Source organism: Streptomyces sp. NPDC046985 (assembly GCF_040644415.1).
In the GTDB taxonomy this organism is placed as follows: domain Bacteria; phylum Actinomycetota; class Actinomycetes; order Streptomycetales; family Streptomycetaceae; genus Streptomyces.
Map to the genome: position 1 here is coordinate 228,992 of NZ_JBEYWK010000003.1, position 57,671 is coordinate 286,662.

Annotated in this window: 40 protein-coding genes and 2 pseudogenes (2 of these 42 running past the window's edge); 17 read left to right on the top strand and 25 right to left on the bottom strand. The window is 73.3% G+C overall.

The genetic code is table 11. From position 1 onward, the window contains the following. On the bottom strand, positions 1-239 hold the beginning of the coding sequence (gene glmS / locus ABZ861_RS05595) for a glutamine--fructose-6-phosphate transaminase (isomerizing) (RefSeq protein WP_361624118.1). Its footprint begins 1,579 nt before the window's first position; only the first 239 of its 1,818 coding nucleotides appear in the window; it begins with the start codon at positions 237-239; the stop codon falls past the left edge of the window. A 66-nt stretch (positions 240-305) separates the two neighbouring features. Next, positions 306-563 (bottom strand): hypothetical protein, encoded by a 258-nt coding sequence (locus tag ABZ861_RS05600; RefSeq protein ID WP_361624478.1) that lies wholly within the window; start codon positions 561-563, stop codon positions 306-308. 165 nt (positions 564-728) lie between these two features. Here ABZ861_RS05600 and ABZ861_RS05605 point away from each other — a divergent pair, with 165 nt between their 5' ends. Then, a complete protein-coding gene (locus tag ABZ861_RS05605; RefSeq protein ID WP_361624121.1) occupies positions 729-2,306 on the top strand; it encodes a metallophosphoesterase family protein in 1,578 nt (525 codons plus the stop codon). A gap of 39 nt (positions 2,307-2,345) precedes the next feature. Here ABZ861_RS05605 and ABZ861_RS05610 read toward each other — a convergent pair whose 3' ends face one another. Then, a complete protein-coding gene (locus ABZ861_RS05610; protein ID WP_361624124.1) occupies positions 2,346-2,534 on the bottom strand; it encodes a hypothetical protein in 189 nt (62 codons plus the stop codon). Positions 2,535-2,814: 280 nt separating this feature from the next. On the opposite strand from ABZ861_RS05610, the gene ABZ861_RS05615 reads away from it, so the two are divergent. Next, the gene (locus ABZ861_RS05615; protein ID WP_361624481.1) at positions 2,815-4,410 is read left to right on the top strand and encodes a beta-N-acetylhexosaminidase; all 1,596 of its coding nucleotides are present in this window, start codon (positions 2,815-2,817) and stop codon (positions 4,408-4,410) included. 88 nt (positions 4,411-4,498) lie between these two features. Here the strand turns inward: ABZ861_RS05615 and ABZ861_RS05620 are convergent, their stop codons facing one another. The 9 genes from ABZ861_RS05620 to ABZ861_RS05660 all read right to left on the bottom strand — a co-directional run bounded on the left by ABZ861_RS05620 (position 4,499) and on the right by ABZ861_RS05660 (position 17,452). Beyond that, the gene (locus ABZ861_RS05620; protein ID WP_361624127.1) at positions 4,499-6,286 is read right to left on the bottom strand and encodes an IucA/IucC family siderophore biosynthesis protein; all 1,788 of its coding nucleotides are present in this window, start codon (positions 6,284-6,286) and stop codon (positions 4,499-4,501) included. Next, positions 6,283-6,807: a GNAT family N-acetyltransferase gene (locus ABZ861_RS05625; RefSeq protein WP_361624130.1), complete on the bottom strand. Its 525-nt coding sequence runs from the start codon at positions 6,805-6,807 to the stop codon at positions 6,283-6,285. Before ABZ861_RS05625 ends, ABZ861_RS05620 begins: the two co-directional genes overlap by 4 nt. Continuing rightward, the gene (locus ABZ861_RS05630; protein ID WP_361624133.1) at positions 6,804-8,087 is read right to left on the bottom strand and encodes a SidA/IucD/PvdA family monooxygenase; all 1,284 of its coding nucleotides are present in this window, start codon (positions 8,085-8,087) and stop codon (positions 6,804-6,806) included. The genes ABZ861_RS05625 and ABZ861_RS05630 overlap by 4 nt, the downstream gene beginning before the upstream one ends. Further along, positions 8,071-9,528, bottom strand: a complete 1,458-nt coding sequence (desA, locus tag ABZ861_RS05635) for a lysine decarboxylase DesA (RefSeq protein WP_361624136.1) — start codon at positions 9,526-9,528, stop codon at positions 8,071-8,073. Before desA ends, ABZ861_RS05630 begins: the two co-directional genes overlap by 17 nt. Positions 9,529-10,462: 934 nt before the next feature. Further along, positions 10,463-11,512, bottom strand: a complete 1,050-nt coding sequence (locus tag ABZ861_RS05640; RefSeq protein WP_361624139.1) for an ABC transporter substrate-binding protein — start codon at positions 11,510-11,512, stop codon at positions 10,463-10,465. 135 nt (positions 11,513-11,647) lie between these two features. Further along, the gene (locus tag ABZ861_RS05645; RefSeq protein ID WP_361624142.1) at positions 11,648-12,808 is read right to left on the bottom strand and encodes an acyl-CoA dehydrogenase family protein; all 1,161 of its coding nucleotides are present in this window, start codon (positions 12,806-12,808) and stop codon (positions 11,648-11,650) included. Between the two features lie 6 nt (positions 12,809-12,814). Beyond that, positions 12,815-13,762, bottom strand: a complete 948-nt coding sequence (locus ABZ861_RS05650; RefSeq protein WP_361624484.1) for a hydroxymethylglutaryl-CoA lyase — start codon at positions 13,760-13,762, stop codon at positions 12,815-12,817. 11 nt (positions 13,763-13,773) lie between these two features. Next, complete coding sequence (locus tag ABZ861_RS05655) at positions 13,774-15,819, bottom strand: biotin carboxylase N-terminal domain-containing protein (protein WP_361624145.1); 2,046 nt, start codon at positions 15,817-15,819, stop codon at positions 13,774-13,776. Positions 15,820-15,835: 16 nt separating this feature from the next. Continuing rightward, positions 15,836-17,452 carry a carboxyl transferase domain-containing protein gene (locus ABZ861_RS05660; protein WP_361624148.1) on the bottom strand — a complete coding sequence of 539 codons (1,617 nt, stop codon included), beginning with the start codon at positions 17,450-17,452 and terminating at the stop codon, positions 15,836-15,838. A gap of 106 nt (positions 17,453-17,558) precedes the next feature. Between ABZ861_RS05660 and ABZ861_RS05665 the strand changes: the two genes are divergently transcribed. The 3 genes from ABZ861_RS05665 to ABZ861_RS05675 all read left to right on the top strand — a co-directional run bounded on the left by ABZ861_RS05665 (position 17,559) and on the right by ABZ861_RS05675 (position 20,502). Then, positions 17,559-18,164, top strand: a complete 606-nt coding sequence (locus ABZ861_RS05665) for a TetR/AcrR family transcriptional regulator (RefSeq protein ID WP_361624151.1) — start codon at positions 17,559-17,561, stop codon at positions 18,162-18,164. Positions 18,165-18,454: 290 nt separating this feature from the next. Next, positions 18,455-19,612 (top strand): acyl-CoA dehydrogenase family protein, encoded by a 1,158-nt coding sequence (locus tag ABZ861_RS05670; protein ID WP_361624154.1) that lies wholly within the window; start codon positions 18,455-18,457, stop codon positions 19,610-19,612. Between the two features lie 5 nt (positions 19,613-19,617). Further along, a complete protein-coding gene (locus ABZ861_RS05675) occupies positions 19,618-20,502 on the top strand; it encodes an acyl-CoA thioesterase II (protein ID WP_361624157.1) in 885 nt (294 codons plus the stop codon). A 95-nt stretch (positions 20,503-20,597) separates the two neighbouring features. Here the strand turns inward: ABZ861_RS05675 and ABZ861_RS05680 are convergent, their stop codons facing one another. Continuing rightward, on the bottom strand, positions 20,598-21,392 hold the full coding sequence (locus ABZ861_RS05680) for a phosphatase (RefSeq protein ID WP_361624160.1): 795 nt from the start codon (positions 21,390-21,392) through the stop codon (positions 20,598-20,600). Between the two features lie 422 nt (positions 21,393-21,814). Here ABZ861_RS05680 and ABZ861_RS05685 point away from each other — a divergent pair, with 422 nt between their 5' ends. Further along, positions 21,815-22,768 (top strand): DUF2690 domain-containing protein, encoded by a 954-nt coding sequence (locus ABZ861_RS05685; RefSeq protein ID WP_361624163.1) that lies wholly within the window; start codon positions 21,815-21,817, stop codon positions 22,766-22,768. Positions 22,769-23,053: 285 nt separating this feature from the next. Here ABZ861_RS05685 and ABZ861_RS05690 read toward each other — a convergent pair whose 3' ends face one another. Continuing rightward, positions 23,054-23,596 (bottom strand): DUF2690 domain-containing protein, encoded by a 543-nt coding sequence (locus ABZ861_RS05690; RefSeq protein WP_361624166.1) that lies wholly within the window; start codon positions 23,594-23,596, stop codon positions 23,054-23,056. A gap of 351 nt (positions 23,597-23,947) precedes the next feature. Further along, positions 23,948-24,085, bottom strand: a complete 138-nt coding sequence (locus ABZ861_RS05695) for a hypothetical protein (RefSeq protein WP_361624169.1) — start codon at positions 24,083-24,085, stop codon at positions 23,948-23,950. 411 nt (positions 24,086-24,496) lie between these two features. Between ABZ861_RS05695 and speB the strand changes: the two genes are divergently transcribed. After that, complete coding sequence (gene speB, locus ABZ861_RS05700) at positions 24,497-25,465, top strand: agmatinase (RefSeq protein ID WP_361624172.1); 969 nt, start codon at positions 24,497-24,499, stop codon at positions 25,463-25,465. A gap of 28 nt (positions 25,466-25,493) precedes the next feature. Further along, positions 25,494-27,179: a thiamine pyrophosphate-binding protein gene (locus ABZ861_RS05705; RefSeq protein ID WP_361624175.1), complete on the top strand. Its 1,686-nt coding sequence runs from the start codon at positions 25,494-25,496 to the stop codon at positions 27,177-27,179. 19 nt (positions 27,180-27,198) lie between these two features. Here the strand turns inward: ABZ861_RS05705 and ABZ861_RS05710 are convergent, their stop codons facing one another. Continuing rightward, the gene (locus tag ABZ861_RS05710; RefSeq protein WP_361624178.1) at positions 27,199-27,639 is read right to left on the bottom strand and encodes an ATP-binding protein; all 441 of its coding nucleotides are present in this window, start codon (positions 27,637-27,639) and stop codon (positions 27,199-27,201) included. 199 nt (positions 27,640-27,838) lie between these two features. Between ABZ861_RS05710 and ABZ861_RS05715 the strand changes: the two genes are divergently transcribed. From ABZ861_RS05715 to ABZ861_RS05725, 3 genes are all read left to right on the top strand, one after another. Further along, positions 27,839-28,597 (top strand): GntR family transcriptional regulator, encoded by a 759-nt coding sequence (locus ABZ861_RS05715; protein WP_361624181.1) that lies wholly within the window; start codon positions 27,839-27,841, stop codon positions 28,595-28,597. A 130-nt stretch (positions 28,598-28,727) separates the two neighbouring features. Then, a complete protein-coding gene (locus tag ABZ861_RS05720) occupies positions 28,728-32,570 on the top strand; it encodes an ABC transporter ATP-binding protein (protein WP_361624184.1) in 3,843 nt (1,280 codons plus the stop codon). Between the two features lie 97 nt (positions 32,571-32,667). After that, positions 32,668-33,057, top strand: coding sequence for a hypothetical protein (locus ABZ861_RS05725; RefSeq protein WP_361624187.1), 390 nt, complete (start codon positions 32,668-32,670; stop codon positions 33,055-33,057). A 173-nt stretch (positions 33,058-33,230) separates the two neighbouring features. Here the strand turns inward: ABZ861_RS05725 and ABZ861_RS05730 are convergent, their stop codons facing one another. The 6 genes and pseudogenes from ABZ861_RS05730 to ABZ861_RS05755 form a co-directional block, all read right to left on the bottom strand. Beyond that, on the bottom strand, positions 33,231-35,081 hold the full coding sequence (locus tag ABZ861_RS05730; RefSeq protein ID WP_361624190.1) for a glycoside hydrolase family 3 N-terminal domain-containing protein: 1,851 nt from the start codon (positions 35,079-35,081) through the stop codon (positions 33,231-33,233). A 424-nt stretch (positions 35,082-35,505) separates the two neighbouring features. Beyond that, a complete protein-coding gene (rbsD, locus tag ABZ861_RS05735; protein ID WP_361624193.1) occupies positions 35,506-35,895 on the bottom strand; it encodes a D-ribose pyranase in 390 nt (129 codons plus the stop codon). 161 nt (positions 35,896-36,056) lie between these two features. Then, positions 36,057-36,986, bottom strand: a pseudogene (locus ABZ861_RS05740) (ribokinase); the annotation flags it as partial. A gap of 35 nt (positions 36,987-37,021) precedes the next feature. Then, entirely contained in the window at positions 37,022-38,971 is a 1,950-nt protein-coding gene (locus ABZ861_RS05745) for a substrate-binding domain-containing protein (protein WP_361624196.1), read from the bottom strand. Beyond that, a complete protein-coding gene (locus tag ABZ861_RS05750) occupies positions 38,961-40,562 on the bottom strand; it encodes a sugar ABC transporter ATP-binding protein (protein WP_361624199.1) in 1,602 nt (533 codons plus the stop codon). The genes ABZ861_RS05745 and ABZ861_RS05750 overlap by 11 nt, the downstream gene beginning before the upstream one ends. Positions 40,563-40,870: 308 nt before the next feature. Next, positions 40,871-41,860: pseudogene (locus ABZ861_RS05755) on the bottom strand (LacI family DNA-binding transcriptional regulator); the annotation flags it as partial. A 217-nt stretch (positions 41,861-42,077) separates the two neighbouring features. Here ABZ861_RS05755 and ABZ861_RS05760 point away from each other — a divergent pair. Beyond that, positions 42,078-44,330, top strand: coding sequence for an ATP-dependent RecD-like DNA helicase (locus tag ABZ861_RS05760; protein ID WP_361624202.1), 2,253 nt, complete (start codon positions 42,078-42,080; stop codon positions 44,328-44,330). A 342-nt stretch (positions 44,331-44,672) separates the two neighbouring features. Next, a complete protein-coding gene (locus ABZ861_RS05765; protein ID WP_361624205.1) occupies positions 44,673-45,962 on the top strand; it encodes a citrate synthase in 1,290 nt (429 codons plus the stop codon). A gap of 907 nt (positions 45,963-46,869) precedes the next feature. On the opposite strand, the gene ABZ861_RS05770 is transcribed toward ABZ861_RS05765, so the two are convergent. The 3 genes from ABZ861_RS05770 to ABZ861_RS05780 all read right to left on the bottom strand — a co-directional run bounded on the left by ABZ861_RS05770 (position 46,870) and on the right by ABZ861_RS05780 (position 49,975). Continuing rightward, positions 46,870-49,233: a heavy metal translocating P-type ATPase gene (locus ABZ861_RS05770; RefSeq protein WP_361624208.1), complete on the bottom strand. Its 2,364-nt coding sequence runs from the start codon at positions 49,231-49,233 to the stop codon at positions 46,870-46,872. 98 nt (positions 49,234-49,331) lie between these two features. Then, the gene (locus ABZ861_RS05775) at positions 49,332-49,580 is read right to left on the bottom strand and encodes a heavy-metal-associated domain-containing protein (RefSeq protein WP_361624211.1); all 249 of its coding nucleotides are present in this window, start codon (positions 49,578-49,580) and stop codon (positions 49,332-49,334) included. A gap of 194 nt (positions 49,581-49,774) precedes the next feature. After that, positions 49,775-49,975: a MerR family transcriptional regulator gene (locus ABZ861_RS05780; protein ID WP_361624214.1), complete on the bottom strand. Its 201-nt coding sequence runs from the start codon at positions 49,973-49,975 to the stop codon at positions 49,775-49,777. Positions 49,976-50,461: 486 nt separating this feature from the next. Here ABZ861_RS05780 and iolC point away from each other — a divergent pair, with 486 nt between their 5' ends. The 4 genes from iolC to ABZ861_RS05800 all read left to right on the top strand — a co-directional run. Beyond that, positions 50,462-51,412: a 5-dehydro-2-deoxygluconokinase gene (iolC, locus tag ABZ861_RS05785; protein ID WP_361624217.1), complete on the top strand. Its 951-nt coding sequence runs from the start codon at positions 50,462-50,464 to the stop codon at positions 51,410-51,412. A 774-nt stretch (positions 51,413-52,186) separates the two neighbouring features. Further along, positions 52,187-53,689, top strand: coding sequence for a CoA-acylating methylmalonate-semialdehyde dehydrogenase (gene mmsA / locus ABZ861_RS05790; RefSeq protein ID WP_361624220.1), 1,503 nt, complete (start codon positions 52,187-52,189; stop codon positions 53,687-53,689). Between the two features lie 590 nt (positions 53,690-54,279). Next, positions 54,280-56,934: an alpha/beta fold hydrolase gene (locus ABZ861_RS05795; protein ID WP_361624223.1), complete on the top strand. Its 2,655-nt coding sequence runs from the start codon at positions 54,280-54,282 to the stop codon at positions 56,932-56,934. Continuing rightward, positions 56,931-57,671 carry the 5' portion of an ABC transporter permease gene (locus ABZ861_RS05800; protein ID WP_361624226.1) on the top strand. It continues 126 nt past the right edge of the window, so only the first 741 of its 867 coding nucleotides appear in the window; its start codon is at positions 56,931-56,933; its stop codon lies off the right edge, out of view. The genes ABZ861_RS05795 and ABZ861_RS05800 overlap by 4 nt, the downstream gene beginning before the upstream one ends.

A 57,671-nucleotide genomic window follows, 5' to 3' on the forward strand; every position in this document is an offset into this window, starting at 1 on the left:
GCGCCGTGGGTGGCCCAGCGGGTGTGGGCGATGCCGGTGGTGCCCTTGAAGCGCGCGGGGACCTTCGCCTCCAGGTCGCGGACCCGGCCCTTGGCCTTGACCATCCTGAGACCGGGCGTCTTCGGCGAGGTGACGACGATGCCCGCGGAGTCGTAGCCGCGGTACTCCAGGCGCTGGAGGCCCTCCAGGAGCAGCGGGGCGACGTCGCGCTTACCGATGTATCCGACAATTCCGCACATATGAGTCCCTTTTGTCCCCGAGGAGGCCGCGTCGTCGGCGGCCTGCGTCCGTCAAGTCGCCGTCGGTCAGCCGTAGACGATCCGCCGCAGTTGCCGGAGCGACAGCTCCGGGGGCGCTACGGCGCGGTATCGCAGGTCCGTCCCGATCCGTTCGAAGATCTCCGCGTTCACCAGGCCCTGTGCCTGGAGTTCACGGTGGCGGCGGCGGACGAACTCCTCGGTCGTCTCGTCGAAGTAGGCGAGCACGTCCTGGACCACCCGCAGCGCCTCGCCCCGGCTCAGGGGCGTGGACCGCGTCAGATGATCAACGAGTTCGTCGTGCACCCGGTAGATCCTGAAGTACCGGAGTGGCTTTCGCAAGAATCCTGCCCGATTTCGGGCATGCGCCTGTTCAGGCGTCAGTGCGGCGCTGTTCGCCCGCCGGTCACCCGGTGTCCCGCCGCCCGTCTCGCGCGTAGACCATTTTCAGGCACCATGGACATTCCACGTATGGGAGTACCCGAGAAGCTGGCCGAGCGCATGAGCATGGCCGAGCAGCACGCGTACCTGCGGTCGAGGTTCTCACGGCGCACGATGGTCAGAGGCGGCGCGGTCACCCTGGGGGCCGTCGTCGGTGGCGCGTTCGTGCCGGGCGCCGCCGCCCAGGCCGCCGTCCCCGCCGCCGCCCCGACACACGTCCCGTCCCCGGCCGCCGAGACCGTGGACGGCGCCCACGTCGCCCCGTTCGGCCGCCACCTCGCCTTCGGCAACGACCCGCGCACCGAGATCACCGTCTCCTGGCAGGTCCCGGTCGCGGTGGAGAAGCCCTTCATCCGCGTCGGCGCCCACCCCTGGGACCTGTCCCGGAAGATCCCCGCCGAGGTCCGCACCCTCTACACACCGGCCGGCGTGGGCGCGAGCGGCGACCACACGCAGTACTACCTGCACGCCAAGCTCACCCACCTGCGCCCCGGCAGGACGTACTACTACGGCGTCGGACACCAGGGCTTCGACCCGGCCGAGCGGCGCCTGCTGGGCACGCTCGGCACCTTCACCACCGCGCCGGAGTGCAAGGAGCCGTTCACCTTCACCGCCTTCGGCGACGAGGGCGTCGGCTACCACGGCCTGGCCAACAACAGCCTCCTGCTCGGCCAGAACCCGGCCTTCCACCTGCACGCCGGCGACATCGCCTACGGCGACCCGGCCGGCCAGGGCAAGACGACCGACACCGGGTTCGACTCCCGCGTCTGGGACCAGTTCCTCGCCCAGACCGAGTCGGTGGCCAAGTCGGTCCCGTGGATGCCGGCCTACGGCAACCACGACATGGAGGCGTGGTACTCGCCCAACGGCTACGGCGGCGAGGAGGCCCGCTGGAACCTCCCGGACAACGGCCCCGACCGGACGAACCTGCCGGGCGTCTACTCCTTCGTCTACGGCAACACCGCCGTCATCTCGCTCGACGCCAACGACATCTCCTTCGAGATCCCGGCGAACCTCGGGATCTCCGGCGGCACCCAGACCACGTGGCTGGAGGCCCAGCTCAAGAAGTACCGGGCGTCGCGCGACGTCGACTTCGTCGTGGTCTTCTTCCACCACTGCGCCTACTGCACCTCCACCGCGCACGCCTCGGAAGGCGGCGTGCGCCAGGAGTGGGTGCCGCTGTTCGAGAAGTACACCGTGGACCTGGTCATCAACGGCCACAACCACCAGTACGAGCGCACCGACGTCATCAAGGGCGGCCAGGTCGCCAAGAAGCTGCCCATCGGCGGCACGGCCTACCCCGAGACCGACGGCGTGGTGTACGTGACGGCCGGCGCGGCGGGCCGCAGCCTCTACGCGTTCAGCGCCCCGGTCTCCTACGAGGGCCACGAGAACGAGGTCGACTCCGTCGCCTCGTTCGTCAACTTCAAGGAGGGCAAGCAGAACGAGACGGTCGCCTGGTCGCGGGTCCGCTACCTCGACTACTCGTTCCTGCGCGTCGACGTCGCGCCGGCGCCCCGGGGCCGTACGGCCACGCTGACCGTGCGCGGCATCGCCGAGACCGGCGCGCAGGTCGACCACTTCACGGTGGCCCGCCGCGCGAAGTGACGCCTGCCTGGCGACGGCGGGCGGTCCTCCGGGACGCCGTCACAGGCGCCGCCGCACCGCCCGCTCGGCCAGCGTGGACTTCTCGTCCGTGAGCACGGCGGCGCGGTGCGGCGCGCCCAGGTCGCGCGGGCGCCGCAGCAGCGCGTCGTGCGCGACCTCGGCGGCGGGGACGGTGGGTGCGGCGGGGACTGCGGCGGCAGGCGCGGGGGCGGGTGAGGCGGCGGGCACGGCGGCGGGTGAGACGAGCGGGTCGGCGCCCTCGTGTAGCCGCAGCCGCAGCCGTAGCCGCCGCCTGAGCCGTCCCGTCCGGGATCAGCCGCAGGGCGTCGCCGTCGCACGTCCATGTGCCGTCCTTCTGGATGATTTCCGCCGCGGGGCGATTGTTTCACCGCACCTGCGAGAGAGTGCTCTATACCGTCGGGGCTCGACAGGTCCCGATCCGCGTGTGAAGGGAGCGCATGTGAGACGGCATGACGGCACGACTCCCCGCAACCCCCGAACCGCCCGGCTGGCCCGCGTCCGCAGAGTCCTCGGATCGCTGCTGCTGGTCACGGCGGCCGGGGCCTTCGCCACCGGGGCGACGCCCGCCGGGCCGGCGTCCGGCGGCCAGGCCGGTGCCGCGACGCCGCTGGGCCGGTTGGTCCCCGCACCCGCCTCCGCCCAGCCCGGCGGAGCGCCCTACCGCATCACCGCCGCCACCCGCATCCGCGTGGACGGCTCCCGCGAGGCCCTCCGGGTCGGCGGCTACCTCGCGGACCTGCTGCGCCCCTCCACCGGCTACCGGCTGCCGGTGACCGCCCACGGCACGGCCGGGATTCGGCTGCGCCTGGCGAGCGGCTCGTACGGCGCCGAGGGCTACCGCCTGGACAGCGGCCCCCGCGGGGTGACGATCACCGCCCGCGAGCCGGCCGGCCTCTTCCACGGCGTGCAGACGCTGCGCCAGCTCCTGCCCGCCGCCGTGGAGAAGCGGTCCGCGCAGCCCGGCCCCTGGCTGGTGGCGGGCGGCGTCGTCCGGGACGCCCCGCGCTACGCCTACCGCGGCGCCATGCTCGACGTGTCCCGGCACTTCTTCACCGTCGGCCAGGTCAAGCGCTACATCGACGAACTCGCCCTCTACAAGATCAACAAGCTGCACCTGCACCTCAGCGACGACCAGGGCTGGCGCATCGCCGTCGATTCCTGGCCGCGCCTGGCGGCCTACGGCGGCTCCACCGAGGTCGGCGGCGGACCCGGCGGCCACTACAGCAAGGCCGACTACCGGGAGATCGTCCGCTACGCCGCCTCCCGCTACCTGGAGGTCGTCCCGGAGATCGACATGCCGGGCCACACCAACGCCGCCCTCGCCTCCTACGCCGACCTGAACTGCGACGGCGCCGCGCCCCCGCTCTACACCGGCACGAAGGTCGGCTTCAGCTCGCTGTGCGTGTCCAAGCAGCGCACCTACGACTTCGCGAACGACGTGATCCGCGAGCTGGCCGCCCTGACCCCGGGCCGGTACCTGCACATCGGCGGCGACGAGGCCCACTCCACCAGCCACGACGACTACGTGAAGTTCATGGACCGGGTGCAGCCGATCGTCGCGAAGTACGGCAAGACGGTGATCGGCTGGCACCAGATCACCGCCGCCTCCCCGGCCAAGGGCGCCCTCGCCCAGTACTGGGGCCTGGACTCCACCAGCGCGGCCGAGAAGGAGCAGGTCGCCCAGGCCGCGCGCCACGGCACCGGCCTGATCCTGTCCCCGGCCGACCGGGTCTACCTGGACATGAAGTACACCAAGGACACCCCGCTCGGCCTGGCCTGGGCCGGGTACGTCGAGGTGCGGCGGTCCTACGACTGGAACCCGGGCGCGTATCTCGCGGGCGTGCCCGCCTCCGCCGTCCGGGGCGTCGAGGCCCCGATGTGGTCGGAGACCCTGTCCACCTCCGCCCAGGTGGACACGATGGCCTTCCCCCGGCTTCCCGGCGCCGCCGAGCTGGGCTGGTCGCCGGCGGCCGCGCACGGCTGGGACGCCTACAAGGCGCGGCTCGCCGCGCAGGCGCCGCGCTGGGACGCGCTGGGCATCGGGTACTACCGCTCGCCGCAGGTGCCCTGGCCCGCGGGCTGACCGGCACGCGGAACGACGGGCGCCCCGGAGGACCGTACTCCGGGGCGCCTGCCCGTGCGGGGGCGCGGGGATCCGCGCCTGGGACGCTCTACCGGCCCGCGAGGGGGTTGGGCAGGCTGCCGACCAGTTGCAGTGCGCCGGAGGGGTCCGCGAGGTCCACCATCTGCCGGTTGTCGCGCAGTTGGAGCCGGTTGAGGCAGGACAGCGCGAACTCGGGGGCGAACAGGTCGTACTCGCGGAACTTGTCGGCGAGTTCGGGCGTCGACTCCTGGTACTCGCGCGCCACGTCCGCGACCGTCTGCCAGAAGCCGTCCTCCGCCAGGACGCCCTCGGCGGCCAACTGGGCGGCCAGGAAGCGGAAGAAGCAGTCGAAGACGTCCGTGAAGATCGACAGCAGCTTCTGGTCCTCCGGGACGCGCACCCGGATCCGGGCCGCCTCCGGCGGCAGCGCGGCGTCCGGGTCCATCACCACGATCTCCTCCGCGATGTCCTTGTAGATCGCGCGCCGCACCTCGCCGTCCGCCAGGACCAGGATGACGTTCTCGCCGTGCGGCATGAAGGCCAGGTCGTAGGCGTAGAAGCTGTGCAGCAGCGGGGTGAGGTAGGCCCGCAGGTAGCCGCGCAGCCACTGCCGGGGCGCGAGGCCGGAGCGGGCGATGAGCGCGCCCGCGAACGACGCGCCCTCGTGGTCCGTGTGCAGCAGCGAGGCCATGGTCGCCAGCGACTCGCCCTCCTGGAGGGAGGGCGCCGGGCTCTCCCGCCACAGCGCGGCCAGCATCTTGCGGTAGGGCGAGGAGCGGTCCGTGGCCGCCTCGTACTCCAGGTGCCGGTAGCCGACGGCGGCCCGCTCCCGGATGATCGACAGGCCGGTGGACTTCAGCACCGGGTCGCCGTCGACGAGCTTGGCCAGCCAGTCGTTGATCGCGGGGGTGGCCTCCATGTAGGCGGCCGAAAGCCCGCGCATGAAGCCCATGTTGAGCACCGACAGGGCGGTCTTGACGTAGTGCTTGTGCGGGGCGCTGCGGTTGAAGAAGGTGCGCACGGACTGCTGCGCCAGGTACTCGTCGTCTCCCTCGCCGAGGCAGACCAGGAGGCGGCGGGCGACCTCGGCGGCGAAGGTGACGGCGAGCTTGTTCCGCCACTGCCAGGGGTGGACCGGTATGAGGAGGTAGTCGGCGGGGTCGAGGCCCTGGCCGGTCAGCACGCCGTGGAACCGGCGCACCGTCTCCTCGCCCAGCTCCGCGCGCAGGAACGACTCGTACGCGACGCCGGCGCCCGCGGTGAACGCGGCACGGGAGCGGTGCGCGGCCAGCCACACCAGCCGGACGGGCTGCGCGGCCTCCGGGGCGTAGGCCAGGTAGTCGTCGACGCCGTAGCCGAGCCGCCCGTTGTTGGCGACGAAGCAGGGGTGGCCCTCGGTCATGCCGGTCTCGACGTCCTGGAAGGACGACCGGGCCAGTTCGGCGGAGGTCACCTGCGGCTTGGCGAGTTTGTAGCACAGGCCGGCCAGGGTGGAGGAGATCTCCTCCAGGTAGACCGGGAGGACCTCGTCGCTCAGGCCCAGCGTCCGCCGCAGCTCGACGAAGAAGTCCAGGGCGGCGGGCTCCCGTTGCTCGACGCCGTCCCGATGGCGGGTGACGGAGGCCGCGTCCACCTGCCAGTGGTCCAGGGCGTGGCGGGTGGCGGTGAAGCGGTAGGCGGTCCGGCCGTCGTCGCTGCGCACCAGGTAGCCGCCGTCCTCCTGCGGCTCGGGGACGAGCAGCCGCTCGTGCGCGAACTCGGCGAGCGCCTTGCGGATCAGGTGCCGGTTGGCCCGCTCCCAGCGCTCGGGGGAGAGGTGGGCCACGGCGGCGGCGTGCCGCGCTGCGGTCGTCACGCGGTCACCGCCTTCTCGAAGCGCTCGCGGGTGCAGAAGCTCAGCAGCGCCCTCTTCTCCGGCTTCTGGATCTCGCGCTCGGGGACGAATCCGACGGCCTCATTGAGCGCGTGCACGGCCTTGTTGCGCACGTCGGGCTCGACCACGACCCGCCGGGTCGCCGGGTCCGCGAACAGCCGGCGCATCACGGCGGTGATCACGGACCGGGTGAACCCGTGCACCGGTGAGTCGGTCGGCGCGACCAGGAAGTGCATGCCGACGTCCCCCGGTTCCGGCTCGTAGAGCCCGGCCAGCTCGCGGCGGGCGGGGTCGTACGCCTCCATCAGGAAGACCGGCTCGCCGTCGTGCAGGCCGAGGAAGGCGTCGTGGTGCTCGTCGGCGGCGATCTCCATGTAAGCGCGCTCGACGTCCTGGAGCCGGGCGCCCTGCATCATCCAGAACGCGGCCTTGGGATGGGTGACCCAGCCGTGCAGCAGTTCGGCGTCCTTCAGCGGGTCGAGCGGGCGGATCGTGAAGGTCATACGGCGAACTCCTGGAAGGCGATCGACTTCTCGACCGGGTAGTACTCGGCGCCGAGCAGCTCGCGGACGATGTACGCGTTGCGGTACGCGCCCATCCCGAGGTCGGGGCTGGTGATGCTGTGGGCGTGGACGCCGGCGTTCTGGAGGAACACCCCGCGCCCGGTGACGTCGATGGCGTAGTTGCGGCCGATGTCGTGGTTGCCGCGCGCGTCGTAGCGCAGGCGGTGCCGGACGGGACGCAGGAACTCGGGCTCGGCGTACCGGTATCCGGTCGCCAGCACCAGGCCCTCGGAGTCCAGCGCGTACTCCTTGTCCTGCTCCTCCTGACGGAAGCGCAGGGTGTACGTCCCGTTCTGGTACGAGGCTTCGGTGAGCGCGGAGTTGGCGAGCAGCCGGGTGGGGACCGGCCCGGCGAGGTTCTTCTGGTAGAGCAGGTCGAAGATCGCGTCGATCAGGTCGCCGTCGATGCCCTTGAACAGGCCCTTCTGCTGCTCGGTGAGGCGGTAGCGGGTCGGCTCCGGCAGCGCGTGGAAGTAGTCGACGTACTCCGGCGAGGTCATCTCCAGCGTCAGCTTGGTGTACTCCAGCGGGAAGAAGCGGGGCGAGCGGGTCACCCAGTTCAGCCGGTAGCCGTGGACGTCGATCTCGCCGAGCAGGTCGTAGTAGATCTCGGCGGCGGACTGGCCGCTGCCGACCAGGGTGATCGACTCCTTGCGCTGGAGCGCGGCCCGGTGCTCCAGATAGCGGGAGTTGTGCAGGAAGTCGCCGCCCAGACCGCGGCAGGCGTCCGGGACGTGCGGCGGGGTGCCGGTGCCCAGGACCAGCCGGCGGGCCCGGTACGTCTCACCGGCCCCGGTGCGCACCGCGTACAGCTCCTCCGCCTCGTCGTACGTCACCTCGGTGACGGTGACCCCGAAGCGGACGCTGCTCAGCTTGTTCGCGGCCCAGCGGCAGTAGTCGTCGTACTCGACGCGCAGCGGGTAGAAGTTCTCCCGGATGTAGAACGAGTACAGCCGCCCCCTGTCCTTCAGGTAGTTGAGGAAGGAGTACGGGGAGGTCGGGTCGGCCAGGGTGACCAGGTCCGACATGAACGGCGTCTGGAGGTGGGCGCCGTCGAGGAACATCCCCGCGTGCCACGCGAAGTCCGGCTTGGACTCCAGGAAGACGCCCCGGAGTTCGTCGATGGGCTCGGTGAGGCAGGCGAGGCCGAGGTTGAAGGGGCCGAGCCCGATCCCGACGAAGTCGTACGGCTCGGCGGGGGCTTCAGGACGCGCGGTCAAGGGACTCTCCCAGGTACTGCTCGGCGTGGCCGGCGATCAGGTCGAGGACGGCCGCGAGATCGGCCGCCGTCGTCTCGGGGTTGAGCAGGGTGAACTTCAGGTAGTGGCGGCCGCCCGCCTTGGTGCCCGCGACCACGGCGTCGCCGGAGGCGAACAGGGCCTTGCGGGCGTAGAGGTTGGCCCGGTCGATCTCGGCCGGGTCGGTGACGGCCGCCGGGACGTAGCGGAAGACCAGGGTGGACAGAACGGGCTCGACGACGACGTCGTAGCGTGGGTCCGCGGCGAGCATCCGCCAGCCCTCGGCCGCCAGGTCGCACACCTCGTCGAAGAGCTGCCCGACGCCGTCGGCGCCCATCACGCGCAGGGTCGTCCACAGCTTCAGGGCGTCGAACCGCCGTGTGGTCTGGAGGGACTTGTCGACCTGGTTGGGGATGCGCTCGGCGACCATGCGGCGCGGGTTGAGGTACTCGGCGTGGTAGGTCGCGTGCCGCAGAGCAGCCGCGTCGCGCACCAGCAGGGCGGACGAACTCACCGGCTGGAAGAAGGACTTGTGGTAGTCGACGGTCACCGAGTCGGCGCGCTCGATGCCGGTGAGCAGCGCGCGCCGGGTCGGGGAGGCCAGCAGACCGCAGCCGTAGGCGGCGTCCACGTGCATCCAGGCCCCGAACCGGGCGCACAGCTCGGCGATCTCCGGCAGCGGGTCGATGGAGCCGAAGTCGGTGGTCCCCGCGGTGGCGACCACCGCCATGGGGACCAGCCCGTCGCGGCGGCAGCGCTCCAGCTCGCGGGCGAGCGAGACCGTGCGCATGCGCTTGGCCTGGTCGACGGGGACGCAGACGACCGCGTCGGGTCCCAGGCCCAGCAGCTTCGCCGACTTCTGCACGCTGAAGTGGCTCATCTCGGAGGCGAAGATCCGCAGCCGGTCGAGCGAGACCGTCCCGTCCGGCCCCGGCTTGGCCTCCTCCCGGGCGAGCAGCAGCGCCTGGAGGTTCGACTGGGTGCCGCCGGAGGTGAACACGCCGTCGGCGGCAGGGCCGAGGCCGATGCGGCCGGCCGTCCAGTCGACGAGCTTGCGCTCGATCAGGGTGCCGCCCGCCGACTGGTCCCAGGTGTCCAGCGAGGAGTTGACGGCGGACAGGACGGCCTCGCCGAGCACCGCCGGGATGACGACCGGGCAGTTGAGGTGGGCGACGTAGCGGGGGTGGTGGAAGTACACCGCGTCCCGCAGGTAGACCTCTTCCAGCTCGTCCAAGACCGCCGCCGTGTCGCCCAGCGGCTGGTCGAGGTCGATCCGCTCGATGCGCGGGGCGAGGGCGTCGACCGTGACGCCGCTGAACGGGCTTTTGGTCGCGACGAGTTGGGCGGCCACCCGCTCGACTCCTTCGGTCACGGAACGGCGGTAGTGCTCCGCGGTTCTGTCGTTGAGCAGGTGGGAGCGCATCAGGAGGTCCTCCGGGAGGTGGGGGGTCCGTGGCAGAACGAGGGCGAGGACGGGAACGGGAGCCGGGCGAGGGGACGGGAGCGACGGCAACCGCGGGCGAGCCCGCGTCTACTTAGGTAAGCCTAACTTAACTTACCCCCCCTTGTCCGCAGGGCCCTGGTGATCGCTGCGAGGGCTGTGAGGCGGTGGGGCGGGGAACTGGGCAGGGTGTTCGCCCAGTTCAGGGGAGATGCGGGGGGTGCGGGGGACGCGCCGGTGGCGCGGGGGCGCTTTGCCGGGCGTGTGGGTGCGCGGTGGGGCGCTCGGGCGCGCGGGGGGCGAGGGCGCGACGGGGGGGGGGAGGGCGCGACGGGGGGCGGAGGGCGCGAAGGGGGGGCGCGGGGCGCGGCAAGGGGTGTGTAGGAAGAGCGCCTAGGGGGGTGCGCCGGAGAAGGTGCGGCGGCCAATGCCCTTCAGGGCTGCGCAGTGAGCCGGAGCAGGGCATGTCGCACCTGCTTGGCCGGGTCCTCCGGGGGCCCGCGCCGGGTTCGGCGGGGCCGAAGAGACGCTCGGGCGCGCAAGCCGCTCTCTGCGAGGCCGACCCAGCAGCCAGCGGCGGGTGACTCAGCGCGATCCGACCCAGCGCGATCCGACCCAGCGCGCTCCGGGCCCAGCGGGACCCGCGCCCCAGCGCACCCTAGGGCCGGCGCGCCCCGCGCCCAGCGGGACCCGCGCCCGGCCCACCCCGGGACCGACGCGCCCCGCGCCCAGCGGGACCCGCGCCCGGCCCACCCCGGGACCGACGCGCCCCGCGCCCAACGCGATCAGGGCCCGACGCGATCCAGACCCAGCGCGATCCGGGCCCAGCGCCGACAGCGGCGCCGGGCCCGGACGCGGGGGAGGCGGAAGGCGGGGGAGGCGGGAGGAGGGGAGTCCCGGTCGGCGGGACTCCGGGTCAGGAGACCTTCTTCGCGTTCTCGATCGCCTTGGCGAGGTCGTCCAGAAGCGGAGCGCACTTGTCGTAGGACAGGATCGGTTCGGGGTTGCGGGCGACGACCTGCCGGGCCGTGACGGCGGGGAGCTTCTTCCAGGTGCCCTGGGTGATGTCGCCGGGCTGGAGCGCCGAGGAGCGGTTGTCCAGCATGATGACGTCCGCCGGGTACTTGTCGACGTTCTCCCAGCTCAGCGACTCGAACCAGCCGCCGCCCTGCGCCTTGGCCTTCTCCGGCGGCTCGACGAAGTTCACCCCGAGGGCCTTGAAGTACTCCAGGTCGACGGAGAGGTGGGAGCCGGAGACGTAGAACAGGTCCTGACTGGCGGAGCCGGCCATCACCTTGATGTGGGGCTTGGCCTTCGCGGCGGCGCGCAGCCGGGCGGCGGCGGCCTCGAAGCGCTTCTTCGCCTGCGTGACGCGGTCGGCGCTCACATCGCCGCCGAGCGACTTGGCGAGCGCGAGCATGCGTTCCAGCGGCTGCGTCAACTGGCGGTCGTAGACGGAGACGCCGACGCTCGGGGCGCCCACCGCGAAGATCTTCTTCTTCGACTCCTCCGGGACGTACCAGAGGGTGCCGGCGGTGTCGAACATCGTGGAGACGAGGAGGTCGGGCGCGAGGCCCGCGTACTTCTCGATGTTGAACTGGCCCCACTCGTTGCCGAGCACCGTCACCTTGGAGACGTCCAGATCGCCGGCCTGGACGTCGGGCTTGCCGTCCTTGGTCGTCGTGGGGCCGAAGACGCCCTTGACGCCCACGCCGTAGTCGTGGAGCGCCGCGGCCGCGCCGACGAAGGCGACGATCCGCGAGGGGACCCGGTCGGCCTTGGCGGTCTGCCCGCGGTCGTCCTCGAACGTCCACGGGCCGGACGCGGCCGCCTTCTTCGGGCTGCCCGAACCGCCGTTTTTCGCGTCGCCGTCGCCGCAGGCCGCGAGCGCGGCGCCGAGGCCGAGGGCGCCGCCCGCGGCGAGGACGCCGCGACGGGAGAGGTGGGGGAGACGGGCGTTGGGCATGGAGGCGACTGCTTTCGAACGGGGCGGAGGAGCCCGCCGGACAGGTTCGAAGATAGGTTAGCCTAACCTTGCTTCTTGTCCAGGGGCGGCCCGCTCCCGTCCGCCCTGCTCAACGGCCCGCGCGCCGTGGGCAGATCAGCCTGCCAGGCCCAACTCCCTTGCGATCAGCATCCGCTGGACCTCGCTGGTGCCCTCGCCGATCTCCAGGATCTTGGAGTCGCGCCACATCCGGGCGACCGGGTACTCGTTCATGAAGCCGTAGCCGCCGTGGACCTGCGTGGCGTCCCGGGCGTTGTCGACGGCGATCGTCGACGAGTACAGCTTCGCCACCGCCGCCTCCTTCTTGAACGGCTCGCCGGCCACCAGGCGGTAGGCCGCGTCACGCCAGGCCAGCCGGGAGGTGTGGGCCTTCATCTCCATGTCGGCGATCTTGAACTGGATCGCCTGGTTGGCGCCGATCGGCCGGCCGAAGGCGCGGCGCTCCCTGGCGTACTTCACCGACTCGTCCACGCAGCCCTGGGCCAGCCCGGTCGCCAGGGCCGCGATGGCGATGCGGCCCTCGTCCAGGATCCGCAGGAACTGCGCGTAACCGCGGCCCTGTTCGCCCAGCAGGTTCGCCGCCGGTACGCGCACGTCCTGGAAGGACAGCTCACGGGTGTCCGAGGCGTTCCAGCCGACCTTGGAGTAAGCGGGCGCCACCGAGAAGCCGCGCGTGCCGGAGGGGACGATGATCGCCGAGATCTGCGGCCGCCCGTCGGCCTTGCGGCCGGTGACCGCCGTGACCGTGACCAGTCCCGTGATGTCCGTGCCCGAGTTGGTGATGAAGCACTTGGTGCCGTTGATCACCCACTCGTCGGTGTCCGGGTCCAGGCGGGCCGTGGTGCGGGTGGCGCCCGCGTCCGAGCCGCCGTCCGGCTCGGTCAGGCCGAAGGCGCCGAGGATCTCGCCCGCGCACAGCCGGGGCAGCCAGGTGCGCTTCTGCTCCTCGGTGCCGAACAGGTGGATCGGCATGGCGCCCAGGGAGACGCCCGCCTCCAGGGTGATGGCCACGGACGAGTCCACCCGGGCCAGCTCCTCCAGCGCGATCCCGAGCGCCAGGTAGTCGCCCCCCATGCCGCCGTGCTCCTCGGGGAACGGCAGCCCGAACAGGCCCATGCGGCCCATCTCCCGCACGATCTCGTAGGGGAACTCGTGCCGCTCGTAGAAGTCGCCGATCTTGGGCGCCACGACGTCCTGCGCGAACTCCTCCACTGTGCGGCGGAGTTCCTCCAGCTCGGGGGTGAGGCGGTGGTTCATCGTCGATCACTGCTCCTTGGGGGACAGGGCGCGGAGGGTGCGGGAGGGGCTGGGGCGGCCGAGCCGCTCGGCCATCCACGCGCTCGTGGCCGCCAGGCGGTCCAGGTCGACCCCGGTGTCGATGCCGAGGCCCCGCAGCATCCACACCAGGTCCTCGGTGGCGAGGTTGCCCGTGGCGGACTTGGCGTAGGGGCAGCCGCCGAGGCCGCCCGCGGAGGCGTCCACGGTGGTGACGCCGTGCTGGAGCGCGGCCAGGGTGTTGGCCAGGGCCTGCCCGTAGGTGTCGTGGAAGTGCACGCCGAGGGCGTCAGTCGGCACGCCCGCCTCGTTCAGCGCGGACAGCAGCTCCTGGACATGGCCCGGGGTGGCCACGCCGATCGTGTCCCCGAGGCTCAGCTCGTCGCAGCCCATGTCCCGCAGCGCGCGGCACACCCGGACGACCTGGTGGACGGGGACCGCGCCCTCCCACGGGTCGCCGAAGCACATGGACAGGTAGCCGCGTACGTGCACGCCCGCGTCCTTCGCGCGCCGCACCACCGGCTCGAACATCGCCAGCGCCTCGGCCACCGTGCGGTTCAGGTTGGCCTGGGCGAAGGACTCGGTGGCGCTGGCGAAGACGGCGACCCGGGACGCGCCCAGCGCCAGCGCCCGCTCCAGGCCGCGCTCGTTGGGGACGAGAACGGGCAGGGCCGCCGGCAGGTCGCGGACCAGCGGGAACAGCTCCTCGGCGTCCGCCAGTTGGGGGACCCACTTGGGGTGCACGAAACTGGTGGCCTCCACCGTGGTCAGGCCCGCGTCGGCGAGGCGGCGGATGAACTCCGCCTTCACCTTGGTCGGCACGGTCGCCTTCTCGTTCTGCAGGCCGTCGCGCGGGCCGACCTCGTGGATCCGCACCCGCGCGGGCAGACCCGGGGACGGGACGGCCATCGGCAGCGCCGGGCGGGGGCCGCTCATGCCGTCGCCGCTCATGCCGTCACCTCCCGCGCGTCCTGAGCGCCGTGGGCCTCGGACGTGTGCTGCGCGCCCGGCGCTTCCCGCGCGTCCCTCGCCGCCGTGCCGTCCGGCGCGTCCTGCGCCTCGGCCCCGTCCTGCGGCTCGTGCGGCGCGATGACCGCCAGCACCTGGTCCATCGCGACCGCCGTGCCCGGCGCGACGTCCAGCTCGGCGACCGTGCCTGCGTGCGGGGCGGAGATGACGTGCTCCATCTTCATCGCCTCCACCACCAGCAGGCTCTGACCCGCGGCCACCTCGTCGCCGACGGCGACCTTCACCACCGTGACCGTGCCGGGCATGGGGGCGGTGAGGGAGTCGGCGCCCGCGTGGGCCGCGCGGCTCAGGGACGCGGCCACCGGGTCGTGGTCGCGCACGTGCCAGGCGTCGCCGTCGCGGCCCAGCCAGTCGCCGGCGCGATAGAAGGAGTGCCGCACGCCGTCCAGGGTGACCGCGACCGTGTCGCCGTCGACGACATGGGCGCCGCGCGCGACGTGGTGCACCGGTTCGGTCACCCGCAGCGGGAAGGCCACCGGCTTCGGCTCGCCGCCCAGCCGCCAGCCGCTGGGCGCCGAGAACGGGTCCGTCCAGCCCCCGCCCCGGGGGCGCAGCGCCTCCAGCCGCACGGCCGCCGCCGCCTCGTAGACCTCCTCCGGCACCTCGTCGGACACCAGCTCACCGGCCACCCGCTCCACCAGCCCGGTGTCCAGCTCGCCGGAGACGACGGCGGGGTGGGCCAGCAGCCGGCGCAGGAACCCGGCGTTGGTCTGCACGCCCAGGGTGACCGTCTGCGCCAGGGCCGCGCGGAGCCTGCGCAGCGCCGTGGCCCGGTCCGGGCCGTACGCGATCACCTTGGACAGCATCGGGTCGTAGAGGCTGCCGACCTCGGCGCCCTCGCTCAGCCCCGAGTCGGTGCGCACGCCGTCGCCCTGCGGCTCGCGCAGCAAAAGCACCGTGCCGCCAGAGGGCAGGAAGCCGCGCGCGGGGTCCTCGGCGCACAGCCGGGCCTCGACGGCGTGCCCGGTGAGCGCGATGTCCTCCTGGGCGAACGGCAGCGCCTCGCCCGCCGCCGCCCGAAGCTGCCACTCCACCAGGTCCAGGCCGGTGACCAGCTCGGTGACCGGGTGCTCCACCTGGAGCCGGGTGTTCATCTCCATGAAGTAGTACGACGACGGGTCGCCGCCGGGCACGATGAACTCCACGGTGCCCGCGCCCCGGTAGCCGCAGGAGCGGGCCGCCTGGACCGCCGCCTCGCCCATCGCCGCCCGGGTCGCCTCGTCCAGGAGCACGCTGGGCGCCTCCTCGACGATCTTCTGGTGGCGGCGCTGGAGGGAGCACTCGCGCTCGCCGAGGTGGATCACCCGGCCGTGGCCGTCGGCCAGGACCTGGATCTCGATGTGCCGGGGGGTGTCCACCCAGCGCTCGACCAGGAGCGTGTCGTCGCCGAAGGAGGCGCGGGCCTCGCGGCGCGCGGCGGCGATCTCCTCGGCGAGCAGCGCGGCGTCGCGGACCAGCCGCATGCCCTTGCCGCCGCCGCCCGCCGACGGCTTGAGCAGCACCGGCATGCCGATGGCGTGGGCCGCCTCGGCGAGCTGCCCGTCGCTCAGGCCCGAACCGGTGGAGCCGGGGACGACCGGCACGCCGGCCGCCCGCACGGTCTCCTTGGCGCGGATCTTGTCGCCCATGAGGGCGATGGCGTCGGCCGGGGGCCCGATGAAGACCAGCCCGGCCTTCTCGCACGCCCGCGCGAACTCGGCGTTCTCCGCGAGGAAGCCGTACCCGGGGTGGACGGCCTGGGCGCCGGTGCGCACGGCGGCCTCGATCAGCCGCTCGGCGGACAGGTAGCTCTCGGCCGCCGGGGCCGGGCCGAGCCGTACCGCGGTGTCGGCCTCCCGGACGTGCCGGGCGTCGGCGTCGGCGTCGGAGAAGACGGCGACGGAGCGCACCCCGAGGGCGCGCAAGGTGCGGATGACGCGCACGGCGATCTCGCCGCGGTTGGCCACCAGAACTGTCTCGAACATCGTCACGAGGTCCCCCTCACATCCGGAAGACGCCGAACTGGGGGTCGCCCAGCGGGGCGTTGGCGCACGCGGTCAGGGCCAGGCCGAGCACCTGGCGGGTCTCCAGCGGGTCGATCACGCCGTCGTCCCACAGCCGGGCGGTGGCGTAGTAGGCGTTGCCCTGGCGCTCGTACTGGGCGCGGACGGGGGCCTTGAAGTCCTCCTCGTCCTCCGCGGCCCACTCCTCGCCGCGCGCCTCGATCTGGTCGCGCTTGACGGTGGCGAGCACGGAGGCGGCCTGCTCGCCGCCCATCACCGAGATCTTCGCGTTGGGCCACATCCACAGGAAGCGGGGGGAGTAGGCCCGGCCGCACATCGAGTAGTTGCCCGCGCCGTAGGACCCGCCGACCACCACGGTCAGCTTGGGGACCCGGGTGCAGGCCACCGCCGTCACCATCTTGGCGCCGTGCTTGGCGATGCCCCCCGCCTCGTAGTCCCGGCCCACCATGAATCCGGAGATGTTCTGGAGGAACAGCAGCGGGATGCCGCGCTGGTCGCACAGCTCGATGAAGTGGGCGCCCTTCTGGGCGGACTCGGAGAACAGGATGCCGTTGTTCCCCACGATGCCCACCGGGTGGCCGTGGATCCGGGCGAACCCGGTGACCAGGGTCTGGCCGAACTCGGCCTTGAACTCGGCGAACCGCGAGCCGTCGACCACGCGCGCGATGATCTCGCGGACGTCGTAGGGCGTGCGGGAGTCGACCGGCACCGCGCCGTACAGCCCGTAGGGGTCGACCTTGGGCTCGACGGCCTCGGTCACCTCCCAGGGGAGCGCCCCGCGCGCGGGCAGGGTGGCGACGATGTTCCGCACGATGCGCAACGCGTGCGCGTCGTCCTCGGCGAGGTGGTCGGTGACGCCGGAGGTCCGCGCGTGCACCTCGCCGCCGCCCAGCTCCTCCGCGGTCACGACCTCGCCGGTGGCCGCCTTCACCAGCGGGGGGCCGCCCAGGAAGATGGTGCCCTGGTCGCGGACGATCACGGCCTCGTCGCTCATCGCCGGGACGTAGGCGCCGCCGGCGGTGCACGAGCCGAGCACGGCGGCGATCTGCGGGATGCCCGCGCCGGACATCCGGGCCTGGTTGTAGAAGATCCGCCCGAAGTGCTCGCGGTCGGGGAACACCTCGTCCTGGAGGGGCAGGAAGGCGCCGCCGGAGTCGACCAGGCAGAGGCAGGGCAGCCGGTTCTCCAGGGCGACTTCCTGGGCCCGCAGGTGCTTCTTCACCGTCATCGGGTAGTAGGTGCCGCCCTTGACGGTGGCGTCGTTGGCGACGATCACGCACTCGCGGCCGGAGACCCGGCCGACGCCGGCGATGACCCCGGCGGCCGGGGCCTGTCCCTCGTACATCCCCTCGGCGGCCAGCGGGGCCAGCTCCAGGAAGGGCGAGCCAGGGTCGAGCAGCGCGTCCACCCGGTCGCGCGGCAGCAGTTTGCCGCGCGCGGTGTGCCGGGCCCGCGCCTTCTCGCCGCCGCCGAGCCGGGCCGCGGCGAGTCTGCCGCGCAGCTCCTCGACGAGCGCGCGATGCGCCGACTCGTTGGCCCGCCAGGCCGCCGACGCGGGGTCGGCCGCGCTCGTCAGCTCCGGTGCCTCGTGCATCCGTGCAGTCCCCTCACCCTGTGGTCGACGTGGTCTGCGGTTAATGAGCGTTAACCCACGCCCTTCAGGTTAACGAGCGCTAACGTCCCTGTCTAGAATTGTTTTCATGGCCACCCGAACCGACGCCCCCACCCGCCGCGAGCAGATCCTCAACGAGGCCGCGCGGCTGTTCGCCGAACGCGGCTTCCACGGCGTCGGCGTCGACGAGATAGGCGCCGCGGTGGGCATCAGCGGGCCGGGCCTGTACCGGCACTTCGCGGGCAAGGACGCGATGCTCGCGGAGCTGCTGGTCGGCATCAGCGGACGGCTGCTGACCGGGGCGAAGCGGCGACTGGCGGAGGCGGACGGGCTGCCGGGCCCCGAGGCGGTCCTCGACTCGTTCATCGAGGGGCACATCGACTTCGCGCTCGACGACCGTCCCCTCATCACCTTGCACGACCGGGAGCTGGACCGCCTGCGCGACAGCGACCGCAAGCTCGTGCGCCAGTTGCAGCGACAGTACGTCGAGCTGTGGGTGGAGGTGGTCCGCGAGGTGCATCCGCACCTCGCGGAGCCGGCCGCCCGCTCGGCCGTCCACTCGGTCTTCGGCCTGCTCAACTCCACCCCCCACCTCGGCCGTCGCGGCGTCCTGCCGGGCCGCGGCGCCACGGCGGAGCTGCTGCACCGGATGGCCAGAGGCGCGTTCGCCGCGGCGGCCCCCGCGACGGACTGACGCCGACCGGACCGGGACGGCGTCCAGCGGGGCGCCGCCCGCGCCCCACCGCGCCCGCACGTCCACACCAGTACCCGCCCGCGCCTCACCGCGCCCGCGCGAGCACACCCGCGCCCGCCCGCGCCCCACCGCGCCCGAGGTGCCGCACCCGCCCCCGCGCGACCGCTCCCGCCCCCGATGCGCCGTTCGCGTGACGAGCGTTACGGCCGCCGGGCTTTACGCGTCCGCTTACTCGCCGGTACGTTGATATGAGCAAGCGCTTAGACAGCCGAGGTCGTGGAGGTGGCGGCGTGCGCCGTACGGTGTTCAACGAGGATCACGAGGCATTCCGGGAGACCCTTCGCGCCTTCATCGAGGCCGAGGTCGTGCCGGTCTACGACGCGTGGTTCGCCGCCGGTCAGGCGCCGCGGGAGTTCTACTACAAGCTCGGCGAGCTGGGCCTCTTCGGCATCAACGTCCCCGAGGAGTTCGGCGGCGCCGGCCTGGACAGCCACAAGTTCGAGGCCGTCCTGTACGAGGAGACCGCCCGCGCGGGCGTGCAGTTCGGCGGCTCCGGCGTGCACGTGCTGCTCGCCCTCCCGTACATCAAGATGCTCGCCACCGACGAGCAGAAGAAGCGCTACCTGCCGAAGTTCGTCAGCGGCGAGGAGATGTGGGCCATCGCGATGACGGAGCCCGGCACCGGCTCCGACCTCGCGGGCATGAAGTCCACCGCCAAGCTGTCGGAGGACGGCACGCACTACGTGCTCAACGGCGCCAAGACCTTCATCACCGGCGGCGTCCACGCCGACCGCGTGATCGTGTGCGCCCGCACCTCCGCGCCCAGCGCCGAGGACCGCCGGCACGGCATCTCGCTGTTCGCCGTGGACACCAAGTCCGAGGGCTACTCCGTCGGCCGCAAGCTCGACAAGCTGGGCCTGCGCACCTCCGACACCGCCGAGCTGGCCTTCGTCGACGTCAAGGTCCCCGTCGAGGACCTGCTCGGCGAGGAGAACAAGGGCTTCCGCTACCTCGGCCACAACCTGGCCTCCGAGCGCTGGGGCATCGCCTTCGGCGCCTACGCCCAGGCCAAGGCCGCCGTCCGCTTCGCCAAGCAGTACGTGCAGGACCGCACGGTCTTCGGCAAGCCGGTCGCCCACTTCCAGAACACCAAGTTCGAGCTGGCCGCCTGCCAGTCCGAGGTGGACGCCGCCGAGGCCGTCGCCGACCGGGCCACCGAGGCCCTGGACGCCGGCGAGCTGACCCCCGCCGAGGCCGCCTCCGCCAAGCTGTTCTGCACCGAGGTCGCGCACCGCGTCATCGACCGCTGCCTCCAGTTGCACGGCGGCTACGGCTACATGAACGAGTACCCGATCGCCCGCCTGTACGCCGACAACCGCGTCAACCGCATCTACGGCGGCACCAGCGAGATCATGAAGTCGATCATCGCCAAGGACATGGGTCTGTAGCACCCGTGAGCCAGGCACTCCAGTCCCTGCTCGATCTGCTCGACCTGGAGCGGATCGAGCGGGACATCTTCCGCGGGCAGTCGCGCTCCGCCGTCGTCCCGCGCGTGTTCGGCGGCCAGGTCGCCGCGCAGGCGCTGGTCGCCGCCGGGCGCACGGTGCCCGTGGACCGGCACGCGCACTCGCTGCACGCCTACTTCCTGCGTCCCGGCGACCCGGGCGCGCCCATCGTCTACACGGTGGACCGCATCCGCGACGGCCGCTCCTTCACCACCCGCCGGGTGGTCGCCGTCCAGCACGGGCAGCCGATCTTCCACCTCTCGGCGTCCTTCCAGACGGACGAGGAGGGCCTTGACCACCAGGCTCCTATGCCGTCCGCGCCGGACCCGGAGACCCTGCCCACCGGGCAGGAGCGGATGCGCTGCTACGACCACCTCGCGCCCGAGGTGGTGGAGCGGTTCCTGGAGGCCCGGGAGGCTGTGGACCTGCGCTACGTCGACGAGCCGCCGTACGGCAGGTTCGGCGAGCCGCGCGAGCCGCACTCCCAGGTGTGGTTCCGCACCAACGGCAAGCTCGACGGCGCCGTGGACCAGCCCCTGCTGCACGTGGTCCTCGCCACCTACGTCTCCGACATGACGCTGCTGGACTCGGTCCTGCTCGCGCACGGCCGGGGCGGCTGGGCGGTCGGCGACGTCGTGGGCGCCTCACTGGACCACGCCATGTGGTTCCACCGGCCGTTCCGCGCCGACGAGTGGCTGCTGTACGACCAGCAGTCCCCGTCCGCGTCCGGCGGCCGCGGTCTCGGCCAGGCCCGCATCCACACCCGGGACGGCCGGCTGGCCGTCTCGGTGATCCAGGAGGGCGTGGTCCGCGTCCCCCGCCGGGACCTGTAGCCCCGTAGACGCCTAGCCCTGTAATCCCGCTGGCCCCGCGTCGGCAACCAGCCCCCAGCCCCAGGCCGCCTGGGTCCGGCCTCCCGGCGGGGCCGTCAGGCGCTCGCGAGACCGGCCTGGTCCAGCAGGTACGCCGTCATCGGGTCGTAGTGGCGGGGGCTGATCACGTGGTCGTCCAGGGGGACCGTCACCTGGACCGTGCCCTCCGCCTCGGCCAGGAAGAGGGCCGGGTCGTTGCAGTCGGCGTAGCCGACGGAGTCCACGCCGTACTGCCCGGCGCGGCCCGCCCAGCCGTGGTCGGCGACGACCAGGTCGGGCAGCGGGCGGCCCTCCCGCTCCAGGCCGGTGAGGATCGCCCGCATCGGTTCGCCCGAGTGGGTGTGCCACAGCGTGGCGCCGTGCTCCAGGACCGCCACGTCGGCGAACTGCACTACATAGCCCTCGTCCGTCCGCAGCCCCTCCGGGATGACGACGATCTCGCAGCCCGCGGCGCCCAGCGCGGCGGCCGTGGCGCGGTGCACGTCGAGCAGGCCGCCGGGGTGGCCGGTGGCGAAGAGCACCCGCTGCCTGCCGTCGGCCGCCTTGCGCAGCCGGGCGGCCAGCCGCTCCAGGGCGGCCACGGTCAGCTCGGGGTCGATGGTGTCCTGGCCGTGGCGGTGCTCCGGGTCGTCGTGGACGCCGACCCGCTCCGCCATCACCGCGAGCACGTCCTGCTCGTCGCTCCAGCGGTCGCCGAGTTCCAGGCCGAGCCAGTAGCCGCGGTCGCCGTTGGACAGCCTGCGGTAGTGGGCGAGGTTGTTCTCGCGGGGGGTGGCGACGTCCCCGGCGATGCGGGTCCGCACGAGGTGGTCGAGGAGTTCGGCGCGGCTGGGTGTCCCGGATATCGGCATGCTGCCCATTGTGAGGCAGTGATCCGCCGCCGTCTGCGGTGTCCCGGCCGCTGGGACACGGGTCACGCCGCGTTGCGGGGCGTACGCCGCAGGCGCGGGGCGCGGCTCGCCGCGTGGGCGGACCGGTTCGGCAGGCACCTCCCTCTGTCCACCGCGCTTCTTGTCGACGCCCATATCCGAAATGGCTTCGCCCACAGGTGAGACTGTGCGAACAATGCCCCTCTCGCCTTTGCCTGCGAAGAGGAGAATAGTGGCTGGAATTCATGTTCACGGGGAGTGGTGGGAGAACGGCTGAGTAACCCCACGGCGTCAGCGGTGACCGCGGGAAGTTTTCGTGGATAATGACGCGGCAGAGGCTTTCGTGAGGGGGAGGGGTGGACGTGGGCCGAGGGATGCGTCCTTTATCGCCTGAAAGTGGGCCAGTGGCGCGTTTCGCGTGTGAATTGCGCGCTTTGCGCTCTCTGGCGGGCGATCTTCCTTTCTGGAAGATGGCGCGTCGCTGTGCGGTTTCCAAAAGCGCGCTTGCCGCGGCCGTAGCTGGCCGGAATATGCCTTCCGAAGCGGTGACCAGAGAGTTCGTGCGGGCGTGCGGGGGAGACTGGGACTACTGGCAAGAGAGGTGGGCGCACACGAAGGCGGAGGTCGTGCGGAGCGCTCACGTGCCGGGCACGGCGCTGGTCGAGCGTCGTCCCGGGCTGGTGGACGTCCTGAGCAGCCGACTTCCGGCTCGGGTGTCCGAAACTGACCGGGTGCGAGGCGGTGAGGACGCCGTGCTCGTCACGGAGGCTCTGGGGTGGCGGCGCCCCCGGTGGAGATCCGCCCTCGCACTGGCGCTCGCGGCGGCGCTCGCCGGCTTCGGCCTGTCCTGGATAGCCGATTTCCACCGCACCGATAAGGCCGTGAACGCGACCTTGCCGCCGACCGACGGCACTGACCCGCAGTTGGCCGGATGCGGAAAGGACGCGGAAAACCTGGACGTCGCGGCAGTGCGGCTTCAAGGCCCGCTCACCCTTCGCGGCCGCCGACTTCTGAAAGGAACTCGGGTCGGCACGGTGACCTTGCGTTATTCAACGCGCTGCGCGGGGGCCTGGGCCCGCTTCGACCCAGCTCCGGTGATCGACACGGACCTTCAGGACAGCAGCGCCGGGGCCACCACCGTATGGACGCGACGCCCAGCCGACAGCACTCAGGAAACCTGGACGATGGGACACGTCGACCAGTCGTACTCCGGGTTTCTGCTGGCCGGTCTCGGCTGCGTCGTCGCCGGTGCGCGCTTCGAGGCGACCAACGAGAGCATGTCCGCCGAAGGACAGACCCCTTGCCTGCCCATCCTCTCCACCGACCGCCGCTCGTCCCCGCCCCCACCGGCGCGGTGAGCCGGGCGCGGCCGGAAGCTCGGCAGGCGTCCGTCGCCTTGGGCGGGCCGACGCCTGTCTTTCGCGGGACCGTGTGGAGTTCGAGGTCGGCCGGGCAGTCGTTCGACGACTCGATGCCTCGCATCGTGTGTCGGTTCACGCCCTGCCTCGCCGTACGGGCCCCTGCACGGCGCCGATGACGCTGGTGCAGGGGCCCTGAGTCCTGATCCGAGCCGTGCGGCAGCGCACAGGGCCGGCCTCGTGACCGTACGGCGGCCCCTCATGTTGTGGATCGCGGGCGGGTTCCTACTGGTTGGCCTGGATCTGCTTGAGGAAGTGGTGCGAGCGGTCCCAGACGCTGAGGAGCGCCCAGGTGTAGTGGTGGCCGTCGACCATGTCCGTCCACGCCGGCCATCCGGTCGCGCCGTAGTACTCGGTCCCGTTGCATTCCTCCCAACTGCTCCCGGTGTTGCTCGGGCCAGGGAAGCAGGACTTCTGCAGCGCCGAGGCGTTCGGCTGGTTGCTGCTCATGGCGAAGATCGAGTGGTCCTCGCCCCAGCCGGCCTGCTGCGCCGCCGAGTTCTCGACGGCTTCCGCCCAGTTGCTGTTGCAGGTGCTGGAGTACCGGTTGTACAGCGTGACGGTCGCGGCGCCGCTGGTGTAGGTGGCGGTCGTCGTGGACGTCACGGGGCAGCCGTACGTGTACGGGTCGTGGCCCACGCAACTGCCTCCGTTGCAGCCCGCAACGGCGGCCGAGGCTTGGCTGGCGCCGCTGAACAGGCCGAAGCCGGTGGTCAGCAGCATGAGACTCGCCGCAGTCAGGGCTGCGGCGTGGCGGTTCCTGGGCATGGCGTCTCCTTGTCCGAGGACGATGTCGCTTTACCGGTGGAGCGGGCGTCGCAGCGACGGCGATGCGTCCTCCGAATGCTGCGAAGGGGCTACCGCGCCTTGGCCGTCGTCCCGATTGCCGGTGAGCACGTCAGTTTTTAGGCGCGGCATTGTCCAGGGCCAAGGCTTGTGGACAATCGGAGGAACGTGATTGTCCACGGCGGCGGGGTGGGCCGACGCATGCGGCCACTCGCCCCCGCGGGCACGGCGGAGCAGTCGGCTGAACAGGCATCCTGTGCCCCGGCCTTCGCGCCGCCCGGTGTCCGGGCCCCGCCCTCGCGCGGGGAGACGACCTCGCCGGGGCCGCGGCGGTCAGCTACGCCGCAGTGCGAACCACAGCTTCCTGCGCACGTCCGGGGCGTCCAGGTCCTCCCGGGCCAGCAGGGCCGACAGCGGCACGGGCGGGGTGGGCGGCGGCGCGAGGGGCGCCGGGGTCCGGGCGTCCGGCATGGTGTGCGTTTCTTCCCTTCCCGGCGCGCTCGAATGGACGAAACGTACAGTTCGCAGTCGCTCTCCGACCACATAAGGTCGGTCGGGTCCGGACCGGCGGCCGCGGGACGGGCGGACGTCCCCGTCCGCCGCAGCCGCGGGTACGGGCAGACGGCCCCGCGCGCCGCAAGCCGTGGGTACGGGCGGACGTCCCCGCGCGCCGCAGCCGCGTCCCGCTCACTGGCAGGCACGCGGCCCGCGGCGCCGTCCCCCGGCGACCCGGCCCGCCGACGAGGGCCGTCCTCGCCGTCCGGAGGGAACGCCCCGCCGGGCGCGGCGCCGAACTCGTGTCCGAACCGGTCCCGGCGCACCAGTAGAGTCGGTCGGAAAGCAGTACACGCGCGACGAAGCGTGAGAAAGAAGGCATCGCCCATGAGCACCAACGAGACGCCCCGCGGCCCCGTCGACTCCTCCCGCATCCCGCGGTACGCCGGCCCCGCGACCTTCGCCCGGCTGCCCCGCCTCGACGAGGTCGGGACCGCCGACGTCGCCGTGGTGGGCGTGCCGTTCGACTCGGGCGTCTCCTACCGGCCCGGCGCCCGCTTCGGCGGCAACGCCATCCGCGAGGCGTCCCGGCTGCTGCGCCCCTACAACCCGGCGCAGGACGCCTCCCCGTTCGCCCTGGCCCAGGTCGCCGACGGCGGCGACATCGCGGTGAACCCGTTCGACATCAACGAGGCCGTCGAGACGATCGAGGCCGCCGCCGACGACCTGCTCGGAACCGGCGCCCGCCTGATGACCCTCGGCGGCGACCACACCATCGCGCTGCCGCTGCTGCGCTCGGTCGCCAAGAAGCACGGCCCGGTCGCCCTGCTGCACTTCGACGCCCACCTCGACACCTGGGACACCTACTTCGGTGCCGAGTACACCCACGGCACCCCGTTCCGGCGCGCGGTGGAGGAGGGCCTCCTCGACACCTCCGCGCTCTCCCACGTCGGCACCCGCGGCCCGCTGTACGGCAGGCAGGACCTCACCGACGACGAGAAGATGGGCTTCGGCATCGTCACCTCCGCCGACGTCTACCGCCGCGGCGCCGACGAGGTCGCCGACCAGCTCCGCCAGCGCGTCGGCGACCGTCCGCTCTACGTCTCCATCGACATCGACTGCCTCGACCCGGCGCACGCGCCCGGCACCGGCACCCCGGAGGCGGGCGGCATGACCTCCCGCGAGCTGCTGGAGATCCTGCGCGGCCTCGCCTCCTGCAACCTGGTCTCGGCCGACGTCGTCGAGGTGGCCCCCGCCTACGACCACGCGGAGATCACGTCGGTGGCCGCCTCCCACACGGCGTACGAGCTGACGACCCTCATGAGCCGCCAGATCGCGGCGGCCCGCACCGCCTGACCGCGCGACCCCAGGGAGACTGAGCCCCGTGACGCACGACCACGACCTTGTGCTCCGCCCGACGCCCGCGCAGACGGAGGCCGCCCTCCATCCTCCCGCCGGCCGCACCGGCGGAGACCTGGTCGTGGAGACCCTGGCCGGGCTCGGCGCGACGACCGTCTTCGGGCTGCCCGGCCAGCACGCGCTCGGCGTGTTCGACGCCCTGCGCCGCTCCGGCCTGCGCTACGTCGGCCTGCGCGTGGAGAACAACGCGGGCTTCGCGGCGGACGCCTACGGCCGGATCACCGGCGAGGCGGCGCCCCTGCTGCTGTCCACCGGTCCCGGGGCGCTCACCTCGCTGGCCGCGCTCCAGGAGGCGGCGGCCGCCTCGGCGCCGGTCGTGGCGATCGGCAGCCAGGTCCCGGCGGCCGGGCTCGGCGGCGGACGCCACGGCTACCTGCACGAACTGCCCGACCAGGCGGCCTCCTTCCGCGGCGTGGTGAAGTCCGTGCACACGGTCCGCACCCCGTCCCAGATCCCGTCCGCCCTCGTGGCGGCCTGGAAGTCGGCGCTCACCGCCCCGCACGGCCCGGTGTGGGTGGAGATCCCGCAGGACGTCCTGCTCGCCGAGACCAGCCTTCCGCAGGTCACGGCGGTGGACGCCACCCCGGACGAGCTGGTCCCGCGCCCCGAGCTGACCGCCGTGGCCGCCGACCTGCTGGCGCGCGCCGAGCGCCCGGCGATCATCGCGGGCGGCGGCGTGGTCCGCGCCGACGCCTCGGGCAAGCTGAGGGCGCTGGCCGAGCGGCTGAACGCTCCCGTCGTCACCACCTTCGGCGGCAAGGGCGCCTTCCCCTGGGAGCACCCGCTGTCCCTCCAGTCCTGGCTGGAGGACCGCCACACCACCGACTTCCTGGAGGACGCCGACGTCCTGCTGGTCGTCGGCTCGGGCCTGGGCGAACTCTCCTCCAACTACCACACGTTCGCCCCGCGCGGCCGGGTGATCCAGATCGAGGCCGACCTCGGCAAGCTGGAGTCCAACCACCCGGCCCTCGGCATCCACGCCGACGCCCGCCTCGCCCTCCAGGCGCTGCGGGAGACGGCGCCCGAGCGCGCGGACGCCACCGCGCCCGAGCGGGTGCGCGCCGTGCTCGCCCGGGTCCGCGAACGGATCGCCGCCCAGGACCTCACCCTGGAGCAGGACGTGCTGGCGGCCGTGCGCCGCGCCCTGCCCGCCGGCGCCCCCTCCTTCTGGGACATGACGATCCTCGCCTACTGGGCCTGGTCGGCCTTCGACCCCAAGGGCGCGAACACCATGCACTCCGCCCAGGGCGCGGGCGGCCTCGGCTACGCCTTCCCGGCCGCTCTGGGCGCGGCGGCGGCGGACCCCACCCGCCCGGTCCTGGCCGTCTCCGGCGACGGCGGCGCCCTGTACTCGATCGCCGAACTGGCCACCGCCCGCCAGCACGACCTGCACGTCACCTGGCTGATCGTCGACGACGGCGGCTACGGCATCCTCCGCGAGTACATGACCGAAGCCTTCGGCCAGCCCACGGCCACCGACCTCACCCGCCCCGACTTCGCCGCCCTGGCCGCCTCCTTCGGCGTCCCCGGCGCCCACACGACCCCGCAAACCCTGCAATCCGACCTGACCAAGGCCCTCACCACCCCGGGCCCGTCAGTCATCGTCCTCCCGGCGGTCCTCCGCATGTTCGCCCCGACGCACACCGGCTGAGGCGACAGCCGACTGAAGCTCACCGGGGCAGTCGCAGCTCGGCCCACGTCGCCTTGCCGATGCCGTTGCGGCGGGGACAGCACCCCCACCGCAGGGCGAGTGCCTGAACGAGGGCGAGACCGCGCCCGTGCTCGTCCTCGGCGGTCGGCTCCCTCAACTCGGGCCGAGCGGCGTTCGCGTCGGATACCTCCACCCGCAGCAGCCCGTCGTACCGGGCGATACGCACCCCGATCTCGCGCCCGGCGGGCACCCGCGCATGCAGCAGCGAGTTGGTGACCAGCTCGGAGATGAGCAGTTCGGCCACAAGCGACACGTCGCATCCGATGCCCCACTCCACGAGCTGGTGGCGAAGGAGCGCGCGGGCGCGCTGCGGGCTGCGCGAGCTGCGCGGTAACTGGCACTGGATTTCTGCCGGCTCCCGGCCCGAGGCGTCCGGTGAGGGTGCGGAGTACGGGGTCACAGTTGCCTCCAGCGCGAGTCAGCGGGGGATGATGCAGCCACATCTCTAGAGATGTGGCACTGAGTAAAGCAGCTCAGGCCGATCTCCGTGTGCATCTCTAGAGATGTGAGCGGAATCGCTCGGATCGAGTCGTTGTACGGCTGTAGGGCGTGACCCGCGGCGCCTAGGATGCCGGGAGATGATCAGAGGAGAGGCGCGGATGAGCAGCCGGGAGTCGGGGCGTCAGCCCAAGTACCAGCGCATCGCGGCTGAGCTGCGGACGGCCGTCGAAGCGGGCGCGTACGGGCCGGGTGAGCGGCTTCCCGGGGAGAACGACCTGATGGCGGCGTACGGCGTCGCGCGGATGACGGCCCGGCAGGCGCTCGGCGTGCTCCAGGCCGAGGGCATCGTGGAGGCCCGCAAGGGCGCCGGGGTCTTCGTGCGGGACTTCCGGCCCGTCCGGCGGCGCGGCGCCGAGCGTCTCGCGCACGCGCGGTGGGGCGCGGGCCGGTCGGTCTGGGAGGCCGACGTCGCGGGCCGCGAACTCGTCGTCGACTCGGTCGAGGTCAGCGTCGAGGCGCCGACGGCCGTGGTGGCGGGCGTCCTGGACCTGGCCGAGGGCGACCGGGTCTGCGTCCGCCGGCGCCGCTACACCCTCGACGGCAAGCCGGTCCTCCTGGCCGCGTCGCATCTGCCCGCGGACCTTGTCGCCGGTACGCCGATCACCCGGCCGGACACCGGGCCCGGCGGCGTGTACGCCCGGCTGGCGGACCTGGGCCGCAGACCGGTGCGCTTCCGTGAGGAGATCCGTTCCCGCATGCCCGCCGAGGACGAGGCCGGGCGGCTGGAGCTGCCGCCGGGCGTGCCGGTGGTGCTGATCGCCCGTACCGCCTTCGACGCCGACGGCGCCGCCGTCGAGGTAAACGAGATGGTGCTCGACTCGTCGGCGTACGTGCTGGAGTACGACTTCGAGGCCTGAGACGCCGCGTCCCCGAGGCATCGCGTCGCGTCCCCGCGCGAGTGCGCGGTGAGGAAACCCGCGGGGATGAAAACCGCCGTCCCCCGCGTTGCTCACTTGCGGGAGATCAGGACGTCAGGGAGGCATCAAGGTGGCAGTGCGGGCGGCGGAGGCACCAGGGTGGGCGCGCAGACTCGCCGGGTACGCGTGGCGTCATCCCAGGGACGTGGTCCTCGCGCTCGGCGCCTCGCTCGCCGGGATGGGCGTCATGGCCGTGGTCCCGCTGATCACGAAGGTGGTCATCGACGACGTGATCGGCGACCGCAGCCGCACCATGGCGCCCTGGGCGGGCGCCCTGATCGGCGCCGCGCTCGTCGTTTACGCGCTGACCTTCGTCCGCCGCTACTACGGCGGCCGCCTCGCCCTGGACGTGCAGCACGACCTGCGCACGGAGATGTACGAGACGATCACCCGGCTCGACGGGCGACGGCAGGACGAGCTGTCCACCGGGCAGGTCGTCGGGCGGGCCACCAGCGACCTCCAGCTCATCCAGGGCCTGCTGTTCATGCTGCCGATGACCATCGGCAACGTGCTGCTCTTCCTGATCTCCCTGGCGATCATGGCCTGGCTGTCGCCGCCGCTGACCCTGGTCGCGCTCGCCGTGGCGCCCGCCCTGTGGTTCATCGCCAAGCGCAGCCGCACCCGGCTGCACCCGGCCACCTGGTACGCGCAGGCGCAGGCCGCCGCCGTCGCCGGGGTGGTGGACGGCGCGGTCAGCGGCGTCCGGGTGGTGAAGGGCTTCGGGCAGGAGGACCAGGAGACCGCGCGGCTGCGGTCGGTCGGCCGCAGGCTGTTCGCCGGGCGGCTGCGGACCATCCGGCTGAACGCGAGGTACACCCCGGCCCTCCAGGCCGTGCCCGCCCTCGGCCAGGTCGCCATGCTGGCGCTCGGCGGCTGGCTGGCCGTGCGCGGGCACATCACGCTCGGCACGTTCGTGGCGTTCTCCACCTACCTGGCCCAGCTCGTCGGCCCGGTCCGGATGCTCGCCGTGGTGCTCACCGTCGGACAGCAGGCACGGGCGGGCGCCGAACGCGTCCTGGAGCTGATCGACACCGAGCCCACCTTCACCGAGGGGACCAGGGAGCTGCCGGCGGACGCGCCCGCGACCGTCGAGTTCGACGACGTCTCCTTCGGCTACGCCGACGGGCGCCCCGTCCTGGACGGCCTGTCCTTCGAGATCCGCCCCGGCGAGACCCTGGCCGTCGTCGGCGCCTCCGGCTCCGGCAAGTCCACGATCTCCCTGCTGCTGCCGCGCTTCTACGACGTCGCCCGCGGCGCCGTCCTCGTCGGCGGGCACGACGTGCGCGAGCTGACCCTGGACTCGCTGCGCGCCGCGATCGGCCTGGTGCCCGAGGACTCCTTCCTGTTCTCCGACACCGTCCGCGCCAACATCGCCTACGGCCGCCCCGGCGCCACCGCCGAGGAGATCGAGGCCGCGGCCCGCGCCGCCCAGGCCGACCGCTTCATCCGCGAGCTGCCCGACGGCTACGACACCACGGTCGGCGAACAGGGCCTGACCCTCTCCGGCGGCCAGCGTCAGCGCGTCGCCCTCGCCCGCGCGATCCTCACCGACCCGCGCCTGCTCGTCCTGGACGACGCCACCTCCGCCGTGGACGCGCGGGTCGAGCACGAGATCCACGAGGCGCTGCGACAGGTCATGCGCAGCCGCACCGGCAGCCCCGCGCCGGACGGCAGCCGCTCGCCGGACGGCAGCCCCGCGACCGCCGCCGACGCGCGCACCACGCTGCTGATCGCCCACCGCCGCTCCACCCTCGGCCTGGCCGACCGCATCGCCGTCCTCGACCACGGCCGCCTCGCCGACATCGGCACGCACGACGAGCTGCAAGAGCGCTGCGCCCTCTACCGCGCCCTGCTCACCGACCCCGACGAGCTGGGCGGCGTCTCCCCGGGCCACACGCCGCCCGCCGCGCCCCCGGAGGACACCTCCGTCCAGGACGAGCTGGACGCGGAGTTCTGCGCCGAGCGCGGGGTGACCCCGCGGCTGTGGAGCGGCGACCGCGCGCCGAAGGACTACGCCCTGTCCGGGTCCCCCGCCACCCCGCAGCTCCTCGCCCAGGTCGAGGCGCTGCCGCCCGCCGACGACGCCCCCGGCGTCGACGAGGAGCGGGCCGTGCGGGCCGAGGACTCCTACGGCCTGCGCCGTCTCCTGGCCGGTTTCGGGCTTCCCCTGCTGGTCAGCCTGCTGCTCGTCGCCGTGGACGCCGGGATGGGCCTGCTGCTGCCCGTGCTGATCCGGCACGGCATCGACCAGGGCGTCACCCGCGCGGCCCTGGGCGCCGTCTGGGCGGCCGCCCTGCTCGGCCTGGTCGCCGTGATCGCGCAGTGGGCGGCGCAGATCGGCGAGACCCGGATGACCGGACGCACCGGCGAGCGGGTCCTGTACACGCTGCGCCTGAAGATCTTCGCCCAGCTCCAGCGGCTCGGCCTCGACTACTACGAGCGCGAGCTGACCGGCCGGATCATGACCCGGATGACCACGGACGTGGACGCGCTGTCGACGTTCCTCCAGACCGGCCTGGTCACCGCGTTCGTCTCCGTCGTCACCTTCTTCGGCATCATGGTCGCGCTGCTGATCATCGACGTCGGACTGGCCCTGGTCGTCTTCGCCACGCTGCCGCCGCTGGTCGTGGCCACCTTCTTCTTCCGCCGGGCCAGCGTCAAGGCGTACCAGGCGGCCCGCGAGCGGGTGTCGGCGGTCAACGCCGACCTCCAGGAGTCGGTGGCCGGGCTGCGCATCGTGCAGGCGTTCCGGCGCGAGCGGGACGGCGGCCGGCGGTTCGCCGAGCGCAGCGACTCCTACCGCCGGGCCCGCGTCCGGGGCCAGTGGCTGATCTCGGTGTACTTCCCCTTCGTGCAGTTCCTGTCGTCCGTCGCGTCGGCCTCGGTGCTGATCGCGGGCGCGGGCCGGATCGAGGCGGCCACCCTGACCACGGGCGCCCTGGTGGCGTACCTGCTCTACATCGACCTGTTCTTCGCCCCCGTGCAGCAGCTCTCCCAGGTGTTCGACGGCTACCAGCAGGCCACCGTCTCCCTCGGCCGCATCCAGGAACTGCTCACGGAGCTGGCCTCCACCCGCCAGGCGGCCGAGCCCCGCGCGGTGGGCGCCCTGCGCGGCGAGGTCGCCTTCGAGGACGTGCACTTCGCCTACGGCGCCGCCGAAGGGCCCGCCGACGGGGCCGACGGCGAGAGGGCCGCGGCGGAGGCGGCGCTGTCCGGCGTCGACCTGCGCATCCCCGCCGGACAGACCGTCGCCTTCGTCGGCGAGACCGGCGCGGGCAAGTCCACGCTGGTCAAGATGGTGGCCCGGTTCTACGACCCGACGGCCGGCCGGGTCACCGTCGACGGCACGGACCTGCGCGAGCTGGACCTCACCGCCTACCGGCACCGGCTCGGCGTGGTGCCCCAGGAGGCGTACCTCTTCCCGGGCACCGTGCGCGACGCCATCGCCTACGGGCGCCCCGACGCCACCGACGCGGAGGTGGAGGCGGCGGCCCGGTCGGTCGGCGCGCACGAGATGATCGCCACCCTGGACGGCGGCTACCTGCACGAGGTCGACGAGCGCGGCCGGAACCTGTCGGCCGGGCAGCGCCAGCTCATCGCCCTGGCCCGCGCCGAACTCGTCGACCCGGACGTCCTGCTGCTCGACGAGGCGACGGCCGCCCTGGACCTGGCCACCGAGGCCCGGGTCACCCGGGCCGCCGAACGGCTCTCGGGCCGGCGCACCACGCTGGTGGTCGCCCACCGGCTGACCACGGCCGCCCGCGCGGACCGAGTGGTGGTGATGGACCGCGGCCGGGTCGTCGAGGACGGCACGCACGAGCAGTTGCTGGCCCGCGACGGGCGGTACGCCGCGCTGTGGCGGACCTTCGTGGGCGCCGCCGAGCCGGAGGAGCCGGTCGGCGCGGCCCGCTGAACCGAGCCGGCGCAACCATCGCACGGGCGTGCGGCGTCCGTACACGCGTACCTGCGCGACGCGGGTGCGGTGTGCTCGACGTACGGGGAGGACGACCGTGAATCGTGGTGAGGCGCGCCGGAGGACGGCGCTGGGCGCGGCCGTCCTGATCAGCTCGGCGGCGGTGGCGCTGGCGCTGCCCGGCACGGCGCAGGCGGCCGGCTCCGCCTGCCCCGGACGCGAGGTGCGCAAGCAGCCCTTCGCCACCGGAGCGGTGCACGTCTACCGGCAGGGCGACTACGTCTGCGCGGTCACCACCCCCGACCATCCCGGCCGCAAGCAGCCGATGTCGGTGTCCGTGCAGGCCCGCGGCAGCCGCCCGGTCACCGACAAGGGCAGCTACTCCTATCTCGCGGGCCCGGTGACCGTGCACGCCGGCCACCGCTGCGTCCGGGTCAGCGCGTCGGTGGGCGCGGGCTCGTTCCACGGCGGCTGGATCCTGTGCTGAGCACGGTCACAGCGCTGAGCCGCGCCTGAGCCGTCGGCCGCCCTGGTCCGCGGCGCCGGGCGTTCCGCGCGCCTGCCGCGCACCCGGCGGGGCCGTGCCCGGAGGACGCAGCACGTCCTGCGTCCTGCGGACACGAGCCCACCGGGTCACGACCGCCCGCACCGCGCCCTGGGTCAGTACGTGAGCCCGTACCCGATCGGGTACAGAGTCCGCGCCGGGGCGTCCGCCCGTTGCACCGGCACCGGCAGCTTCCCGCGCGGCCGCACCCGGCCGCCGATCACGCGGGCGGCGGCGCGCACCTCCACGTCCGTCCAGGAGTAGGCCGCCAGGAAGGCGGAGACGGAGGGGAGCTGGGCGACGTCGTAGGGGTTGCGGACGGCGAGCGCGACCACCGGCCGCCCGGTCGCCGTCAGCCGCTGGGCCAGGGTCTGCTGCGCGCTGCCCGCCGCCACGTTGTACGTCGCGACCACCACCGCGTCCGCCTCCCGCGCCGCCGCGACCGCCGCGTCGATCGCCGCGTCGGACGGGGCCGTGCCGGTCGGCAGGGCCGTGGCGGAGAAGCCCAGCTCGGCGAGGGCGGCGGCGAGCACGCCGGTGGGCGGCCCGGTGGTGCCCGAGGGCGAGGCGGGATCGGCGCCGACGACGAGCAGCCTGCGGTGCCGGCGCCGGGACAGCGGCAGCAGCTGGCCCTCGTTGACCAGCAGCGTGGTGGTGCGCTCGGCGATGCGGTCGGCCGCCGCGAGGTGCGCTCGGGCGCCGACGGTGCGGGCGACGCCCGCGTGCGTGACGTAGGGCCCGTCGAACAGGCCGAGCCGCGCCTTCAGCCGCAGGATGCGCAGGACCGACGCGTCCAGCCGAGCCTCGGTCAGCTCGCCGCCGCGCACGGCCGCCAGCACCGCGTTCCAGGCGACGTCCAGCGACGGCGGGTTGAGGAGCTGGTCCACGCCCGCCTTCAGGGCGAGCACCGGCACCCGGTCGTCGCCGTACTTGGTGCGCACCCCCTCCATGCCGAGGGAATCGGTGATCACGACGCCGTCGTAGCCCAGTTCGCCGCGCAGGATGCCGGTCACGATGGGCTGCGAGAGGGTGGCCGGGTCGCCGGAGGCGTCGAGAGCCGGGAACTGGATGTGCGCCGTCATGATCGAGTCGATGCCGGCCCGGATCGCGGCCCGGAACGGGACCGCGTCCAGCGTCTCCCACTGCTCGCGGCTGTGCGTGATGACCGGGAAGCCGTAGTGGCTGTCGACGGCGGTGTCGCCGTGCCCGGGGAAGTGCTTCGCGGTCGCCGCGACCCGGGAGTCCTGATACCCCCTCGCCTCGGCGGCCGCCAGCCTCGCCACGGCGGCGGGGTCGGCGCCGAAGGACCGTACGCCGATGACCGGGTTGGCGGGGTTGACGTTGACGTCGGCGTCGGGGGAGTAGTCCTGGTTGACGCCCATCGCGCGCAACTCGGCGCCGGAGAGGCGGCCGAGCGTGCGGGCGTCCTCGGCCGACCCGCCGGCGCCGATCGCCATGGCGCCGGGGAAGAGGGTCGCGGGCTTGCCGATGCGGCAGACGGCGCCGTGCTCCTGGTCGGTGGCCACCAGGACGGGCAGGCCGCGGGACTGCTGGAGGGAGGCGCGCTGGATGCCGTTGGAGAGGTCGGCGATCTGCTGCGGGTCGTGGGTGTTGTGCGCCCAGGCGAAGTAAATGATGCCGCCTACGCGGTACTTGGCGACCAGTTCGGCGGCCGTGCGGACGCCGATCTCCTTGAGGTTGGCGTCTACGTCGGCCTGGTCCGGGTCGGTGGCCGAGGCGCCGTAGACCCGCATCACGAAGAGCTGGCCGACCTTCTCCTCCAGCGTCATCCGCGCGATGAGGGCGCGCAGCCTCCGGTCCTCGTGGGAGGCGGCGGCGTGCGCGGCGCCGGCGCCCGGGACCGCGAGGGCGGCGCTGAGGCCGGCGGTGGCGGCGAGGACGCCGCGTCGGGAGGGACGTGCGGTGTTTCCCGTGCCGTCCGTGCTGTCCGTGCTGACGTCGTGCACGTGCGCTCCTTCCGGAGGAGTTGCGCTGCGAGGTAGCTGAAGGAAACTTCCGAAGGGTCACCAATATCCGGGAAGTTTCTGCCAGTCAAGAGCGCGCGCAGCGCGTGGCGCGGGCGGGGTGTGGGCGCGGAGGGGGCGGCCGTGGGCGCGGAGTGGGCGGACGTGGGCGCCGGGCTTCGGGCGCCGGAAGAACCGCCGCGGAAACAGCGCAACCCTTTCCGCGTGACCGGTGTCGTAACTGACGTCGGAACCCACGGGGGACCCGGGGGGGGGATCAGGGGGTTCCGGCGCAGGAGGGGAAGGGCCGAGGGGGCCCGGCCGACGGCCGAGCCCCCTCGAAGCTGTCCGGACCGCGCCGGAAGCGCCGCGCCGGAAGAATCGCGGCAGAAGCGCCGCGCGAGTGACCCGCGTCAAAGGACCCGCGTCAGAAGAACACCCCGCATCGCAGCAGTACGTTGGCGTACGGGCGGGCCTCCCCGGTCCGCACGACCAGGCGGGCGCGGGCGGAGCGCTCCTTGAGCCGTTCGTGCGGGATCAGGGTCAGCCCCGGGAGGCGGTTCTCCAGCAGGGCGGCCGCGGCCGGGTTGGCGCCCCGGATCTCCGCCGCCGCCGTCGCGCCCTCCACCACCAGCTCGGCCAGCAGGCCGTCCAGCACCTCGGCGAAGGACGGCACCCCGGCCCGGAACGCCAGGTCCACGACGTCCGGACCGGCCGGTATCGGCATGCCCGCGTCGCACACCAGCACCTCGTCGGTGTGGCCCAGTTCGGCCAGCGCGCCGCTGAGGCGGCGGTTGAGAATCCCCGCCTTCTTCACCGCGCGGCGCCCCGCCCCGACGTGGCGCCCCGCCCCGACGTGGCGCCCCGCCCCGACGTGGCGTCCTGCCCCAACGGGGTGCCCGGCCCCGACGCGCCGTCTTCCCGGGCGCCGTCTTCCGGGGCTTCGCCCTCCCGGGCTTCGTCCTCCTGAGCGCCGCCCAGCGCCTCGGCCTCCGCCGCCGTGGGGAAGGACTCCTGCGCGCCCCGGCGGGTGACCGCGACCGCGCCGACCCGGGCCGCGTAGGCCGCCGCCTGACGCAGGGACGCGCCCGCGCCGAGCCGCCAGGCCAGCGCCGCGGTGAACGCGTCGCCCGCGCCGGTGGTGTCCACGGCGGCCGCCTTCACGGCCGGCACCCGGGCCACGCCGTCGGCCGACGCCACGAGCGCGCCCTCGGCGCCCAGGGTGACGACCACCGAGCGCGGGCCGAGCGCCAGCAGCGCCCGCGCCCAGTCCTCCGGATCGGCCCCGGCGCCGTCGGCCCCCTCGGCATCGCCGGCCCTCTCGGCGCCGTCGAGGATCACCTTCGCCTCGTGCTCGTTGACGATCAGCGGGTCGCAGGCCGCCAGCAGCTCCGGCGGCAGCGGACGCGGCGGCGAGGGGTTCAGCACGAACCGGCTCCCCGGCGCGAGGTTCCGCGCCGCCTCCACGACCGTCTCCAACGGGATCTCCAACTGCGCGGAGACCGCGCGGGCGGACGCGAGCAGTCCGGCCGCCTCCCGCACATCGGCCGGAGTGAGCCGTCCGTTGGCGCCGGGCGAGACCACGATGCTGTTGTCGCCGGACGGGTCGACGGTGATCAGCGCGACCCCGGTCGGAGCGCCCCCGGCCAGCACGCCCGCCGTGTCCACCCCGGCCGCCGCCAGCGAGTCCAGCAGCAGCCTGCCGTGCGCGTCGTCGCCGACCCGCGCCAGCAGGGCCGTCCGGGCGCCGAGGCGGGCGGCGGCCACCGCCTGGTTGGCGCCCTTGCCGCCGGAGTGGACGGCCAGGTCGCCGCCGAGCACCGTCTCCCCGGCCCCCGGCCGCCGCTCCACGCCGATCACCAGGTCGGCGTTGGCCGAACCCACGACCAGCAGGTCGTAGTCGTACATGCGAAGTGTCTCCTTCCGCGGGTCGCTCGCTCCGGTCAGCCGTGGAAGCCGGCCGCGTTCTGCCGCGTGACCACCTTCACCGGGACCTTCACCGTCGACTCCACCTTCTTGCCCTGGACCGCCTTGAGCGCGTTGTCCACGGCGATCCGGCCCAACTGGCTCGGCTGCTGCGCCACCGACGCGTACAGCGTGCCGTCCTGGACCGCCTTCAGGCCGTCCGGCGTGCCGTCGAAGCCGACCACCTGCACCGACCGGCCCGCCCTTGACCCCAGCGCCTTGGCCGCGCCGAGCGCCATCTCGTCGTTGGCGCCGAGGACGCCCTGGACGTCCGGATGCGCCTGGAGCAGGTTCGACATCACGTCCAGGCCCTTGGTGCGGTCGAAGTCGGCGGGCTGCTGGGCCACGACCTCGACGCCGGGGAACGCCTTCAGACCCTGGGCGAACCCCTGGGCCCGCTCCCGGGCGGCGGAGGTGCCCGGCTGGCCCTGGAGGATCACGATCTTCCCCCGGCCGCCCAGCTTCTGGGCCAGCGACTTCGCCGCCAGCTCGCCGCCGGTCACGTTGTCGGAGGCCACCAGGGCGTCCACGGACGCCTTGTTGACGCCGCGGTCCACCGCGATCACGGGGATGCCCGCCGTGTCGGCGGCCTTCACCGAGCTGCCCGCCGCGTCCGAGTCCACCGGGTTGACGATGATCGCGCCGAGGTGGGAACTGGTGAAGTTCTGGAGCTGGTTGGCCTGCTGGGAGGCGTCGTTCTGGGCGTCCGTGACGGTGAGGTCCACGCCCAGCCGCTTGGCCTCGGCCTGCGCGCCGGAGCGGATCTGCACGAAGAACGGGTTGTTCAGCGTCGACAGCGACAGGCCCATCCGCGGGTTCGCCGAGGACGAGGCGCCGCTGTGCAGGAAGGAGGTCGCGCCGACGATCGCGACCGTCACCACCGCGGCCAGCGCGTACGTCGCCGCCTGCCGCCCCTTGCCGCCGCCCGCGCCGGGCGCCGCCGGGGTCGCCCCGGCCTTGCGGCGGACGGTGTCCAGCAGCACCGCGAGCGCGATGACGACGCCGATGACGACCTGCTGCCAGAAGGCGGAGACGGACAGCAGGTTGAGGCCGTTGCGCAGCACCGCCAGGATCAGCGCGCCGATCAGCGTGCCGGACGCCTTGCCCGTGCCGCCCGCCAGCGAGGCGCCGCCGATGACGACCGCGGCGATGGCGTCCAGCTCGTAGCCGTCGGCGGCCTGCGGCTGCGCCGAGGACAGCCGGGCGGCCAGCACGACGCCCGCGGCCGCGGCGAACACGCCGGACAGGGCGTAGACGGCGAGCTTCTGCTTCTTCACCCGCAGCCCGGACAGCCGGGCGGCCTCCTCGTTGCCGCCGATCGCGTACATCGACCGGCCGATGTAGGTGCGGCCGAGCACGAACGCCGCTATCAGGCCCATCGCCGCCATCACCAGCACCGGCGCCGGCAGCCAGCCGCCGAGGGTGTCGCCGAGGTGCGAGACGGCGCCGGGCAGCGGGATGGGGGAGCCCTGGGAGATCACCAGGGACAGGCCGCGCGCCACCGAGAGCATGGCCAGCGTCGCGATGAACGGCGGCAATTTGCCGTAGGCGATCAGGAAGCCGTTGACCAGGCCGGCGGCGATGCCGGTGGCGACGGCGAGGATCACGGCGAGCGCGACCGGCACGCCGTGCGCGGTGGCGCTCCAGGCGAGCACGGTCGCCGACAGCGCGGCCACCGAGCCGACCGACAGGTCGATGCCCGCCGAGACGATCACGAAGGTGACGCCGAAGGCCAGGATCGCGGTCACGGCCGCCTGGACGCCGATGTTCAGCAGGTTCGCCGTCGTCAGGAAGTCCCCGGACAGCGCCGACAGGGCGACGACGAGGACGATCAGCGCGGTCAGCGCGCCGTTGTCGAGGAGCAGGCGGCGCAGGCCGCCCGGGGCGCCACTCGCGCCCGACGAGCTCTTGAGCGTGTCAGTGGCCACCGGGGGCCTCCTTCTCCGTGCTGGGGTCTGTGCGGGGGCCCGTGCCGGTCTCCGTGCCGGTCTTCGGGCCGGTCTTCGGGCCGGTCTCCGGGCCGGGGGCGCCGCCGGTGCTGACGGCGAGGGACATGACGGCGTCCTGGGTGACCTCGCCGGCCGCGAGTTCGCCCGCGATCCGGCCCTGCGCCATCACCAGCACCCGGTCGCTCATGCCGAGCACCTCGGGCAGGTCGCTGGAGATCATCACCACGGCGGCGCCCGCCGCGGTGAGTTCGTTGACGAGCTGGTAGATCTCGACCTTCGCGCCGACGTCGATGCCGCGCGTCGGCTCGTCGAGGATCAGCACCTTGGCGTCGGCCAGCAGCCACTTGCCGATGACGATCTTCTGCTGGTTGCCGCCGGACAGGGTGCGCACGTGCTGGCCGAGACCGGCCATCCGCACGCCGAGCCGCCCGGCGACGCGTGCGGCCGCGGTGCGCTGGGCCTTGCGGTCGACCAGCCCGGCGCGGGTCGCCGAGCGCAGGGTGACCAGGCCCAGGTTCTCCTCCACCGACGCGTCCAGGACCAACCCCTGGCCCTTGCGGTCCTCGGGCACCAGCCCGATCCCGGCCGCCATCGCGGCGCTCACGTCGTGCCGCCGCACCGGGGCGCCTTGGACGCGCACCGAGCCCCGGTCGTAGGGGTCGGCGCCGAACACCGCGCGCACCACCTCGGTGCGGCCCGCGCCGACCAGTCCGGCGATGCCGACCACCTCGCCGGCGTGCACCTCGAAGCCGACGTCGTGGAAGACGCCGTCACGGGTGAGCCCCTCCACGGTGAGCAGCGGCGCGCCCCGCTCGGGCCGTTCGCGCGGGTACTGCTGCTCGATGGAGCGGCCCACCATGAGCCGGACCAGCTCGTCCTGAGAGGCGGAGGCGGCCGCCTGGCCGACGCTCCGGCCGTCCCGGATGACGGTGACCCGGTCGCCGAGCGCGGCGATCTCCTCCAGGTGGTGGGTGATGAAGACGATCCCGACGCCGTCCTCGCGCAGCCTGCGCACGATGGCGAACAGCTTCTCCACCTCTTCGGAGGTGAGCACGGCGGTCGGCTCGTCCATGATGAGCACCCGCGCGTCCAGGCTGAGCGCCTTGGCGATCTCCACCATCTGGAGCCGGGCGATGCCCAGGTCGCGGACCCGGGCGCGGGGCGAGACGCGCACGCCGACCCGCTCCAGCAGGACGGCCGCGTCCGCCTCCATCCGCTTGCGGTCGATCATCCCGAAGCGCCGCGGCTGGCGGCCCAGGAAGATGTTCTCGGCGACCGTCAGATCGGGTACGAGGTTGAACTCCTGGTAGATGGTGGCGATCCCGAGGCGCTCGGAGTCCTGCGCCCCGTTGATGCGCACCTCCTCGCCGCCGGCCAGGATCCGCCCGGCGTCGGGGGTGTAGGCGCCGGAGAGCATCTTGATGAGGGTGCTCTTGCCGGCGCCGTTCTCGCCGAGCAGCACATGCACCTCGCCCCGGCGCAGGTCGAAGTCGACGCCGTCCAGCGCGACGACGCCCGGGAAGGTCTTGCGGATGCCCTCGATGCGCAGCAACTCGTCCGGGTCGCTCACGACGTGCTCCTCTGCACTGGGGAGGGGGACTGGGGGGTGGGGGATTCGGGGGTGGGGGATGGCGGGGTGGGTGATTGCGGCGTGGCGGATTGGCGGGCGGGGGACGGCGGAGACGCCCGGGATGCCGGGGAGGCTTGGGACTCCGGGGACTCCCGGGGCTGCCGGTATTCGGGGGACTTCCGGGAGCCCGGGGACTCGGGGGATTCCCGGAAGCCCCGGGACTCCGGGGACCCCAGGGAGTTCGAGGACTCCGGGGACTCCGGGGACCCCAGAAACTGCGAGGACTCCCGGGACTCCGGGGCAAAACCCTCCCCGCACGAGCGGCGCACGACGAGCCGGGCGGGCAGGGTGACGGACCGCGGGGTCCGCCCCTCGATGCGGTCGACCAGGGCCCGTACGGCGGCCCGGCCCAGCTCGCCCGTGGGCTGGGCGATGGCGGTGACCGGCGGGTCGGTGTGCACGAACCAGGGGATGTCGTCGAACGCGGCCAGCGCGATGTCGTCCGGCACCCGCAGTCCGCGCGCGCGGATCGCGTCCAGGGCGCCGAGCGCCATCAGGTTGTCCGCGGCGAAGACGGCCTCGGGCGGCTCGGGCAGGTCGAGGAAGCCCTCGGTGACCCGCCGTCCGCTCTCGGCCTGGAAGTCGCCCTGGCCGACGGCGGAGTCCGGAAGCGGGATGCCGTACTCCGCCAGGGCCTCGCGGAAGGCCGCGATGCGCTCGCTGCCGGTGGTGGTGGCCGCCGGTCCCGCGATGATCGCGAGCCGCCGGTGCCCGAGCCGGTGCAGATGCGCGACGAGGTCCCGGACGGCCGCGCGCCCGTCCGCCCGCACCACGGGCACGTCGACGCCCGGGATCCACCGGTCCACGAACACCATCGGGGTCCCCGCGCGCGCGGCCTCCGCCATCAGCGGGGAGCCGCCGTCGGCGGGGGAGACGAGGAGCCCGTCGATCCGCCGCTCCAGCAGGGTCCGCACGTGGTGGTCCTGGAGGTCGGGCCGCTCGTCGGCGTTGCCGATGATCACGCTGTAGCCGAGCGCGCGGGCCTCCTCCTCCACGGAGCGGGCCAGCTCGGTGAAGTACGGGTTCAGCACGTCGCTGACGACCAGTCCCAGGGTGCGCGTCTGGTCGGTGCGCAGGGACCGGGCCACGGCGTTCGGCCGGTACCCCAGCGCCCGTACGGCGTCGAGCACCCGGGCGCGCGCCCCGGCGCTGACCGCGGGGTGCTCGTTCAGCACCCGCGACACCGTCGCGACGGACACCCCCGCGGCGGCGGCGACGTCCTTAATGCTCGCCGTCACCGGCTCCACCTCCTCGTGGAAACGTTTACATCGACGTGCTGGAGTGATTGGAAACGATTACACGGCGGTTCATCAACCCCCGGACCCCTCGTCGCAACCGGATCGTGATGTTCCGCGCTCGTCTGAGCGTTCGGCGGGTGGGGTCTCGGCGCCCGTGCCGCCCCCGGACCTCCTGGGTCCCGCCCGCGCTGTCACCCCCCGCCGGTACCGTCGGATCATGGCTCAACAGGCGGGGAACCCCGCGGAGGAGCGGCGGCTCGCCGTGGTGGAAGGCGTGCTGGAGCGGATCACGTACGCCAACGACGACAACGGCTACACGGTGGCCCGGGTCGACACCGGGCGAGGGGGCGCGGACCTGCTGACGGTGGTCGGCGCGCTGCTCGGCGCGCAGGTCGGCGAGTCGCTGCGCATGGAGGGCCGTTGGGGCTCGCACCCGCAGTACGGCCGGCAGTTCCACGTCGAGAACTACACGACGCTGCTGCCCGCCACCGTCCAGGGCATCCGCCGCTACCTGGGCTCGGGGCTGGTCAAGGGCATCGGGCCGGTCTTCGCCGACCGCATCACCCAGCACTTCGGGCTGGACACCCTCAAGATCATCGAGGAGGCGCCGAAGCGGCTCGTCGAGGTGCCGGGGCTCGGGCCGAAGCGGACCCGGAAGATCGCCGACGCCTGGGAGGAGCAGAAGGCGATCAAGGAGGTGATGCTCTTCCTCCAGACCGTCGAGGTGTCCACCTCGATCGCCGTGCGGATCTACAAGAAGTACGGCGACGCGTCGATCTCCGTCGTCCGGAACCACCCCTACCGCCTGGCCTCCGACGTCTGGGGCATCGGCTTCCTGACCGCCGACAAGATCGCCCAGTCCGTCGGCATCCCGCACGACAGCCCCGAGCGCGTCAAGGCCGGCCTCCAGTACGCGCTGTCGCAGTCCGCCGACCAGGGCAACTGCTTCCTGCCCGAGGAGCGGCTGATCGCGGACGCGGTCAAGCTGCTCCAGGTCGACACCGGACTCGTCATCGAGTGCCTGGCCGTCCTCGCCGAGCCCGGAGAGGACGGCCAGGAGCCGGGCGTCGTGCGCGAGAGGGTGCCCGGCCCGGACGGGGAGGAGCCGGTCACCGCCGTCTACCTGGTTCCCTTCCACCGCGCCGAACTCTCGCTGTCCGCGCAACTGCTGCGCCTGCTGCGCACGGACGCCGACCGCATGCCCGCCTTCCGCGACGTGACCTGGGACAGGGCCCTGGGCTGGCTCCGGGAGCGCACGGGGACCGACCTCGCCCCCGAGCAGGAGGCGGCCGTCAAGCTGGCGCTGACCGAGAAGGTCGCGGTGCTCACCGGCGGCCCCGGCTGCGGCAAGTCCTTCACCGTGCGCTCGATCGTGGAGCTGGCCCGCGCCCGCAAGGCGAAGGTGGTGCTGGCCGCGCCCACCGGCCGGGCCGCCAAGCGGCTGTCCGAGCTGACCGGCGCCGAGGCGTCCACCGTGCACCGCCTGCTGGAGCTGAAGCCCGGCGGCGACGCGGCCTACGACCGGGACCGCCCGCTGGACGCCGACCTGGTGGTCGTCGACGAGGCGTCCATGCTGGACCTGCTGCTGGCCAACAAGCTGGTCAAGGCGGTACCTCCGGGCGCCCACCTGCTGTTCGTCGGTGACGTGGACCAACTGCCCAGCGTCGGGGCCGGCGAGGTGCTGCGCGATCTGCTGGCCGAGGGCGGCCCGCTCCCGGCGGTCCGGCTCACCCGGGTGTTCCGCCAGGCCCAGCAGTCGGGCGTGGTGACCAACGCGCACCGGATCAACTCCGGGCAGCACCCGGTCACCGACGGCATGAAGGACTTCTTCCTCTTCGTCGAGGACGACACCGAGGAGGCGGGCCGGCTCACCGTGGACGTGGCGGCCCGCCGCATCCCGGCCCGCTTCGGGCTCGACCCCCGCCGGGACGTGCAGGTGCTCGCGCCCATGCACCGCGGCCCGGCCGGCGCCGGCGTGCTCAACGGCCTGCTCCAGCAGGCCGTCACCCCTGGCCGCCCGGACCTGCCGGAGAAGCGGTTCGGCGGCCGGGTCTTCCGGGTCGGCGACAAGGTCACCCAGATCCGCAACAACTACGAGAAGGGGGAGAACGGCGTCTTCAACGGCACCGTGGGCGTGGTCACCGCGCTCGACCCGGTCGATCAGCGCCTCACCGTGCTGACCGACGAGGACGAGGAGGTGCCGTATGAATTCGACGAACTGGACGAACTGGCGCACGCGTACGCGGTGACCATCCACCGTTCACAGGGCAGTGAATATCCCGCCGTGGTGATCCCCGTCACCACCGGCGCGTGGATGATGCTCCAGCGGAACCTGCTCTACACGGCGGTGACCCGGGCGAAGAAGCTGGTCGTCCTGGTCGGCTCGCGCAGGGCTCTCGGACAGGCCGTGCGCACGGTCTCGGCGGGCCGGCGCCACACGGCCCTGGACTTCCGCCTCGGCGGCGGCTGAACACCGTCTGACCTCAGCCGACGCTCGGGCGGAACGGGCGCGTCGGCGCCCGCCGGTCCGCCGTCACCGCGCCGCCCCGGCCTGCGTCGTCACGCCCTCCCGCCCAGGGCCACAGCGCCCTCCCGCCCCGCGTCGCGAGAAATGATCGATCAAATGAGTCGCGAAGGTCACAGAGCACTTCCCGTCGCCGGGCCGAGGGGGCAGGATGAGCAGGTTGGCGGCACTGAGTGCCGCCGCTAGGCCCAATGGTCGACCCCGAGTGCACTCTCCTGAGCCAAATGGGGGATGGTAGAGACAGTCAGGGCACCTCGAAGATGAGGCACTACGTCGGTGAGGGAAGACGTGAGCGACAACTCTGTAGTACTGCGGTTCGACGGCGACGAGTACACCTATCCGGTGGTCGACAGCACGGTCGGCGACAAGGGCTTCGACATCGGGAAGCTCCGCGCCCAGACCGGGCTGGTGACCCTGGACAGCGGCTACGGCAACACGGCCGCCTACAAATCCGCCGTCACCTACCTCGACGGCGAGGCGGGCATCCTGCGGTACCGCGGCTACCCGATCGAGCAGCTCGCCGAGCGCTCCACTTTCCTGGAGGTGGCCTACCTGCTGATCAACGGTGAGCTGCCGACCGTCGACGAGCTGTCCTCGTTCAAGAACGAGATCACGCGGCACACCCTGCTGCACGAGGACGTCAAGAACTTCTACCGTGGCTTCCCGCGCGACGCCCACCCGATGGCCATGCTGTCCTCGGTCGTCTCGGCGCTGTCCACCTTCTACCAGGACAGCCACAACCCGTTCGACGACAAGCAGCGCAACCTCTCCACGGTCCGGCTGCTCGCCAAGCTCCCGACGATCGCGGCGTACGCCTACAAGAAGTCGATCGGCCACCCGTTCGTCTACCCGCGCAACGACCTCGGCTACGTCGAGAACTTCCTGCGCATGACGTTCTCGGTGCCCGCCGACGAGTACGAGCTGGACCCGGTCGTCGTCTCCGCGCTGGACAAGCTGCTGATCCTGCACGCCGACCACGAGCAGAACTGCTCCACCTCCACGGTCCGCCTGGTCGGCTCCTCGCAGGCCAACATGTTCGCGTCCATCTCGGCCGGCATCAACGCGCTGTGGGGTCCCCTGCACGGCGGCGCCAACCAGTCCGTGCTGGAGATGCTGGAGGGCATCCGCGACTCCGGCAACGACGTGGACACCTTCATCCGCAAGGTGAAGAACAGGGAGGACGGCGTCCGCCTGATGGGCTTCGGCCACCGGGTCTACAAGAACTTCGACCCGCGCGCCAAGATCATCAAGGCCGCCGCGCACGACGTGCTCTCCGCTCTGGGCAAGGACGACGAACTCCTCGACATCGCCCTGAAGCTGGAAGAGCACGCGCTGTCCGACGACTACTTCACCGAGCGCAAGCTCTACCCGAACGTCGACTTCTACACCGGTCTGATCTACCGGGCCATGGGCTTCCCGACCGAGATGTTCACGGTCCTGTTCGCCCTGGGCCGCCTGCCGGGCTGGATCGCCCAGTGGCAGGAGATGATCAAGGAGCCGGGTTCCCGCATCGGCCGTCCGCGCCAGATCTACACGGGCGTGGTCGAGCGCGACTTCGTCCCGGTCGAGGAGCGCTGAGGCGTCCAGGCCCCCGTCACGGCTCGTGTCCGCCCGCGCGGCGGACACGAGCCGCCGGAAGCCGCGCCGGACGCCGGTACGCGGAAGTCAGGGAGCGAGTTCGCAGAACGGACTCAGGTGACAGCCCGTAGAGCGGAGTACGGGGAGAGTCCGCGCGGCGGAGTCCGGTGAGCGTCCGGAGACCGGGCTCCCGGGCGAGTCCTCAGCGCGGGCGCAGTGAGCGGAAAAGCGGAAGGCGCCCTGGTGTGCCGGTCCCCCCACGGGCCGGCGGCCAGGGCGCCTTCCCATGTCCCGGTGCGGATTCCCCCCACGGGATCCGGCCGGGCGTCTATGAGAAACAGCGCCTGAACCGCTGTGAGCCGGGCGAGCGCCACGTGCCTCGCCCCGTCCCCCTCGCACGTCCGTGCGGCCCCCTGCATCGCCGCCGCGGTCGTGCGATCTGCCGGGACAACGCACGCGCGGGAGGGCCGCTCAAAGCTTCCCTGCGTACGTGCCCCGGCAACGCATCTCCGAGGAAGTCCCCCAAGACATCCTCAGATGTCAGTCCACGCCCCCCAAGACGCTTCCTGACATCGCCAACTTAGACCTTCGAGCCCCTTCGATGGTTAGGTTCCCATCAGTGTGATCTGCGTCTCTCGCAAATGTCCCGTTAAGTCCGAAAGAAGTCTCAAGCGACATCCGCGGACTCAGCGTAAGGAAGATGCGCGAGCCTTGTGAAGAGCTTATGTGAGCAGCGCGCCGGACTCTAGGGGGACTCTTACTTCGTCTCGTCTCCTTCGGTCTCAGTTCGGCTACCCCGGACCGGAGTTGGGCTGTTTCAAGCCGTGCGACGGCTACTTCGCGCCGTGCGGCGGCTGCTTCAGGCCGCGCTTCGGCCGCTTCAGGCCGCGCCGCGGCCGCTGCGGGCTCAGCGGAAGGTCCGCAGCCGGAGGCTGTTCGACACCACGAACACCGAGGAGAACGCCATCGCCGCGCCCGCGATCATCGGGTTCAGCAGCCCGGCGGCGGCCAACGGCAGCGCGGCCACGTTGTAGCCGAAGGCCCACACCAGATTGCCCTTGACGATGGCCAGCGTCCGCCGGGACAACCGGATGGCGTCCGCGGCCACCCGCAGGTCGCCGCGCACCAGCGTCAGATCCCCGGCCTCGATGGCCGCGTCCGTGCCGGTGCCCATCGCCAGTCCCAGGTCGGCGGCGGCGAGCGCGGCGGCGTCGTTCACGCCGTCTCCGACCATGGCCACGCGCCGCCCCTCGGCCTGGAGCCGCCGTACCGCCTCGACCTTGCCCTCGGGCAGCACCTCGGCGATCACGTCGTCGGCGCCGATCCCGACGGCCCGCGCCACCGACGCGGCCGCCGCGCGGTTGTCGCCGGTCAGCAGCACCGGCCGCAGCCCCAGCGCGCGCAGCCGCCGCACGGCCTCCGCGCTGGTCTCCTTGACCGCGTCCGCCACCGCCACGACGCCTCGGGCCGCGCCGTCCCAGCCGACCACGACGGCCGTCCGCCCGTCCTCCTCGGCCTTGCGCAGGGCCCGCTCGACCTCGCCGGGCAGCGTGTCGAACAGCCGCCCCACCGCCACCTCGCGACCCGCCACGCGCCCGCGCACGCCCCGCCCGGGGACGTTCACGAACTGCTCGACGGGCGGCAGCGCCCCGGTGCGCTCCTCGGCGCCGGCCGCGATGGCGCGGGCCACCGGATGCTCGGAGGCGTGCTCCAGAGCGCCGGCGAGCCGCAGCAGCTCGGTCTCGTCGGTCCCCTCGGCGGCGTACACCTCCTGGAGCGTCATCCGGCCGGTGGTCACGGTCCCGGTCTTGTCCAAGACGACCGTGTCGATCCGGCGGGTGGACTCCAGCACCTCGGGCCCCTTGATGAGGATGCCGAGCTGGGCGCCCCGGCCGGTGCCGACCATGAGCGCGGTCGGCGTCGCCAGGCCCAGCGCGCACGGGCACGCGATGATCAGCACCGCGACGGCGGCCGTGAACGCGGCGGTGACGTCTCCGGTCGCGAACAGCCAGCCGAGCAGGGTGCCGGCGGACAGGAGCAGCACGACGGGCACGAACACCGCGGAGATCCGGTCGGCCAGCCGCTGCACCCGCGCCTTGCCGTTCTGCGCGTCCTCGACCAGCCGCGCCATCCGGGCGAGCTGGGTCTCGGCGCCCACCCGCGCGGCCCGGACCACCAGCCGGCCGCCCGCGTTCACCGTGGCGCCGGTGACCGCGTCGCCGACGGTCACGTCCACCGGCGCGGACTCCCCGGTCAGCATCGAGGCGTCGACCGAGGAGGCGCCCTCCACGACCGTGCCGTCGGCGGCGATCTTCTCGCCCGGCCGGACCGTGAACAGATCGCCGACGGCCAGCTTCGCCACCGGGATCCGGACCTCCCGCCCGTCCCGCAGGACGCTCACGTCCTTGGCGCCCAGGTGCAGCAGCGCCCGCAGCGCCGCGCCCGCCCGCCGCTTGGAGCGGGCCTCCAGGTAGCGGCCGAGCAGGATGAACGCCACGACCCCGGAGGCCACCTCCAGGTAGATCGTGGAACCCGCGTCGGTCCGCGCGACGGTGAGCCGGAACGCGTCGTGCATGCCGGACATGCCCGCGCTGCCGAAGAACAGCGCCCACAGCGACCATCCGAACGCGGCCAGCGTGCCGACCGAGACCAGCGTGTCCATGGTGGCGGCGCCGTGCCGGGCGCCGGTGAGGGCGGCCCGGTGGAAGGGCAGCGCGCCCCAGAGCACGACCGGCGAGGCCAGCACCAGCGCGAGCCACTGCCAGCCCGCGAACTGGAGCGCCGGGACCATGGAGAGCAGGGCGACCGGGACGGCCGGCGCCGCACAGGCGATCACGCGTCGGCGCAGCGCGTCCGGCGCCAGACCGTCCGCCGCCGACGCGGCCAGGTCAGACGAGGCGGCGGGGGCGGACGGGTCGCCCGGACCGAACGCCTCCGGGTCGCCGGACGTGGTCTCAGGCTCGGGGACCGGCGCCTCGGCGGTGTAGCCGGTCTTCACCACGGTGGCGATCAGGTCGTCCACGGTCACCCCCGGGGGGTAGGCGACCCGGGCCTTCTCCGTCGCGTAGTTCACCGTCGCGGTGACGCCGTCCAGCCGGTTGAGCTTCTTCTCCACGCGGGCCGCGCAGGAGGCGCAGGTCATCCCGCCGATGAGCAGCTCGACGTCGTCTGTGCCGGTCGCGCCGGTCGCGCCGGTCGTATCGGTCGCGCCGGTCGGTCCGGTCGCGCCGGGGGCGGACGGGGTCGCCGGTGTGCTGGTGAGGCTGGTCATGGTCCGTGCTCCAGAGAAACGGACCGGGCCGTACGGAGCCGGTATCAGCCGGTCGGCACGGCCCGGTGTCGACATGCGCGGTCCGGTCGGTCCCGCCGTCAGGCGAGGCCGACCAGCTCGAAGCCCGCCTCGTCCACGGCGGCCCGCACCGCCGCCTCCTCCAGCGGGGCCGAGGAGACGACGGTGACCTCGCCGGTGGAGGCCACGGCCTGCACGGAGCTGACGCCGGGGAGCTCGGAGATCTCGGCGGAGACGGAGCCCTCGCAGTGGCCGCAGCTCATCCCGCTCACCGTGTAGACGGCGGTGACGGGGGTGACGGTCTCCGGGGTGCCGGTCTGGGCGGTCATGTCGCGCTCCTCGTCCGTGGCGTGCAGATGTGGGGGGGTGTGGGGTGGCTTAGGAAAGCCCACCTCATGTCAGATTATACCCCTAGGGGGTATGACGCAAAGAACTGAAGGGGTGGCGAGGCCAGCTTCTCCCGGGCGGGGGCGATCTCGCGCGCCGGAGCGGAAGGCGTCGCGCTCGCGTCGGCGGACGCCGCTCATTCGGCTCTGCGACCCCGGTTGCCGGGCCGCGCGGCGACCCAGGCGCGCACGGTGTCGGCGTACCAGTAGGGCCTGCCGCCCTCCACGTGGTCCGGCGGCGGGAGCAGGCCGTGCTTGCGGTAGGACCGCACGGTGTCCGGCTGCACCCGGATGTGTGCGGCGATCTCCTTGTACGACCAGAGCCTTCGGTCGGTCATGCGTGCACCTCCCTGCGCGCCGCGGCGGCGGCCGGCGGCCGTCGGGTGAGCCGGGCGCGGCGTCGGCGATCACCGAGCCTGTGTCCGGTGAACGACGGCGCCCGGCGGCGGCGAGCGCTTGTGGGCCGGGTGTGACGGAGAGCCGGTAGACCTGAGACAGCCGTGACACGGGGGTTGCTTTTGTGACGAAGTCGTGGCTTTTCGCGCGGGCGCCTCCGGGCTGTCTCTCGGGTGCCTCCGTGCTGCCGCGCGGGTGCCTGCGCGCCGCCGCGCCTGCCTCCTGACGTACCTCCTTATGTGGCCTTCCTCCGCCTTACGCGGCCTCCTTGCGGGGTCTCCTTCCGCGTCGCCGCGCGTTCCGTGCCTCACTCGTCCGCGGGTCCCCACGGGGCGCGGGCGGTTTCCCGGGTAAGGGCTAGAAGCAGGGAGGCCGGAGCGGCGGGCTGGTGGAAACGGGGCCGCGGGAATCGACGAGGGGGGAGACCGATGGCGTACGACCTGATCACCATGGGGCGGATCGGCGTGGACCTCTACCCGTTGCAGACGGGCGTGCCGCTGGCCCAGGTGACGTCCTTCGGCAAGTTCCTCGGCGGGTCGGCCGCGAACGTGGCGGTGGCCGCGGCCCGCCTGGGCCGCCGTACGGCGGTGATCACCCGGACCGGCGACGACCCCTTCGGCGCCTACCTGCACGAGGCGCTGCGCGGCTTCGGCGTCGACGACCGCTGGGTCACGCCGGCGCCCGGACTGCCCACGCCGGTCACCTTCTGCGAGGTGTTCCCGCCGGACGACTTCCCGCTTTACTTCTACCGGCAGCCCAAGGCGCCCGACCTGGAGCTGCACGCCCGCGACCTCGACCTGGAGGCCGTCCTCGGCGCCCGCGTCTTCTGGGTCACCGGCACCGGACTGAGCGAGGAGCCCAGCCGCACGGCCACCCTGGCCGCCGTCGCCCACCGCGCCCGGTCCGGCCCGACCGTCTTCGACCTCGACTGGCGCCCCATGTTCTGGGCCGACCCCGGAGCCGCCCGCGCCCACTACGCCGAGGCCCTGCGGCACACCACCGTCGCGGTCGGCAACCTCGACGAGGTGGAGGTCGCCACCGGCCTGCGCGACCCGCACGCCGCGGCCCGCGCCCTGCTGAAGGCCGGCGTGGAGCTGGCGGTGGTGAAGCAGGGGCCCGCGGGCGTCCTCGCGGTCGACGGCGCGGGCCGGTCGGCCGAGGCGCCGCCCCTCGCGGTGGAGGTCCTCAACGGCCTCGGCGCCGGCGACGCCTTCGGCGGCGCGCTGTGCCACGGGCTGCTGGCCGGGTGGGACCTGGACCGCGTCGTGCGCTTCGCCAACGCCGCGGGCGCCATCGTCGCCTCTCGTCTGGAGTGCTCCTCCGCAATGCCCGCCCCCGAGGAGGTGGAGGCCGCTCTGGAGGCGGGGGCGGTGCGCTGACGGGACCCGAAGCGGCCGTTCGCCCTCGCACGGAGGCGAAGGCCGCCGTCCCCGGCGAGCCGCCGCCCGCCCGCCGACGGGCGCCTCGCCTCGCCCGGGAAGCCCGGAAGGGGAAACCGGGCAGGCGGCCGCCGGGAAGCCGGGAGACCGGGAGACCGGGAAGCGGGGAGGCGGAGGAGCGGGGAGCCGGGGGAAACGAGGGGACCCGCGCGGCAGACGGACGAGAAACGCGGAAACGGCGCATCCCGAGGCCCCGTCGGGGGCACCACGTCAGATGTGCGCACCGGAGCGCCCCGCGCCGTCCGGCCGCCGAACCCCTCCGGCGCGGAGGGCCGCTTCGCCCTGGCAGGAGCGAAGCGCGAGCGTCGACTCCCCGCTCGCCGCGGCCCCGCGCCGGAGGTTTCCTCCCGCTCGCTACGGCCTCGCGCCCGGGGGACCTCCTTCGGCCCCGCACCCACCACGACTGCATCGAGCGCTACGGCCCCGCGCCTGGGGGCCTCCCCACTCGCCGCGGCCCGCGCCCGACGTCCTCGCCGTGCGCCCGCGCCGCCGGGCGGGGCCGGACACTCCCACATGTGTCTACGCGAGGGCCGCAACCGCAGACACTCTGTCGGGCGCGTCCGGAGCGCGGTCCTGGTGGGATGTATCCGAGACCGAGACCGAGACCGAGACCGAGCCGGACCGCCGACGGCCACGGCACGAGCGAAACGCACGGCACGAGTGCCACGCACGGCACTGGACCCGACGCCGCCATCTGTGAAGGAGTGACCCGGCATGACGAAGATCGTCAACCACTGGATCGGCGGGAAGACCGTCGAAGGCGCCTCGGGGACGTACGGGCCGGTCACGGACCCGGCGACCGGGGCCGTCACCGCCAAGGTGGCGTTCGCCTCCGTCGACGAGGTGGACGCCGCGGTCGCCGCCGCCAAGGAGGCGTACCAGACCTGGGGTCAGTCCTCGCTGGCCCAGCGCACCGCGATCCTGTTCTCGTTCCGCGCGCTGCTGGACGCGCACCGCGACGAGATCGCCGCGCTGATCACCGCCGAGCACGGCAAGGTGCACTCCGACGCGCTCGGCGAGGTCGCCCGCGGCCTGGAGATCGTCGACCTGGCGTGCGGCATCAGCGTCCAGCTCAAGGGCGAGCTGTCCACGCAGGTGGCCAGCCGGGTCGACGTGGCCTCGATCCGCCAGCCGCTGGGCGTGGTGGCCGGCATCACGCCGTTCAACTTCCCGGCGATGGTCCCGATGTGGATGTTCCCGCTCGCCATCGCCTGCGGCAACGCCTTCGTGCTCAAGCCGAGCGAGAAGGACCCCTCCGTGTCGGTCCGGATCGCCGAGCTGCTGGCCGAGGCCGGGCTGCCCGACGGCGTCTTCAACGTCGTGCACGGCGACAAGGCGGCCGTGGACCGTCTCCTGGAGCACCCGGACGTCAAGGCGGTGTCCTTCGTCGGCTCCACCCCGATCGCCCGGTACATCCACACCACGGCCGCCGCGCACGGCAAGCGGGTGCAGGCGCTGGGCGGCGCCAAGAACCACATGCTGGTGCTGCCGGACGCCGACCTGGACGCCGCGGCCGACGCCGCCGTCTCCGCCGCCTACGGCTCGGCGGGCGAGCGCTGCATGGCCGTCTCGGCCGTCGTCGCGGTCGGCGCGATCGGCGACGAACTGGTGGAGCGGATCCGCGAGCGCGCCGAGAAGATCAAGATCGGTCCGGGGAACGACCCGGCCTCCGAGATGGGCCCGCTCATCACCAAGGCGCACCGCGACAAGGTGGCCTCCTATGTGCGGGGAGCGGCGGCCGAGGGCGCCGAGGTCGTCCTGGACGGCACCGGCTACACCGTCGAGGGCCACGAGGACGGGCACTGGATCGGCCTGTCGCTGCTCGACCGGGTGCCGACCGGCGCCTCGGCGTACCGGGACGAGATCTTCGGCCCGGTGCTGTGCGTGCTGCGCGTGGACAGCTACGAGGAGGGCGTGGCCCTGATCAACGCCTCGCCGTTCGGCAACGGCACGGCGGTCTTCACCCGGGACGGCGGCGCCGCCCGCCGCTTCCAGCTCGAGGTCGAGGCGGGCATGGTGGGCGTGAACGTGCCGATCCCGGTGCCGGTGGGCTACCACTCCTTCGGCGGCTGGAAGGACTCCCTCTTCGGCGACCACCACGTCTACGGCAACGACGGGACGCACTTCTACACCCGCGGCAAGGTCGTCACCACCCGCTGGCCCGACCCGTCCGAGGCCCCGGCCGGCGTCGACCTCGGGTTCCCGCGCAACCACTGAAGGCGACCTCCAGCCCCTCGCGGCCGTCCGGCATCCGGACGGCCGCGATTTCTTTCTGGACCGGCGGCATCCTGGCGGTCGCGATCCTCTACTGGGCCCTGTGCCTGCGCCCGCACCGCGACACCCGCTGACTGGTGTCGATCCCCGAGGACTCCGGGGCCTGACGGCCGGCCCGGCGCCGCGGGAAGGCGCGCCCCGGGCCCGCCACCGCGGCTGCCCGACCGACCGCTCCCGCCGCGACCGCTCCTGCCGCGACCGCTCCGGCCCGACCGACCGCTCCCGCCGCGACCGCTCCTGCCGCGACCGCTCCGGCCCGACCGACCGCTCCCGCCGCGACTGCTCCTGCCGTGACCGCTCCGGCCCGACCGACAGCTCCCGCCGCGACCGCTCCTGCTGCGGCAGCTCCCCACCGCGACCGCTCCTGCTGCGGCAGCTCCCCACCGCGACCGCTCCTGCTGTGGCAGCTCCCCACCGCCACCGCTCCTACCGCAGCCGCGGTACGCGGCGCCGGACCCGTACTCCCCGGGGATGCCGGGCGGATCGACCCCCGGTCTGCCGCGTATGTCAGTGCCGGACCGTACCGTGGACGCATGGATCTTCGACTGCCCCGACCGCGCGCGCTGCTGCGGGGACCCCGGCGGCTGCTGGCCGCCGGGGCCGCCGTCCTCGTGCTCGCCGGCGCCGGCACGTGGACGGCGGTCGCCTCCGACGACCCGCCCGCCGTGCACCGCGCCGACCGGGTCATCAGCACAGGCGCCGGGGTGCGCCTGGACACCTCCTACTTCACCGCGGCGGGCTCCGGCCGGCACCCCGCCGTGCTGCTCGGGCACGGCTTCGGCGGCAGCAAGGACGACGTCCGCGGGCAGGCCGAGGACCTCGCCCGGGACGGCTACGCGGTGCTGACCTGGTCGGCCCGCGGCTTCGGCCGGTCCACCGGGAAGATCGGGCTGAACGACCCGAAGGGCGAGGTCGCCGACGTCTCCAAGCTGATCGACTGGCTGGCCCGGCGGCCGGAGGTCCGGCTGGACGGCCCCGGCGACCCGCGCGTGGGCGTGGCCGGCGCCTCCTACGGCGGCGCGCTCGCCCTGCTCGCCGCCGGGTACGACCACCGGGTGGACGCCATCGCCCCGGCGATCGCCTACTGGAACCTCGCCGACGCCCTGTTCCCGAACGGCGTCTTCAAGAAGCTCTGGGCGGGCGTCTTCCTCGACACCGGCGGCGGCTGCGCCCGGTTCCAGCCCGAGCTGTGCCGGATGTACGAGCGGGTCGCCCAGTCCGGCAAGCCCGACGCGGACGCCCGACAGCTCCTCCAGGAGCGTTCCCCGTCCGCCGTCGGCAGCCGCATCAAGGCGCCCGCGCTGCTCGTACAGGGCCAGACCGACTCGCTCTTCCCGCTCGGCCAGGCCGACGCCGCCGCGCGGGCCCTCCGGGCGAACGGGGCGCCCGTCGACGTCGACTGGATCGCGGGCGGCCACGACGGCGGCGACCTGGAGAGCGCCCGCGTCCAGGCCCGCGTCCGCGCCTGGTTCGACCGCTACCTCAAGGGCGACCGCGGCGCCGACACCGGCCCGGCCTTCCGGGTCACCCGCACCGGCGGCGTCGACGCCACCGACGGCGCCGCCGTGCTGCGCGGCGCGAGCGCCGGCGCCTACCCGGGACTGAGCGGCGGCCTGCGGACCGTGCCGCTGCGCGGCCCCGAGCAGCGGGTGCAGAACCCCGCCGGGGCCAGCCCGCCCGCCGTCTCCTCGCTGCCCGGCCTCGGCGGCGCAGGCGGGGGACTGTCCCAACTGTCCGCGCTCGGCGTCGGCGTGTCCCTGGACTTTCCCGGGCAGTACGCCCGCTTCGACTCCGCGCCGGTCCGCGGCGACCTGCGGATCACCGGCTCGCCGACCGCGACCGTGCACGTCACGTCCACCGCCGACGACGCGGTGCTCTTCGCCAAGCTGTACGACGTCGGCCCCGGCTCGGCGCGGCCGGTGCTGCCCGCCCAGCTCGTCGACCCGGTGCGCGTCGAGGGCGCCCGCGCGGGCAAGGACGTCGCGCTCACCCTCCCGGCCGTGGACCACGAGGTGCAGAAGGGCCACCGGCTGCGCCTGGTCCTCGCCTCCACCGACCTCGGCTACGCCTCCCCGACCGCCCCGGCCGCCTACACCGTCTCCCTGAAGGGCTCTCTGCGGGCGCCCACCGCGCCCGGGGTGACCACCGCCCCGGCGCCCCTGCCCGCCTGGGTGTGGTGGCTGCCGGCAGGCGCCGCGGCGCTCGCGCTCGCGCTGCTGCTGACCGCCCGCCGCCGCACGGCCGCGCCCGCCCCCGACCCCGCCCTGGCGGGCGTCCCGCTGGAGATCGCCGGCCTGAGCAAGCGGTACGCCAAGTCCGCCGACCGGTACGCGGTGCGCGAGGTGTCCTTCCGGGTGGAGCAGGGCCAGGTGCTCGGCCTGCTCGGCCCCAACGGCGCCGGCAAGACCACCACCCTGCGCATGCTGATGGGCCTGATCCGGCCGGACGAGGGCGAGATCCGCGTCTTCGGCCACGCCGTCCGGCCCGGCGCGTCCGTGCTGTCCCGGGTCGGCGCCTTCGTCGAGGGCGCCGGGTTCCTGCCGCACCTGTCCGGCCGGGAGAACCTGGAGCTGTACTGGCGGGCCACCGGCCGCCCGCCCGGGGACGCCCGCATGGAGGAGGCCCTGGAGATCGCCGGGCTCGGCGACGCGCTGTCCCGCGCGGTGCGCACCTACTCCCAGGGCATGCGCCAGCGCCTGGCCATCGCCCAGGCCATGCTGGGCCTGCCCGACCTGCTGATCCTCGACGAGCCCACCAACGGCCTGGACCCGCCGCAGATCCGCGAGATGCGCGAGGTGATGATCCGGTACGCGGCCGGCGGCCGCACCGTGATCGTCTCCAGCCATCTGCTCGCCGAGGTGGAGCAGTCCTGCACGCACCTCGTCGTCATGGACCGCGGCCGGCTGGTCCAGGCGGGCCCGGTCGGCGAGATCGTCGGCTCCGGGGACACCCTGCTGGTCGGCACCGCCGCGCCGGTGGACGACCCGGTGGCGGAGAAGGTCGCCGCCCTGGCGGACGTCGCCTCGGCGGTCCGCACCGACGACGGCCTCCTCGTCCGGCTGGCGCCCGGCGGAACCGCCCAGCGCCTGGTCGTGGAGCTGGTCCGGCTGGAGGTGCCGGTCGCCTCCGTCGGCCCGCACCGCCGCCTGGAGGACGCCTTCCTCACCCTGATCGGAGGTGCTCCGTGAGCACGAGCACACCCGCCGTCCCCGAGACGGCAACCGGCTACCGCGCGGGCCGCACCCTGCCGCTGCGGGTCGAGCTGGCGCGGCAGCTCAAGCGGCGCCGCACGCTGGTCATGGGCGCGATCCTGGCGGCGCTGCCGTTCGTGCTGGCGGTCGCCTTCGCGATCGGCGGCGACCCAGGCGGACGCAACGGCCGGGTGACGCTGATGGACACGGCCACCGCCTCCGGCGCCAACTTCGCCGCGGTGAACCTGTTCGTCTCGGCGGGCTTCCTGCTGGTGGTCCCGGTGGCGCTGTTCTGCGGGGACACCGTGGCCTCGGAGGCGAGCTGGTCCTCCCTGCGCTACCTGCTGGCCGCACCCGTGCCCCGGGCCCGGCTGCTGTGGTCCAAGCTCGTCGTGGGGCTCGGGCTGAGCCTGGCCGCGATGGTGCTGCTGCCCGTCGTGGCGCTCGCGGTCGGCACGGCCGCCTACGGCTGGGGCCCGCTCCAGGTCCCCACCGGCGGCGCGATCGAACCGGCCGTCGCCGCCCAGCGCCTGGCCGTGGTCGTCGCCTACGTCTTCGTGTCCCAACTGGTCACCGCGGGCCTGGCGTTCTGGCTGTCCACCAAGACGGACGCGCCGCTCGGCGCGGTCGGCGGCGCGGTCGGGCTGACCATCGTCGGCAATGTCCTCGACGCCGTCACCGCGCTCGGTCACTGGCGCGACTTCCTGCCCGCGCACTGGCAGTTCGCCTGGGCC

What these genes read in the sequence shown, in the direction of transcription:
- ABZ861_RS05645 (WP_361624142.1), bottom strand. Translation starts at nt 12,808, where the DNA reads ATGAACCACCGCCTCACCCCCGAGCTGGAGGAACTCCGCCGCACAGTG.
- ABZ861_RS05715 (WP_361624181.1), top strand. Translation starts at nt 27,839, where the DNA reads ATGAGCAGCCGGGAGTCGGGGCGTCAGCCCAAGTACCAGCGCATCGCG.
- ABZ861_RS05605 (WP_361624121.1), top strand. Translation starts at nt 729, where the DNA reads ATGGGAGTACCCGAGAAGCTGGCCGAGCGCATGAGCATGGCCGAGCAG.
- ABZ861_RS05625 (WP_361624130.1), bottom strand. Translation starts at nt 6,807, where the DNA reads ATGACCTTCACGATCCGCCCGCTCGACCCGCTGAAGGACGCCGAACTG.
- mmsA (WP_361624220.1), top strand. Translation starts at nt 52,187, where the DNA reads ATGACGAAGATCGTCAACCACTGGATCGGCGGGAAGACCGTCGAAGGC.
- ABZ861_RS05680 (WP_361624160.1), bottom strand. Translation starts at nt 21,392, where the DNA reads ATGCCGATATCCGGGACACCCAGCCGCGCCGAACTCCTCGACCACCTC.
- ABZ861_RS05770 (WP_361624208.1), bottom strand. Translation starts at nt 49,233, where the DNA reads ATGACCAGCCTCACCAGCACACCGGCGACCCCGTCCGCCCCCGGCGCG.
- ABZ861_RS05775 (WP_361624211.1), bottom strand. Translation starts at nt 49,580, where the DNA reads ATGACCGCCCAGACCGGCACCCCGGAGACCGTCACCCCCGTCACCGCC.
- iolC (WP_361624217.1), top strand. Translation starts at nt 50,462, where the DNA reads ATGGCGTACGACCTGATCACCATGGGGCGGATCGGCGTGGACCTCTAC.
- ABZ861_RS05690 (WP_361624166.1), bottom strand. Translation starts at nt 23,596, where the DNA reads ATGCCCAGGAACCGCCACGCCGCAGCCCTGACTGCGGCGAGTCTCATG.
- ABZ861_RS05760 (WP_361624202.1), top strand. Translation starts at nt 42,078, where the DNA reads ATGGCTCAACAGGCGGGGAACCCCGCGGAGGAGCGGCGGCTCGCCGTG.
- ABZ861_RS05660 (WP_361624148.1), bottom strand. Translation starts at nt 17,452, where the DNA reads ATGCACGAGGCACCGGAGCTGACGAGCGCGGCCGACCCCGCGTCGGCG.
- ABZ861_RS05695 (WP_361624169.1), bottom strand. Translation starts at nt 24,085, where the DNA reads ATGCCGGACGCCCGGACCCCGGCGCCCCTCGCGCCGCCGCCCACCCCG.
- ABZ861_RS05655 (WP_361624145.1), bottom strand. Translation starts at nt 15,819, where the DNA reads ATGTTCGAGACAGTTCTGGTGGCCAACCGCGGCGAGATCGCCGTGCGC.
- desA (WP_361624136.1), bottom strand. Translation starts at nt 9,528, where the DNA reads ATGCGCTCCCACCTGCTCAACGACAGAACCGCGGAGCACTACCGCCGT.
- ABZ861_RS05665 (WP_361624151.1), top strand. Translation starts at nt 17,559, where the DNA reads ATGGCCACCCGAACCGACGCCCCCACCCGCCGCGAGCAGATCCTCAAC.
- ABZ861_RS05795 (WP_361624223.1), top strand. Translation starts at nt 54,280, where the DNA reads ATGGATCTTCGACTGCCCCGACCGCGCGCGCTGCTGCGGGGACCCCGG.
- ABZ861_RS05650 (WP_361624484.1), bottom strand. Translation starts at nt 13,762, where the DNA reads ATGAGCGGCCCCCGCCCGGCGCTGCCGATGGCCGTCCCGTCCCCGGGT.
- speB (WP_361624172.1), top strand. Translation starts at nt 24,497, where the DNA reads ATGAGCACCAACGAGACGCCCCGCGGCCCCGTCGACTCCTCCCGCATC.
- ABZ861_RS05640 (WP_361624139.1), bottom strand. Translation starts at nt 11,512, where the DNA reads ATGCCCAACGCCCGTCTCCCCCACCTCTCCCGTCGCGGCGTCCTCGCC.
- ABZ861_RS05780 (WP_361624214.1), bottom strand. Translation starts at nt 49,975, where the DNA reads ATGACCGACCGAAGGCTCTGGTCGTACAAGGAGATCGCCGCACACATC.